Origin of the sequence: Yersinia proxima (assembly GCF_902170785.1) — a bacterium.
GTDB lineage: Bacteria > Pseudomonadota > Gammaproteobacteria > Enterobacterales > Enterobacteriaceae > Yersinia > Yersinia proxima.
The window spans coordinates 288357-346027 of the sequence record NZ_CABHYG010000014.1; the positions used below are offsets into that span (position 1 = coordinate 288357).

Here is a 57671-nt window from a genome sequence, read left to right on the forward strand (position 1 = left end):
AGGGTGACTACAAGGTTCGGCAGATACACCAAACCTGTAATGAGGCGATCCCCTCAGCCCATAGTAGTTTGGCAATCTCATTCACAGTACTGCCAGTTGTCACAACATCATCCAGCAAAGCAATATGTTGGCCACGAACTGGCTCCATGCAGCGGAATATTCCCTGCATGTTTTTGCGCCGTGCTGCGGCTTTTAATTGTTGTTGAGGGGGAGTCACGCGAATACGCCGTAAAGTGGAATTGCTGTAATGGCAGCTGAGCCAGCGTGCTAATGGCCGCGCTAATAAATCTGTTTGATTATATCCGCGTCGCCAACAGCGCCAGCGGTGCAGCGGCACACTGATAATTCTGTCTGGTTTGATGACTTTTCCATGCCGTTTGGCATCAAGCCAGCGCAGCAATAACAAACGAGCCAATACCGGTGCCAGTGTGGTAATCCCGTTAAATTTTAGCTTTTTTATCAACCCATCCAATGGGGGAGCATAATCACTGACAAAGATAGTCCCCATCCAGCGCGGTGGTTGTTTCAGGCAACGGCCACAAGGTAAAACAGTATTGCTACAAGGTAAGCCGCAGTAAAAGCAGCAGGGCGGTAATGGGGGGAAGTGGCGGCGGCAGTAACAACAAATACCGTGCTTTGGATGATATAGCGGTTGCTGGCATAGCCAACAAGGGCTGACGATTGTTAGCATAGTTATCTTCCTTAAATACCCTTCGTTCTTGCAGCCGCAGGGGTGTTGGCTGCGTGTACTCACCCGAATCACTTACTGGTTGTTGAACTTAAAATAAATAGACTCATCGGGATGAGTTATCTTGTCGCCTACCTGCAACTCCAATTACTTTGGGTATATGCTTTATTTCCATTAAACAATTGAATCCGGCAAGATGCCTGACATGGCTGCTAGCACGATTGCAATTTAGGATTGGTCAGGATACTAACGTATGAAACAACTTTATTGGAACATCTGTGGTGAAGGCGATCGCGATCTTGTGTTGCTGCACGGATGGGGGCTGAATGCAGGGGTATGGCATTGCATAATTGATCGACTCGCGCCGCATTTTCGCCTGCACTTGGTTGACCTCCCAGGATATGGGCGTAGCAATGAATTTGGCGCAATGTCACTGTCAGAAATGGCTGAAATAGTCTTACAGCAAGCGCCGCAGCAAGCAATCTGGCTTGGTTGGTCAATGGGCGGATTAGTTGCCAGCCAGATAGTCTTGAGCCACCCAGAGCGCGTTCGCGGGTTGATCACGGTTTCGTCTTCTCCCTGTTTTACGGCTAATGCTGAGTGGCCGGGGATTCGCCCGGAAGTATTGGCCGGTTTCCAGCAACAACTCAGTGAGGATTTTCAGCGTACCGTGGAGCGTTTTCTGGCACTGCAAACGCTGGGAACAGAAAGCGCACGGCAGGATGCCCGTTTGCTGAAAGCGGTGGTATTGCAACACCAAATGCCGGAAGTGGATGTACTGACCGGCGGGCTGGATATTTTGCGCACGGCAGATTTACGCGAAGAATTGGCAGGCTGCTCGATCCCTTTCTTGCGTATTTACGGTTATCTGGATGGCTTGGTGCCACGTAAAGTGGCGGCATTGCTAGACAGCCAGTGGCCGCATACTCAATCGGTGGTGATGCCAGGTTCTGCACATGCACCTTTTGTCTCTCATCCGGAGGCGTTTTCTCAACTCGTCGTGGATTTCGCCCAACAGAGCAATACATAGCTAACTAAAATTTAATCAGTGATTTAATGGCTAAATATTAAATTTAATTAATAATTGTTACTGTCTTGGTATGACATGTGTAAGCAGTAATCCTTCATTTGCGAGGTATTTGGCATGAATTTATTGAAAAATCTGGCTGTAGCTCTGGTGGTGACTGGAGTTTCTTTTGGCGCGATGGCGGCTAAAGAAATAACCAAAGAAGAAGCGAAGAATTACGAGAAGATTGGCACAATCACCACCTCGGGTCAGGCAACTTCACCTATGGATGTGAAGCAAGAGTTGTCAAAATTAGCAGATGAGAAAGGCGGTAAGTATTATGTGATTATTGCCGAGCGCGAGAAGAAGAAGTTTGATGCGGATGCAGAAGTCTATAAATAATATCATCAGGGATGCCCAAGTGGGCATCTCATTTAACTTAACGATGATTTTTTAACTGATAAATCACCGTGCTACATTGATTTTTCCCCTCAGGACAACTCTTGCAACTGCCGGTCAGGCAGCCGCTATTATCTTGCTCAATGCGTTCAATCTTGCCCATCGCCGTCAACTTTTCCAGCATGGCCTCAACCAGAGGTAAAGGCATTGCCAATTGATGACTTAACTGGTTCGCATCAGCACTGCCGCTAAGGGCGATGGCATCGCGTAATTGCACCAGGCTTGCCATTATCTTCCTCCTTGTTAATGACAGTCATTACCAGAACTTTGGCAACAACTGGCTGGCGCGCTGTTTTGTAGCCTTACGGTGACCCGGCTACGAGCACGGCGTAAGCCAAACAGGATCAAAGCATTAATAATCATAACCAAAGCAATAATACTGAGGCTCTGCTGTGGGTGGTCACGGAAGGTAGCGGCTTGATAGAACAAGGTTGCCAGTGAGTACGCAACATTTAGCCCCCACAGTATTGAGAAGGTCATCCAGCCCCGGCTGGTTTCCCGCGCAATGGCCCCCATCACCGAGACACAAGGCACATACAACAAAACAAAAATCAGGTAGCTGTAGGCAGAGATACTGGAGCCGAACTTGCTGCTCATCATCCCCATCGAACCGGCTGCCATTTCGCCGTCACCTTTGCTGGCCTCAATTGGGTTAGCTAACACACTGAGACTGAAGGTATCTTTTAATCCCTGCCAGGTGGTATCAACAGCTCCGGATAATTCACTCAATAAATTAAAGTTTTCAGCATCAAAAGGTTCATTGTTAATCTGCTCAGCGGTGTAAAGGGTATTCAGTGTCCCCACCACCACTTCTTTCGCCATCGCGCCAGTCACCAACCCCACGGTTGCCTGCCAGTTATCCTCATGGATCCCCATCGGGGCCAGTAACGGAGTCAATACTTTACTGACAGAGGCCAGTGCTGAATCATTGATGCTATCCACCGCTTGACCACTAAAAGAAAAACTATTCAGGCCACCGATAAAAATACTGGCGATAACAATCACTTTACCGGCGCGCAATACAAAGCCTTTTAGCCGCTGCCAGGTTTGTAATAACAGGCTTTTGAGGTGTGGCACGTGGTAAACCGGTAACTCCATTACGAAGGGGGATGCTTCGCCGCGCATGATGGTGTATTTCAGTACCAGCCCAGTTAGGATGGCGACGGCTATACCTAATAAATAGAGAGAAAAGACGACACTGGCTCCGTCCTGGCCGAAGAAGGCGGCAGCAAATACAGCAAATATAGCCAGCCGCGCGCCACAGGACATAAACGGCGCCATCATGATCGTTATCAAACGCTCACGTTGAGCATCCAAAGTGCGTGCGCCCATAATCGAGGGCACATTGCAGCCGAAGCCAACAATTAGCGGAACAAAAGATTTACCCGGTAACCCCAGCGCCTGCATCAGCCGGTCCATAACAAAGGCAGCACGGGCCATATAACCGGAGTCTTCCAAAAAGGAGAGGAACAGATACATCATGCCAATTTGTGGCACCAATGGCAGCACGGTGTTGATACCGCCGCCGACACCTTGAGCCAGGAAGATGGTTAGCCACTGTGGGAAATGTAGTGTATAGCCAACCCACTGTATCCCTTGAATAAAGATGGCCGCAGAGCCGATATCAAATATCGGTTGTAACGCCCCGCCGATATTAATGGCGAGGACGAACATTAAATACATGACAAACAAGAAGATAGGGACACCTAACCAGCGATTCAGAATCACTTTATCAAGAGCTTGGGTCAGGCGGTTTGGTTCAGCTTGCTGTGAGTTACCGACAAGATCGCAGATACGGGCAATGCTTTGATAGCGGGCATCGGCTATTACCAGTTCCGGGTCTTCGTGCTGGTTTTGCCGCAGATTTTCACGGGCCAGTTCCACGATAGCAGGGGAGATGCCAGCGCGAGCCAGGCTATAGATATCACCCTCTAATATTTGCAGTGCCAGCCAGCGACGTTGCTGCAGCGGCCAGGACTCAGGCATCGCCTGTACCAACTTATCCACTTCACTGAGTAGCACCGGCGGGTAGTTAACCAGCGCCTTGAAGGGAACAGGTTGAAGCTCATCAATACTGTTTTTTAATTCATTGATACCCTGCCCCCGCGTAGAAACCAGCGGAATAACCGGGCAGCCCAACTGCTGAGAAAGTGCCTTGATATCAATATCAATGTGCTGACTTTTGGCGATATCCAGCATATTGAGAGCCACGACACAGGGGATACCTAACTCTATCAGTTGCAGTGTCAGATAAAGATTGCGCTCCAGATTGGCGGCATCTACCACGTTAATCAACAAGTCCGCTTCGCCGCTCAAAATATAGTGGCAAGCAATCTGCTCATCCAGCGAGGTTTGTTCAGAAATGGTGGTGAGTGAGTATGTTCCCGGTAGGTCAACCAAAGTCACCTGATGCTGTGCGGTACTGAAGTGGCCCTCTTTGCGCTCGACAGTGACCCCGGCCCAGTTACCTACCCGCTGGCGAGCCCCAGTTAACTGGTTGAAAAGGGTAGTTTTACCCGCATTGGGGTTGCCAATTAGGCCAATTGTGAGTGTTTTCATAATCCAACGTGATATCAATACATTCGTCATACTTCAAGCTGTATGTGCGTTGGCTGCTCTCGCTCACCCGAATCATTGACTGGCGTCAACTCATCGGGATGCATTCGCTGGCCGCCTTCTTACAACTCGAATTATTTAGAATGTAAATTAAAGTCAGCTTGTGCAAGGCGATTATCATGCATCACCGCGCAGACAGAACAATAAGAAGTTAATGTGAAATATTAGGGTTGCAGGTCTAGCGTCAGTAGGTCTAAATCTTTTTTACGCACTACCAGACTGACTCTGCGGGTTTCTATCTGAATGGGATCACCTAATGGCGCCAGGCGGACAACATTAAATGAAGAGCCGGGAAGCATACCCAGTGATAATAATTTTTGTCGGTAAGCCGGGCTAATTTCAGGTGAGAAACCAACAATTTTGTAGGAACGTTGTGGGATCAGATGCATGTAAGCCTCTCGTTATAACGCATTAGCAAACCAGAGTTCAGAGAAATTCCACCACTAATAAATAATGATTAAAATAATAATAGTAAGAATCGTTTTCATATTCAACTCAGGTCAAAGACTCAAAAGTAAATATTCATTACGATTTCATTTTTAAAATTAATGAGTCTGATTTCTATTTGCGCTTGTTTTACCACCAAATTAGCCTGATCGCAAATGCGAACGATGAGTTAAATCAGTTAACCGAATGTTTCTATAAGCTGCTGTCCACAATAAGAAATACTGATGATTAACATAATCACTTCACTATGATTTGAATCAAATAACATTCATATTTTAATTAACACATGGAGTGTTATCGTAATTATTTATAAATTAAGTGTAATAACGGACTAAATTAAACTTCATGTTAAATATGATGTTAAATCAGTTAAGACTACGTCTGATTTAGTGTGATAGAACACCGAAAAAAAGAATTGCGTGCTAATTAATTTAAAAGATAACGCTGCGATCTTATAGAAGAAAAAAATATGAGAAGCGATGCTCAATATGGCGTTAAGGACGAGTCTGAACTTACAAATCTGATGAAATAAGAACAATGAAAAAGGGCCACAGAATCTGGCCCTTCACTTGAGATATCAGCGTTTTTTAAATGCCGCAGCCAGTGCGTCACTCATGGCGCTGTTGTTGTTGCTGGAATGGTTGTTGCTGGAATGGTTGCCGCCGGAGTTGCTGCCAGCGCGCCCTTTAGCGGGTGGGCGACTATTGGATTCATTGCTATTACGCGGCCGACTGGCACCACGATTGTCATTATTGGTATTAGCGCGGCTCTCACCACCATTACCACGACGTGAACCACTTTCACCCGGCTGTTCATCAAGCCGCATACTCAGAGCAATACGTTTGCGCTGTAAATCCACTTCCATCACTTTAACTTTGACGATATCACCGGCTTTCACCACTTTATGCGGGTCATCGACAAACTTGTCTGCCAGTGAGGAGATGTGCACTAAACCATCCTGATGGACACCGATATCGACAAACGCGCCAAAGTTGGTCACGTTAGTCACTGAGCCTTCGAGGATCATCCCCGGAGTCAGGTCATTCAGTGTTTCCACGCCTTCGGCAAAGGTCGCGGTTTTAAATTCAGGACGCGGATCTCGGCCCGGTTTTTCCAACTCGCGCAGGATGTCTGTGACTGTCGGCACGCCAAATTTCTCGGTGGTGAAATCGCGGGCGTTGAGGCTACGTAATGCTGTGGCATTGCCCATTAAGTCCTGCAATGCTTGCTCGGTAGCTGCCAAAATACGCTCGACCACCGGATAGGCTTCCGGATGCACCGTTGAAGCATCCAGCGGGTTATCCCCGTGGTTAATACGTAAGAAACCGGCACACTGTTCGAAGGCTTTTGGCCCTAAGCGGCTGACTTTCAGCAATTGTTCGCGATTATGGAAGCGCCCATTCTCATCACGCCAGTTCACAATATTCTGCGCCATCATGCGGGTCAGGCCTGCCACACGGGTCAGTAATGGTACTGACGCGGTGTTCAAGTCCACACCCACGGCGTTTACGCAGTCTTCTACTACCGCATCCAGCTTTTTCGCCAGTTGGCTTTGGCTGACGTCATGCTGATACTGACCAACCCCGATAGATTTCGGGTCGATTTTAACCAGTTCAGCCAACGGGTCTTGCAACCGACGGGCAATAGAAACCGCGCCACGGATAGAAACATCCAGATCAGGGAATTCCTGCGCAGCCAGCTCTGAGGCCGAATACACCGAAGCGCCAGCCTCACTGACAATGACTTTCTGCGCCGTCACCGCCGGATATTGCTGTTGCAGCTCGGTAAAGAAGCGCTCGGTTTCCCGTGATGCGGTGCCGTTACCAATCGCCACCAGTTCAACCTGATGCTTGATGCACAGAGCGGCTACCACGGCAGCGGCTTTAGCAGCCTGCCCGGTATGAGGGTAGATGGTATCGTAGGCAACCAGCTTACCAGTAGCATCAACCACTGCCACTTTCACCCCAGTACGCAGACCTGGATCGAGGCCCATAGTGGCGCGCATCCCCGCTGGAGCGGCCATCAGCAAATCTTGCATGTTACGAGCGAATACATTGATAGCTTCGTCTTCTGCCCGTTCACGCAGGGTACTCATCAGCTCGGTTTCAAGATGCATCAGCACCTTAATACGCCATGTCCAGTTGACCACAGCTTTGCGCCAGCTATCCGCCGGTGCATTATTCAGGCGTAAATCCAGATGGTTGATAATGATCTGCTCGCCCTGGCTTTCACGAGGAGGTTCATCAAACTGTGGATCGGGGTTCAGCGCCAGTTGCAGCACACCTTCATTACGGCCACGGAACATTGCCAGTGCGCGGTGAGAAGGGACTTGGGCGATAGGTTCGTGGTGATCGAAGTAATCGCGGAATTTAGCACCTTCCAGCTCTTTGCCTTCCACCACTTTTGCTACCAAATGGGCGTTTTTCCATAAGTATTGGCGTACTTTCGCCAGCAAAGTGGCATCTTCCGCAAAACGCTCCATCAGGATATAGCGCGCCCCATCCAGTGCCGCTTTGGTGTCTGCCACGCCTTTATCGGCGTCGACATAAGCGAGGGCGACCTGTTCCGGATCTTGCTGCGGGTCATTCCATAGGCTGTCTGCCAAGGGTTCCAGGCCAGCTTCAATCGCAATCTGCCCGCGGGTACGGCGCTTTGGCTTATAAGGAAGATATAAATCCTCCAGCTCAGTCTTACTCATCGTGCCGTTAATGGCACTGGCTAGCTGCTCGGTGAGCTTGCCCTGATCTTCGATTGATTTAAGAATGGTTTGGCGTCTGTCTTCAAGTTCGCGCAGATAACCCAAACGGCTTTCCAACTGGCGCAGCTGGGTATCATCCAACCCGCCGGTAACTTCCTTACGATACCGTGAAATAAAGGGCACGGTATTACCTTCATCCAGCAGGCTTATCGCGGCAATAACTTGCTCTGGTCGCGCCTGTATTTCGCTTGCAATAATGCTGCTCAGTTGTTCATTCATAAGTCTGATATCAATTTTGATAGTGAGTAGGAAAAACGGCAGAAGATAGTTATACGGATTGCCCGGATAAATTGCCAGTAGAGTGGTCGCTGAGCTTGAGCTAACGTGAACTTATCGGTAAAAGGTTAAGGTATAGTAGTGGCATTTCTGCCAAAGGAATAAGTGGATAACGGTATGGCGAAAAGTAACTATATTACCCGCGAAGGCTGGGAAGCACTGGATCGTGAGCTGCATTATCTATGGCGAGAAGAGCGGCCAGTGGTAACTCAAGCGGTGTCTGAAGCGGCGGCAATGGGTGACCGTTCGGAAAATGCTGAATATATCTATGGTAAGAAGCGCCTGCGGGAAATTGATCGTCGGGTGCGCTTTCTGACCAAGCGACTTGAAGTGTTGAAAATTGTCGATCCAGACCCACGGCAGGAAGGGAAAATCTATTTTGGTGCCTGGGTGCGGGTAGAAAATGAATCAGGAGAACAGCGCATCTTCCGTTTGGTTGGGCCGGATGAGTTCGAACCAGCGAAAAAATGGATTTCGATCGACTCGCCGGTAGCCCGTGCTTTGATAGGCAAACAGGTCGATGATGAGGTGACGGTGCAAACGCCAAATGGCGAAGCGACCTACTACGTTCTGGAGATTCGCTACCGCCCATTTGATGAAAGTGTTGATAATTAAGCCCGACAATAATCTTTGTAACAATTTCGACTAGAATATATACCATAAATAGCTGTCTGTTAGAGCGAGTTTTTCTAACAATGTGCAGATTCGGGCAATACGGCCTTTGGGAGTAATAAAATGCAAGAGAATCACAAGATTCTGGTCGTTGATGACGATATGCGCCTGCGTGCGCTATTGGAACGTTACCTGACAGAGCAAGGTTTCCAGGTGCGCAGTGTTGCCAATGCTGAACAGATGGATCGCTTGTTGACCCGTGAATCCTTTCATCTGATGGTGCTCGATCTGATGCTGCCAGGTGAAGATGGTCTGTCTATCTGCCGCCGTCTGCGCAGTCAAAGTAACCCAATGCCTATCATTATGGTGACGGCAAAGGGTGAGGAAGTTGACCGTATCGTTGGGCTGGAAATTGGTGCTGATGACTATATTCCAAAGCCATTCAACCCACGTGAACTGTTGGCTCGTATCCGCGCGGTGTTGCGTCGTCAGGCCAATGAATTACCGGGTGCGCCTTCACAAGAAGAAGCTGTCATTGCGTTTGGTAAGTTTAAATTGAACCTGGGGACACGCGAGATGTTCCGTGAAGACGAACCTATGCCACTGACCAGCGGCGAGTTTGCGGTGCTGAAGGCTTTAGTCAGTCACCCGCGTGAACCATTGTCTCGCGATAAACTGATGAATTTGGCTCGTGGCCGTGAATACAGTGCAATGGAACGTTCTATCGACGTACAGATTTCACGTTTGCGCCGCATGGTAGAAGAAGATCCAGCTCATCCACGTTATATCCAAACTGTCTGGGGCTTGGGCTACGTATTTGTGCCGGACGGCAGTAAAGCATGAGGCGATGGCGCTTTTCTCCACGTAGCTCATTTGCCCGAACCTTATTACTGATTGTGACCTTGCTGTTTGTCAGCCTGGTCACAACATATTTGGTGGTGCTGAATTTCGCCATTTTGCCTAGTTTGCAGCAGTTTAATAAAGTGTTGGCATATGAAGTTCGTATGCTGATGACAGATCGATTGCAACTGGAGGATGGCACGCTACTTGAAGTCCCGCCGGCGTTTCGGCGTGAGATTTACCGTGAATTGGGGATTTCGCTTTATACCAATGCTGCGGCAGAGGAAAGTGGCCTGCGTTGGGCACAGCATTACAAATTTCTTAGTGATCAAATGGCCCAGCAATTAGGTGGGCCAACCGATGTTCGGGTCGAGGTGAATAAGAACTCTCCCGTTGTCTGGCTGAAAACGTGGTTATCGCCAGATATTTGGGTGAGGGTGCCATTAACCGAGATCCATCAGGGCGATTTCTCGCCGCTGTTCCGTTATACCTTGGCGATCATGTTACTGGCGGTTGGCGGTGCCTGGCTGTTTATCCGTATTCAGAATCGACCCTTGGTTGAACTGGAACATGCGGCTTTGCAGGTCGGTAAGGGCATCATTCCACCACCGCTACGCGAATATGGTGCTTCTGAAGTTCGCTCTGTCACCCGGGCATTTAACCAAATGGCGGCGGGTGTAAAGTTGTTGGCGGATGACCGAACCTTGTTAATGGCAGGGGTCAGCCATGACTTGCGTACGCCGTTGACCCGCATCCGTTTGGCGACAGAAATGATGAGTGAAGCCGACGGCTATTTGTCTGAATCAATCAATAAAGATATTGAAGAGTGTAACGCCATTATTGAGCAGTTTATCGATTATCTGCGTACCGGGCAGGAGATGCCGACCGAGCCTGGCGATCTTAATGCCGTGCTGGGTGAGGTAATTGCAGCGGAAAGTGGCTATGAACGAGAGATTGAAACGGATTTATGTGAAGGCGAGGTGATGGTGGATATTCATCCGTTATCCATTAAACGCGCCTTGGCAAATATGGTGGTGAATGCCGCTCGCTACGGTAATGGTTGGATAAAAGTGAGTAGTGGTACAGAGCTACAGCGGGCTTGGTTCCAGGTAGAGGATGATGGCCCTGGCATTAAGCCAGAAGATTTGAAGCATTTGTTCCAGCCTTTTGTTCGTGGCGATAGCGCCCGCAGCACCAGTGGCACCGGGTTAGGACTGGCCATTGTGCAGCGAATTATTGATGCACACGCTGGCTCGTTGGATATCGGCACCAGTGAGCGGGGAGGATTACGGATTCGGGCCTATATCCCGTTACCGTTGGATGTTAAGCCTAAGCCACCAGCAGTAGTGTGATCAGATTTGGTTATGGTGGGATCGGATCAGGTTTCGGTTGAGGCTATGGAGGTTAAGTAAACTCAGTTGCTTTAACAACCGAACTTGATCACTTAATCACCAAACCAGATTTAATCCAATCTTGATGTGCGAAAAACAAAAGGGACACAAATGTGCCCCTTTTGTCATCTTACAAAACCAAATCTAAATCAGATCTTTGGCCCTGCGCTAACCAACGCAGCCCCTGCTGGGGTATCGGTATACTTATCGAAGTTAGTGGTAAAACGCTTCGCCAAATCTTCGGCTTTCTCCTGCCACTGCGCGACGTCCGCGTAAGTATCGCGCGGGTCGAGGATTGCGGGATCTACACCTGGTAATGCCATCGGCACGGCCAGATCGAAGATTGGCAGGGTAAAGGTTTCAGCTTTATCAATTTCACCATTCAGAATGGCGTCAATGATGGCTCGGGTATCTTTGATGGAAATACGTTTGCCGGTGCCATTCCAGCCAGTATTAACCAGATAGGCTTGTGCGCCCACCGCTTGCATACGTTTAACCAATACTTCTGCATATTGTGTTGGATGCAGTGACAAGAATGCGGCACCAAAACAAGCAGAGAAGGTTGGTGTTGGCTCAGTGACACCGCGCTCAGTACCCGCCAATTTGGCTGTAAAGCCAGACAGGAAGTGATACTGGGTTTGATTTGCCGTCAGGCGAGATACCGGCGGTAATACACCAAAGGCATCGGCAGTCAGGAAAATAACCTTGGTGGCATGACCTGCTTTAGAGACTGGCTTAACGATATTTTCAATGTGGTAGATAGGGTAAGAAACACGGGTGTTTTCAGTTTTGGAGCCGTCATTGAAATCAACAGTACCATCTGGCAGCACCACCACATTCTCCAGCAATGCATCACGCTTAATCGCATGATAAATATCGGGTTCTGCTTCTTCAGATAACTTGATGGTTTTGGCGTAGCAGCCACCTTCAAAGTTAAATACACCGTCATCATCCCAGCCATGTTCATCATCGCCGATCAACTTGCGTTTCGGGTCAGTAGACAGAGTGGTTTTACCCGTACCGGATAAGCCGAAGAAGATAGCCACGTCGCCTTTTTCACCGACGTTAGCCGAGCAGTGCATGGAAGCAATGCCTTTCAGTGGCAACAGGTAGTTCATCATTGAGAACATACCTTTCTTCATTTCACCGCCATACCATGTGCCGCCAATCAGCTGCATACGTTCTGTCAGGTTAAAGGCCACAAAGTTCTCTGAATTCAGACCTTGCTCTTTCCAGTTCGGGTTAGTGCATTTAGCGCCATTCATGACGATAAAATCAGGCTCGAAATGGGCCAATTCTTCATCAGTTGGGCGAATAAACATGTTTTTAACGAAATGCGCTTGCCAGGCCACTTCAGTAACAAAGCGAACTTGCAGACGGGTATCGGCATTAGCACCGCAGAATGTGTCAACAACAAACAGGCGCTTACCAGACAGTTGATTAGTGACCAACCCTTTCAGGTGAGTCCAGGTCTCTTGGCTTAGCGGTTTATTATCATTCTTACCTTTGCCCTGATCGGCCCACCACACGGTATCCTGGGTGATAGCATCACGGACAATATATTTATCTTTGGGTGAGCGGCCGGTAAAAATACCGGTGTCTACCGCAATTGCTCCTGTGTTGGTGAGGGTTCCGCGCTCGTATCCTTCGAGTGTGGGTTTAGTCTCTTCCTGGAACAGTAAATCATAGCTTGGGTTGTAAACAATCTCGCTGACGTTATGGATGCCATAGGCGGCGAGCTCCTGCGGGGTAATTCCTTTAACACTCATGTCATAACTCCTGGATCGTCAATTTTCTACCAGCGATTGTAATTACTCATCCCCGATTAACAGCGATAGCGTTCAAATATTTCAATATATGACCTACTTTTCGCTAGGTTATGAGAGATAGGACACGGATTGTCGCAAGTATGAAACGGCAGAAGAAATGGCTGGGCACGAGTCAGCACCCAACCAGGCATTACGAGAATTAATGAATTTGTTCTGATGAAGGGCTATTACCGCTTTTTAATGTGGCAATATCGACCGCATCAAACAGGTAGTGAGTACCGCAATACTCGCAATTCATATCAATATTACCATCCTGCTCCAGCATCTCTTTGACGTCATCTTCGGATAGCGTCACTAATGCATCGGCACAACGTTCACGGGAACAGGTACAGCGGAAACTGACATTTTGTGGTTCGTAAAGTGTCACTTCTTCCTGATGGTATAAACGATACAGCACCTCATTGGCCGGCAGGGTGAACAACTCCTCGGCTTTGATGGTGGTAGTGAGCTGCGCGAGATGATCAAACTCATCTTCATTACGCTCCTGTGCGGGTAGAACTTGCAGCAGCATACCGCCAGCGGCAGGTTTCCCTTCCACATTACCGGTGCGGATAAACAGGCGGGTAGGCAGCTGCTCTGACTGCATAAAGTAATTTTCCAGGCAGTCGGCGATAGTCTCACCTTCCAATGCCACTACGCCTTGGTAGCGCTCACCCTGTGCCGGTGTGATGGTTATGACCAGATAGCCACTGTTGCCCATCATCTCTTTTAACGTACTTTCATCACTGATTTCGCCTTTAAAGCGGGCGACACCGCGCATTTCTTGCAGGTTATTGCCGTTAATCACTGCCAGTGAGAGTGGGCCTTCCCCACCTTGCAATTGCACCGTGATATCACCGTCAAATTTGAGGGTCGCGGTCAGCAGACTGGTCGCGACCAACATTTCACCTAACAGTTTTTGTACCGCAGGAGGGTAGTCATGATTAGCGAGCATCTGTTGGTAGGTTTCATTGACTGAAACCAGTTCACCGCGCACAGCATGGTTAGCGAACAGGTAGCGCTGCAGTTGATCGTGATTAGATTGATCGTGATTAGACATAAGTTTCTCTCTTTCTGGCTGCAAGCAGTTTACTCAGGCTCGCCTTGTTTAAATTTGATTAGATTGCGACGCTCTTTTTTATCCGGTCGCCGATCCGGATGTGGCATGGTCAGAGCATTGAGCTTACGTGCCTGCGCCACTTTCTCGCGGTTAGCAATGCTGGCCTCTGTTTCTTCATACATTGCCTGTGCTTCACTAGCCCCCCTGCGCTGGTGGTGTAGCGCCAGGACTCGTACCGTGCGCTCATCGTTACCCTGGCGCAGGCGGATTTCAGCATTGATTTCAACCAGCTTACTCGGTTTACCTCGTTGGCCGTTGTAATGGACTTTGCCACCATCCACCATTTCCCGTGCTATTGCTCTGGTTTTGTAAAACCGGGCGGCCCAAAGCCATTTATCTAGCCGAACCGATTCGTCCGAGACTGCTTTCTCTTTCATGAATACTCCCAGCCGTCATACTCATTTATTCCGGCATCACTTGCGTAACTCTAATGCAGGCAATAGCTTACGGTAGTCATTGATTGCAGGGTGGCTGTGAAATGCTTTATCAGCACAGCTGGAGTCCGGGTTTTCTATTCCCAGACAGTAGCGGATACCAAAGGTGCGCGCAGCATCCAGAATCTTCTCACTGTCATCGACAAATAAGGTTCTGGCAGGATTCAGCCCGGTATGCTGCGTGACAGCTTGCCACAGTCGTTGATCTTCTTTTGGATAACCAAATGTATGGGTGGAAAGTAATAAATCAAGGTGCTGGTCGAGAGCGGTGTGCTCAATTTTTACCGCCAGGCTGTGCGGATGGGCATTAGTGAGTAAAATGGTTTGTAAGCCGCGCTCACGTAAACTGGCTAAAAAGGGCTGGGTATCCTGGCGCAACCGCACGCGATTGCCCGCTTGCGTAGTCATCGCGTAGATATCCAAATCTAGCCGCTCGCTCCAATAATCGAAGCAATACCAATTTAGTGTGTGCTGCACTGCCAGATATTCATCATGGATAATTTTATGCGCCTGATCCAGTGATATCCCCCGGCGTTGGCTGAGTGTTTCCGGTACTTGCTTGAGCCAGAAATGGCTGTCGAATTCTAAATCAAGCAGAGTGCCGTCCATATCCAACAGCACGGTATCAATTTCTTGCCAATTCAATTCAGGGGGCATCGCGACTCCACATTAGCTGTATTCACCCGTCATACTTCAAGCTGCATGTGCGTTGGCTGCATTCATTACTCGGCCCATTCATGAGCCTCGCCTCTTTGCCGCCTTCCTGCAACTCGAATTATTTAGGGCGTAAATAAGACTAATGATAAACGAAAAAGGGCTAACGTAGGAAAGGTGCTGGAGTGAGGGGTTGGTTGAAGCAATTATCATAATAGCGCTGGATATTATCCATACGACTACGGTTTTTCAGGACGCGCCGAATAAATAAGGTGGTATTCACCACTAAACACACAATCAGAACCAGCAGCAGCAGGCTAGTGCCCAAATAACGGCCGAGAGTCACGATATCCGGCTCGCTGTGCAATGCAATGTGGCGAGTACCATTGGCATCTATGGTGATATTGGTAATGATACCTTCTGCCTTAAATGGGGTATTGAGCAGCAACCCAGAGAGCCGCTGCAATTCCCGCCACTGTTCCAGTGCACTGTAATCGAATAGAGGAACTGATGGAGCAGGGTGATTGACCAACTGTTTACCCTCATCGCTGGTAATCAGGAATCCACCCGGTGGGGGGCTATTCAAGGCTTCTGTCGCCAGATGTGTTTCACGATAGACAAATGATGAAGTTGCCGTTTTAACCAGATTTTCCAGTGTATCGGCGCTGACCGGGCGTAACAGTACATTCATACCTTTTAAGGTGCCTGATTGTGCTCGTTTCACCAGTCCTGGCCAATTCTTGGCATTACCCAAATTCACCAAAGCATTTTTCAGGCGAATACAATCTGTATCACCACCACATAATGCCTGTGTTTTTAAAACGATATCCGCAAAGTTATCCAGCAAAATCATACCGGACTTTTCAATCGCGGTTGCCAGTTGTGGGTTAACGTTAGCATCCGAACCTTGGGGGTGTAGCTGTTGATTCACGGTAGCCACCAGCGATGCCGCTTTTTCAATGACCTCAGATTCAGGTTGCGGTAATGGTGCTGCATTATTCCAATAGATGCCGGAACAATCAAAAGGTGTGAAAACAAAACTGTGTGAGTTTTGAGTATTCGGCGGGACATAACACATCCCCATTCCCTGTGCTTTCAGCATATCGCCAATATGTAGTGGCATTTTTTCTAATGCTTCAACACTGGTTACCTGCTGGCTTTGTGCGCCTTGCAGCCAGGCGACACTTAATTTTAGCGGCAATCCCAGTGGCACATAAATCAGTAATAACGCCATCACCAACAGCGATCCGGCCATTAATGTCAGGTTTTTCCCCCAGCGTTGTAGGGGAAAGTGCTTCATTTCATCATGCAGAGATAAAAATGGCCCCTGACGTACAACCTGGCGATTGAGGTAGATATCAATATTGGTTTTTTTGCCCAAATCATGAGCAAAGTATGGCCCCCAATGTGCCGGATAGATCAGATCGACAATCCCAAGCGAGATATTATTCATCTGCCCCTGATTTGACTCACCGAACAGGCCCCAGCGCTTTGGTGTGCCACTTAAGCAATGAACCTCCCGCAAATCTTTTTCAGATATTGGGCGGAACATATTCCAGCATGCCCAGCCAGTCAGTGTTGCCGCCACAATAACAAGCCAGGGCAGCGTCACCGTAGGGCCAGTCAGTGCAAAGAACAGCAACAGCAATGCCAAACAAATGGCCCCAGCTTCTTTCAAGCCGTTAGTGCCATGCAGGGCGTATTCTTCCGGGGTTTCCTTGCGGATATTCAGTAGTTCAATATGCTCGCTATCCGCCTTGCGGATTGATGCGTTTTGCGCCACGGAAGATAAAATAGGTTGGTAAGCGTTCTCCGACTGATGATTTTTCAGCGTATGGCCGTTGAGGGAAATCACCAAAGGGATTGTTTGGGTTTGGATAAGTTCGACGTCATTATCCTGAGTAATATATTGCTCCCATGAAGCCGGCAGATGAACTTCAATAGAATCAAGATAATAACGCCATTTATTCGGCTCGTCAGTTGCCACGCCATAGCGAGTAATTGCGCGGGTTACCGCATAAACATTGTCGCTTTGAGGGGTTAAAATCAGTTTCGCGGGCGAAGGCACACTGTTTGTCAGAGTACGGGTGTCAAACGTTGATTGGGGTTTAAACCCAATTTTATCTTGTTGGTTCAGCAGGTAGTTTTCAATATTGACCCGTTCTTCCGGTGTCAGTTTTCGATGAGTAGGTTTCGCGAACGGCAGTGTAGCAGTTACGGGGATAGGTCGGCGGAATCGGAACCACCACAACAAACCCACTGTGATCAGACTGGTCAACAGTAAGGCCAATATTAATACTATTGTGCTCATCCCATCCCCATCCGAGCGCCCCAATAATGCATTATCTTACGCATAAATACAGTACAGAGGCATATAACAGCGTTATTCATCAAATAACCTAATACAAGTGCTCTTAAACTGCCCGTAGACTGATAAGGATAGCAAGGCTAAAACATCGGTAATATCAGCATAATCCTATTTTCAAACACAAGTTTTAACTGATGTTGCGCTGGTATAGGGTGAAAAATAACCGGTTGAATCTTGACTAAACTCGCTGCCATGTTAAAAACAGGTAAATTATATCTAACTGACATTGCGATAAAGGTTCTCATTAACGCACAATGTGATCAAGTTCTAATAAAATCCAGTATAAAGAGTCGGGTTAATCCGCATGGGTAAAAAGTGGCTTATTAAGTAACCATATTATGGGCCTGACTACCCCGATGTGCGTCCGACAGGCGGCGAGTTTTAATTTGGGGCCATTATGAAACACCTGCAAAAACCTAAAATACATAAAATAGAGACGATAGCCCGCTCCCGCTTGTTTACTGTTGAAGCTGTGAGTCTGGAGTTCAGCAATGGCGTGCAACGTGTTTACGAGCGCATGCGCCCATCGAATCGCGAAGCCGTGATGATTGTACCCATTATTGGCAATGACTTACTGCTGATCCGTGAATATGCCGTGGGTATCGAAGAGTATGAGTTGGGCTTCCCTAAAGGGCTGATTGATCCCGGAGAGGGCGTATTAGAAGCGGCCAATCGTGAGTTGATGGAGGAAGTTGGATTTGGCGCTGAGCGTTTTGATTACCTTAGTAAGCTGACGATGGCTCCCTCCTACTTCTCGAGCAAAATGAACATTGTTGTCGCGCAAAACCTCTATCCGCAAAGTCTGGAAGGTGATGAGCCAGAACCGCTGCCACAAGTGCGCTGGCCGATTGCGAATATGATGGCACTGCTCGACGAACCGGGTTTTTGCGAAGCCCGAAATGTCAGCGCACTGTTTTTGGCTCAGGCATTTTTGGCTAAAGAGAGCATCGCTTAATATTGAGCGGCCCTAATAAAAAAGCCGGGTGATCTTGCGATCCCCGGCTTATCAGCAGTAACTCAATTATCAGAACAGTTCGTGAGTCTGGCCGTTATCCATCAGCGTCGTACCCGCTTCATGTACAGAATATTCGGTAGGTTGTGTCCCCTCGATAAAGTACTCTGAGCGGCTACCTGGCCCACCTGTGGATAGCTTACCTGTTTGCTTATCAATCACTACACTGACGATACCCGGTGGTGGCGCGACTTGTTTTTCCGGCAAACCTTCAAGGGCTGCTTTCATAAAGTCATTCCACGCCGGTTGAGCAGTTTTAGCCCCGCCTTCAGCACCTGATATCTGGTCAGAAATCGCGCCAGATGCGGTACTACGACCCAAGTCACGGCGATGATCGTCAAAACCAATCCATACTGATGTCACAGTGTCCGGGCCATAGCCGGAGAACCAGGCATCTTTCGAGTTGTTGGTTGTACCGGTTTTACCGCCGATATCTTTGCGTTTTAAGTCGCGCCCAGCACGCCAGCCTGTCCCCATCCAGCCCGGTTCACCGAAGATGTTGGAGTTCAATGCGTCGCGAATCAGGAATGCCAGCGGGGTGCTTATTACATGCGGCGCATATTGCTCATCGCTATTGAGTTTAGCTTGCGCTGGTGTGACTTGTTCCAGCTCCGGCATTGGCACATTGCTGGCATTATTGGTTTGTGAAGTCGCCACGTTTTCGGTGTTATCGTCGGACAGCACCACAGAGCGTTGCGTGTCGCCGTAAATGACCGGCAAGTTACACTCTTCACAGACAATTTTCGGCTTCGCTTCAAACAAAACATTGCCGGTATCATCGGTGATTTTGGTAATGAAATACGGATCGACCAAATAGCCGCCGTTTGCCAACACTGCATAACCTCGGACTAACTGCAATGGCGTGAATGAAGCAGAACCCAGCGCCAATGATTCTGAATGCACGATGTTTTGTGCCGGGAAACCAAAGCGTTGCAGATATTCAGCCGCATAATCCACACCCATAGCGCGCATGGCTCGCACCATCACCACGTTTTTCGATTGACCCAAGCCTTGACGCAGGCGAATCGGGCCGTCATAAGTGGGTGGCGAGTTTTTTGGTCGCCAGTCAGTGCCCGCACCCGCATCCCAGCGAGTGATCGGCAAGTCGTTGAGAATGCTTGCCAAGGTCAGGCCTTTGTCCATTGCCGCGGTGTACAGGAACGGTTTGATATTCGAACCTACCTGACGTAATGCCTGTGTAACACGGTTGAATTTACTTTGGTTAAAATCAAAACCGCCTACCAGCGCCTTAATCGCACCATTATTCGGGTCAATAGAAACCAAGGCGGAGTTGACGTCTGGCACTTGAGCGAGCCACCAATTGTCATCCACTTTTCTGACCCAAATCTGCTGACCTGGCTGAACAACATCGGTGACCTTTTTAGGTGTCGGCCCCTGAGCATTGTCAGATTTATACGGACGCGCCCAGCGCATACCGGCCATTGGTAATGTCACGCTGCTACCATCAGCCAACATGGCTGTTGCCTGTTCCGCATTTGCCTCAGTGATAACCGCAGGCAACAATGGGCCATAGACTGGCAGTGTTTTCAGTGAATCAATAATTTGCTCACGGCTCCAGGCGCTTTCGCCCACCTTCCATAACACATTGGATGGCCCACGATAGCCGTGGCGCATGTCATAAGCCAACACATTGGCACGTAAGGAATCCACTGCCGCAAGCTGTAGCTTTTTGGTGATGGTGGTGTAGACCTGATAGCCGTCGGTATAGGCGTTTTCGCCATAGCGCTTAATCATTTCCTGACGCACCATTTCGGACAAGTAAGGTGCTGAGAAGGCAATTTGCGGCGCATGGTAGTTGGCAACCAACTCTTCACTGCGAGCCTGATCGTACTGCGCTTGGGTGATGTACTTTTCATCCAACATGCGCGACAGCACCACATTACGACGTGCAACAGCGCGGTCATGTGAGTAAAGCGGGTTGAAAGTTGATGGCGCTTTTGGCAAGCCGGCAATCATCGCCATCTGGCTGAGAGTCAACTCGTTGACTTCTTTACCGAAATAAACCTGCGCCGCCGCCCCGACACCATAGGCGCGGTAACCCAGATAGATCTTGTTCAGATACAACTCAAGAATTTCATCTTTGGTCAGTAGCTGTTCAATGCGAATGGCCAGAAAAGCCTCCTTGATTTTACGCATCAAGGTTCGTTCCGGGCTTAAGAAAAAGTTTCGCGCTAACTGCTGGGTGATGGTACTGGCCCCTTGAGAGGCGCGCCCCGACACCATAGCAATAGAAGCCGCACGTAGGATACCCACCGGGTCCACACCGTGATGCTCATAGAATCGGCTATCCTCCGTCGCAATAAACGCATGCACCATTTCTGGTGGGATTTGTTTTAATGTCAACGGGATACGGCGTTTTTCACCGTATTGGGCGATCAATTCGCCTTCGGCGCTATACACCAACATAGGTGTTTGCAGCCGGACATCTTTCAGTGTGGCAACGTCGGGTAGCTGAGGCTCAATATATTTGTACAGACCAAATATCGAGGCTGCTCCCAGTAAAATGCAACACACCGCAAGGATCAAAAAATACTTTACGAACTTCACCTGAGATTTCCCATTCAATGTCAATTGGGCAGTTTATAAACAACCGCGCCGTAGTATAAAGGCAAGCCCGTTACATGGATACGTTCTTTTATTCAGTCTCGACACGGAGGTCGACAAAGATGTACACACAATATTGGCAGGTTGGGCTAGATATTCAAATGGAGGCGATACGCGCCTTGGCTGTTGTCAGACGGCGTTATGGTTGGCAACTGCGGTACTGGTGGCATCAAACCTTACCTTCTGGGGCTGTGCGGGAGGGTATTTTACAACAGCCAGATGTGGTTAGCGACAAACTCAAATTATTACGCAAACAATTACCGAGACATATTTCATTACGCATTGCATTACCCGCACAGCGGATCTTGCAACAGACCATTCCCGCCCCGGATCGGCGGTTACGCGAACCCGAACGCGAGGGTTTCATTCATGCAGTGGCAAGCAAACTTTTCCCGCTAAGCAGCCAGGAATTAGCGTTGGATTATCGGGCGGTGTCTGAGCGTGAATTATTAATCACTGCTGCTCGCCAGTCAGAAGTTCGCCAATGGCAAGAATGTTTACAACATGCAGGTCTACCATCACACATCATTGATATCACTCCCTGCGCTCTACGTTATATGGCGACGGCCTCTGGTTTAGTGGGGCCTTATTGGTTAGTCCATCGACTGGCGCATGAGTGGCTGTGGGTTTCCTCCAGTGAAATGCCGTTTATCTTCGGTGTGGTGGCCATTGAAACTGACGATGCACGGGAGGGCGACTCTAATATGCTCAATCCGTTATCGATATTATTGACGCAACTCCATACCCAATATTCTGCATTGAGTAATAAGGCAGTCAAAGTGTATTACAGCAGTATCATGGATGAGCCTGCACCGGAAAATACGGCACTCTGGTCACCTTTTGCCGCATTTACTCAGTATCAACCTCCCTTGCCTTCATCACCGGCAGCATTCACCTTAGCCGGAGGGCTGGCATTACGCCCGGTAGATGACTGATGTATCAAGTTAATTTTTCATCATGGCGTACAGCCCGTCAGCTATCTCGCTACCGATTTTGGCGCAACATAGGCTTGTGCCAAGGGATACTCTTTGCCATCTCTCTGGTGGTTATGCAGATGCAGTTACACTCACGACAAGTCAGCCAACAAGGCAGTCTGATGGCGCTTTTGCAACAGCAGGCAGTATTGAGCCAGCAGCATCAACAGGTGCAACAACTCATGGCGCAAAAACAGCGTGCGGAGCAGCGAACACAGATGTATCGGCAAATGCATCAATCTGCCCATCGCTATTTGGTGTTATTGCAGCAGCTATCCCAGCAAATTCCCGATAACTGCTGGTTGATCAACCTGATACCACAAAGCGATAAGCTGGTTTTCGAGGCAGTCAGCCAAGATTACGCCGCGATCCATGATTTTTTAGCACGATTGGGCGGACAGCCTCTACTGGCAAATGTGCACCTACAGCGTATTGCTCAACGGGATGATGGGTATTTTCGGTTTATGGCACAGGCGGATTGGGCGCAGGAGGGGATGAGCGATGAATAAACAGTTGCAACGTTGGCTGGAACGGCCTGGTTGGCAGCTCTGCTTATATCAATGGGGGCTACTGGGGCTGATTAGTTTAGGTGTCTATAGCATGGAGTTACGCCCTCAATGGCAACAGCAGCAGCTCAGCGCTCAGGAAATTATCCAACACCAACAACAGGTTGAGCGCCAACAGTCAGAGTTGGCATTGTTACCATCGTTATTTTCTCTTCAACAGGAACTGACCGCATTGAGCGCGGCAGAAATATCGCGACAGCAACTCGGCGGCGGCTCAATAGCACATCTGGTCGGTAAATGGATTGGGCCTTTTGGCGGTCAGGTTATCAGTTGGCAGCGGCAATCTGAATCGCTTGGAATTGAGGCTGATTTTGTCGAGAAAAAACAATGGGATGTAACCTTACGGATCAACTTTTATGGATTACTCCATTTACTTCGTCAGTTAGCCTTCACCCCATTGCCGGCACAAATCCAGATCGTCGACATTATGGGTGATAGCCATGTGCTGACGGTGAAACTAACCCTACAAGAATATCTTGCCGGAGGTGGAAGTGAGTCATCACCGTAAGAGTGTGTGGGTACTCGGAGGACTACTGGTCGCAGTATCACAGGTTTCGGCTGCGGGTGCAGAATCCCTATTGGTAGAGGTTGGGCGCAATCCTTTTGAGCGAATATCAACAGCATCTTGTGATGATGATCGGAAAACGCTTGCCGGATGGCGATTGCAGGGCATTGTCCGCGGTGCAGATTATCATATTGGCTGGGTACAACGTTCAGAGGGGCAGTGGCAAAAGGTGGCGATAGAAACGCGCTTATTGCCCTATTGGCAGGTAACTCATATCAGTGAGCGGCAGGTCAGCCTCCAGCATGTCAATTCGGAACGACCATGCTCAGGCTCATCAGGTTCTATGGTGCTTTCAATGCGCTAACCCATTAATAATCAGTAGTAAAAGGAATGAATCTGATGAGGATTTCTCTATTTAAAATCACAATCATACTTAAAATCAAAAACCGGCTTTGGGCTGCATGTCGCATGGCTCGAGAGCCATTATCTACTCTTCTGCTGTGTAGCTTTTTACTCACTACTTCCTTTGCCATTGATGCAAAAGGTAGTACGCCAGTTTCACTGGAGTTTCAAGACGCGCCCGTCTCTGTGGTGTTACAAGCACTGGCGGACTACCAGCAATTGAATTTAGTCCTTGCATCAGATATTGGCGCTAATCTCAGCCTCCGGCTAGTGGATGTCCCTTGGGATCAAGCGCTTGCAATCGTTTTACGGATGAGTCATTTGAAAGTCGAGCGGGAAGGGGAGGTGATGATGGTTTTCACCGAACAGGATAGTGAGGAAAGGCGAATGCGAACTGAACAAAAAACTGCGCCGGAATCGCTGAGTAATTTGAGCATCGCCTTACAATATGCCGATGCTGAAGAGGTTTCAGACAGTTTGAGCCTGGCTGATGGCGGTCCGCTTTCTCCACTGGGTAGCGTGGTGGTAGATAAACGTACAAATACATTATTAATTCGCGATACTCCCGCATCATTAGCATTATTAAAAAATTGGCTGGCGGAGATGGATTTGCCTCTGCAGCAAGTTCAGTTGGCAGCGCATATTGTGACCATCAGCCGCGAAAACTTGCAGGAACTGGGCGTACGTTGGGGGATAGGCGATACTAAACCCAGCGCCTCACTTCGAATGAGTGATTTTAATGTAAATTTACCTCTGCCAAATAGTGCTGTCAGCGCAGGTTTTAATGTTGCCCGCATCGGGGGGAGGCTACTGGAACTGGAGTTGAGCGCACTGGAACAGGAAAACCAGGTCGATATCATTGCCAGCCCTAGGTTGGTGACCTCTCATCAACAAACCGCCAGTATTAAGCAAGGTTCCGATATTCCGTATACTGTCTCGCAGGGTAAAAAAGGGGCGACCACGATTGAGTTTAAAGAAGCGGTACTAGGGATGGAGGTCACGCCGAAAATACTGCGGAATGGCAAAATTACTTTAAACTTAAAAATCAGCCAAAATATGCCCGGAATGGCGATGAAACGTGGCGATAGTGAAACTTTATTAATAGATAAGCAGGAAATACAAACCCAAATTACGGTAAATGATGGCGAAACGATTGTGTTAGGCGGGATTTTCCAGCAAAAAAATAGCCAGGGTCTTAATAAAGTCCCTATATTGGCCGATATTCCTTGGTTGGGTGGGCTGTTTAAACAAGATGCCCGGCAACAAAGTCGTCGGGAGTTAGTTATTTTCATCACCCCAAGGTTAATCAGCGCTTGAGTATTAGGAGGTGCTGATTGATGAAAATAGGTCAATCTTGGTGACTTTCTGCAACTTTTTGTGTGATAGAGGGCTTCTAAATTTGACGCTGCCTCGGATTTAGCTTACAAGGGTTACCGAATTGAGCTCCGAGGTTTTTAATAACGTTGATACGCCGATAAAAACGTATGGTTTCCCTCCCACGACGTGTACAACGATTTATTCGGTTGCCAAACTACCAGAAGTGCTGAGATAATTTTCCGTCTGATCTCGCACTATCGCTCATGAGGTTTCAGTTTAGGTCCCGTTGCTAATTTGATTGGCGGGGCGGGTTATCATTAACGAATAGTCTTAGTAATACCAAAAACATGGCAGAGAAACGCAATATCTTTCTGGTTGGGCCTATGGGTGCCGGCAAAAGCACTATTGGTCGTCAGTTAGCTCAGCAACTCAATATGGAGTTTTTCGACTCTGATCAAGAAATTGAGCGACGTACCGGAGCTGACGTGGGCTGGGTATTCGACGTGGAAGGCGAAGAAGGTTTCCGCGATCGTGAAGAAAAAGTTATTAATGAACTGACGGAAAAACAAGGCATTGTTCTGGCAACCGGTGGTGGCTCTGTTAAATCCAGAGAAACCCGTAACCGTTTGTCAGCCCGTGGCGTTGTGGTGTACTTGGAAACCACTATCGAAAAGCAGTTGGCCCGCACACAGCGCGACAAAAAACGTCCGTTGTTACAGGTTGATTCGCCTCCGCGTGAAGTGTTAGAAGCACTGGCAAAAGAACGTAATCCGTTGTACGAAGAAATTGCAGATGTCACCATCCGCACTGACGATCAAAGCGCGAAAGTTGTTGCTAACCAGATTATCAACATGCTGGAAAGTAACTGATTTTAGCATTTTACTAATGCCCGCGGGCGTAAGTTAAGAAGGTTACTGGGCGCGACATGGAGAAGATTACTGTCACGTTAGGGGAGCGTAGCTACCCGATTACGATCGCTGCTGGATTATTCAATGATCCGGCCTCTTTTAAGCCGCTGAAGGCGGGTGACCAGGTCATGCTGGTAACTAACCAAACGCTAGCGCCACTCTATCTGGATTCGCTCCGGGCAGTGCTGGAACAAGGCGGCATTAAAGTCGATCAGGTGATTTTACCTGATGGCGAGCAGTATAAATCTCTGAGCGTTCTGGAGCAGGTATTTTCTGCCCTTCTGGAAAAACCGCACGGTCGTGATACTACACTTGTCGCCCTAGGTGGCGGTGTAGTAGGCGACCTGACCGGTTTTGCCGCTGCTTGCTATCAGCGCGGTGTTCGCTTTATTCAAGTTCCTACTACTTTACTTTCTCAAGTGGATTCCTCTGTCGGTGGTAAAACCGCAGTGAATCATCCATTGGGTAAGAACATGATTGGTGCTTTCTACCAGCCCGCATCGGTGGTGATTGACCTTAATTGTCTCAAAACCCTCCCTTCACGTGAGCTTGCTTCCGGGCTGGCTGAAGTTATCAAATACGGCATCATTCTTGACGCAGCTTTCTTTGCGTGGCTGGAAACCAATATCGACTCACTTCTTGCACTGGATATGTCGGCATTAGCCTACTGCATCCGTCGTTGCTGTGAATTGAAAGCCGATGTTGTCGCTGCCGATGAACGGGAAGAGAGCGGGATGCGCGCTTTACTCAATTTGGGTCATACTTATGGTCATGCCATTGAGGCCGAAATGGGTTATGGCGTCTGGCTACACGGGGAAGCTATTGCCGCCGGAATGATGATGGCCGCACACACCTCCCGTCGATTGGGCCAGTTCTCAGCTGAAGATGTTGAGCGTATCAAGAAACTGCTTTTACGTGCCGGTCTGCCAGTCAGCGGGCCGCAGGAAATGACGCCAGAGTCCTATTTACCACACATGATGCGAGATAAAAAAGTGCTGGCCGGGGAGCTTCGTCTGGTACTGCCAACTGCGATAGGTCAGTCAGAAATTCGTAGTGGTATTGCGCATGACATGGTGCTGGCGTCTATCGCTGATTGTCAGTTATAGAAAATGGCATAAGTACGATATTATACGTTTTATCATATTCCTTTGCTGCGGGCGGTTTAGCCTGTTAGCAGTCAGTAAAATCAATCAGCCGGGCTGCAATGATAAATGCGGTAGGCTTTTGCCTCTAGTTGGAGGGTTTAGATGGATGATTTAAAGCCGGAAGACGATCTGAAACCAGATAGTAGTGACCGTCGGCCTACACGTGCCCGTAAGTCCTCGACGGGGCCTAAGCTGGCTGTTTCACGCCAACATATGATGATTGGTATCGGCATTTTAGTGCTGTTATTGATTATTATTGCCATCGGTTCAGCTCTGAAAGCACCGACAGAGCACGAAGCATCACAACAAAATCCAAATGTGGATGCTGCACGAAACATCAATCTGTCTGATTCATCCTCACTGACCAGCGGCAATAATACCCAACCAGGTGTGGCAAATAACACCACCGATGGTCATGATGCCAATGGCGTGAAGAATAACGCTCAGCCACAAGATATCAATGTTCCGCCGATTTCTCCGACACCAACCGAGGCCGCACCGCAGTCTTCTGCCAACGCTCCGACTCAACGTGTTGAATTGCCGGGTAATATGTCTGACGCACTCTCTCAGACTCAGGGGCAGGTAGATACCTTGTCTCAGAACATGAATGATGGTCAGACATCCACATTGCCAACAGCGCCAGCGACGGTTTCGAGCTCGAAAGGGGTCAAAGCGCCAGCAGCACGGGAAACCATTACCCATCCGACGCAGAAACAGGCCACAGCCGCGACTAAACAACCTGCGATTAGCCATAAAAATCCAACTACGGTAGTGTCTCCAGCCGCTTCCGCAGGGGTGAAGTCAGGCTCAACTGGCAGCAGCAGCGCATTGAAAAATGCCCCTGGTAGCCACTTTACGTTGCAATTGAGCAGTGCATCGCGTTCAGATACCTTGAATGCTTATGCTAAGCAGCAGAAATTATCTGACTATCATGTGTATGAAACTAAACGTGATGGTAAGCCTTGGTACATCCTGGTGAGTGGTAATTACGCCTCTTCTGCTGATGCAAAAAGGGCGATAGCCACATTACCTGCCGATGTTCAGGCGAAAAAACCGTGGGTTAAACCTGTACAACAAGTACAGCAAGACCTTAGAAAATAAATCATTCTTATTTGTGCGCTGATGTGCTGTCTGAAACAGAGTACAATCTGCGGCTCTGAATTATTAAGTAGCTAACTGACGGCATGAAGAAAAACCGCGCTTTTTTAAAATGGGCTGGTGGGAAATATCCGCTGGTTGATGACATTCGACGCCATCTACCAGCGGGCGACTGCTTGATAGAGCCATTCGTCGGTGCGGGTTCGGTGTTCCTTAACACCGAGTATGAATCTTACATACTGGCCGATATCAACAGTGATCTGATCAACCTCTACAATATCGTGAAGGACCGCACTGATGACTTCGTGCGGGATGCTCGTGTTTTATTCACTGGTGATTTCAATAATTCCGAACAGTTTTACCAACTGCGTCAAGAGTTTAATGCCAGCACCGATGCCTACCGCCGTGCATTATTGTTTCTCTACTTGAATCGCCATTGTTATAACGGTCTGTGCCGTTATAATTTGAGCGGTGAATTCAATGTACCTTTTGGTCGTTACAAAAGACCTTATTTCCCGGAAAATGAGCTGTATTGGTTTGCTGAAAAATCGCAAAATGCCATTTTTGTTTGTGAGCACTATCAGGAAACTTTGCTAAAAGCTGTGCACGGGGCGGTGGTTTACTGCGATCCTCCGTATGCACCATTATCAGCGACGGCTAATTTTACGGCATATCACACCAGTAACTTTGGTCTGGCGGATCAACAGAATCTGGCGCGCCTGGCTTACCAGCTGTCAGCAGAAAACAAGATCCCGGTTCTGATTTCTAATCACGACACAGAACTGACGCGCGATTGGTATCATCAGGCGTCGCTGCATGTGGTCAAAGCGCGCCGTACTATCAGCCGGAATATCCTTGGCCGTAGTAAAGTGAATGAGCTTTTGGCGCTGTATAGCTGAGCGGGGACTGCCGCTCAGTAAAGATTCAAACCCCATGGTTTGTGAGAGAGAAAGTTTGCCACGCTGAAGCCTCATAAAACAAAGAGACACGTTTGGAGAAGCGGATGAAAAAGTTTTTAATTGCCCCGTCAATTCTGTCAGCAGATTTTGCCCGCTTGGGTGAGGATACTGCTAAGGTGCTCGCCGCCGGTGCTGATGTTGTGCATTTTGATGTGATGGACAATCATTACGTTCCTAATCTGACTATCGGGCCGATGGTGTGCAAGGCTCTACGTGATTACGGTATTACTGCCCCTATTGATGTTCATCTGATGGTAAAACCGGTCGACCGTATTGTCCCGGATTTTGCCAAAGCAGGTGCCACCTATATCTCATTCCATCCTGAAGCCTCAGAACATGTTGACCGCACCTTGCAGCTCATCAAAGAGAGTGGGTGCAAGGCGGGTTTGGTGTTCAACCCAGCCACTCCGCTGAGCTATCTTGACTATGTGATGGATAAGCTGGATGTCATTTTGTTGATGTCGGTGAACCCCGGCTTCGGCGGTCAATCCTTCATTCCTGAAACGCTGAACAAATTGCGCCAGGTGCGTAAGTTGATTGATGACAGCGGTTATGACATTCGTTTGGAAGTGGATGGTGGCGTTAAAGTGGATAATATCCGCGATATCGCGGCAGCAGGTGCAGATATGTTTGTCGCCGGTTCGGCTATTTTCAATCAGCCAGATTATGCCGCAGTCATTGATGCCATGCGCAGTGAACTGGCGATGTCTGCCAATGACTAAGTTCGACTCTATCCGTGGTGTGGCTTTCGATTTGGATGGCACATTGGTTGATAGCGCTCCGGGGCTTGCCAGCGCGATTGATATGGCGCTGTCACATCAAAACTTGCCGGTTGCCGGTAAAGATTTGGTATCAACCTGGATTGGCAATGGCGCTGATGTGTTAGTCGAGCGTGCATTGCGCTGGGCTGGCCGCGAGCCAGATGCACAATCTGTGGCGCATACTCGTGAATTGTTTGACCACTATTACGCCCAGACGGTTGAGCAGGGAAGTCAGCTATTCCCGCAAGTGAAAGCGACATTGGAACAACTGGCGGCCAGTGGCCTGCCGATGGGCCTGATTACCAATAAGCCCACGCCATTTGTTGCACCGCTGCTGAGGTCTTTGGGTATTGCCGATTATTTCTCCGTCATCATTGGTGGTGATGATGTTGTGGTGAAGAAACCGCATCCAGCTCCATTGTATTTATTGTTGGCCAAACTTGGCTTGCATGCCCATGAGATGCTATTTGTTGGTGATTCACGTAATGACATTATGGCCGCACAGGCGGCGGGTTGCCCCTGTGTCGGGCTGACCTATGGATATAACTACGGTGAAGCTATTGCTACCAGTCATCCTGACTGTGTGCTGGAGCACTTTGCCTGTCTGTTGCCCGCCATCGGGCTACCATCTTTAAAAGATCAGGAAGTATAAAATGAGTAAACCCACTGAAATAAGTAAACCTATTGTATTTAGCGGCGCGCAGCCGTCCGGCGAATTGACTATTGGCAATTACATGGGTGCGCTGCGTCAGTGGGTACAGATGCAGGATGACTATGATTGCATCTATTGCATTGTTGACCTGCATGCAATCACTGCTCGTCAGGACCCTGCGTTGCTACGTAAAAGAACGCTCGATACTTTGGCACTGTATCTGGCTTGCGGTATTGATCCGCAGAAAAGCACTATCTTTGTTCAATCCCATGTGCCAGAGCACTCTCAACTGGGCTGGGCGCTGAACTGCTACACCTATTTTGGTGAACTGAGCCGTATGACCCAGTTCAAAGATAAATCAGCCCGTTATGCTGAAAATATTAATGCCGGTTTGTTCGATTATCCGGTATTGATGGCGGCGGATATTTTGCTGTATCAGACTAACCAGGTACCGGTCGGTGAAGACCAGAAGCAACACCTGGAACTGAGCCGTGATATCGCCAGCCGATTCAATAATCTGTATGGCGATATTTTCAAAATCCCAGAGCCGTTTATTCCAAAAGCCGGTGCGCGGGTGATGTCCTTGCAGGATCCGACCAAAAAAATGTCCAAATCTGATGATAACCGCAATAATGTTATCGAATTATTGGAAGATCCTAAATCTGTGGTGAAAAAGATTAAACGCGCCATGACTGATTCTGATGAGCCAGCGGTTATCCGGTATGACACTGAGAAGAAAGCCGGTGTTTCTAACCTGCTGGATATCTTGTCAGGTGTGACAGGTCAGTCTATCCCTGAGTTGGAAGCCCAGTTTGAAGGCCAAATGTATGGCCATTTGAAAGGTGCAGTTGCTGATGCGGTTTCTGGCATGCTGAGCGAGCTTCAGGCGCGTTATCATCAATATCGCGAAGACGAGGTTTTCTTGCAGGAAGTGATGCGTGAAGGTGCGGCTAAGGCGCGTGCTCGCGCACAAGATACACTGGCGAAAGTGTATGAAGCTATTGGTTTTGTTGCACATCCGTAAGTGAATCAATAAGTCATTCGAAGGGGGAGCCTTCCCCCTTCTGACTCAAATTTAGCTTAACCCACTCTTTCAACTTGTTCCTTTACCCCTGCTTTGCCATGTTCCGCGCTGGAAAACCAATTCAGTTTTTCACGTAAGCTGACAACACTGCCGACGATAATCAGGCTTGGGCTGCTGACTTGCTGAGAAAGCAGTGCCAGCTGACTCAATTCGCCGCTTACTACCCGCTGATGCCGCGAAGTGCCGTTCTCGACCAGAGCAACAGGGGTTGCCGCTGGCATGCCGTGTCGAATCAGTTGCTGCTGAATCTCACCGGCCTGTGATAGTCCCATATAGAACACCAGCGTTTGTTTTTCTGCTGCCAGATTGGCCCAATCCAACTGACTGTCTTTCTTGGCGTGACCGGTAATCAGCCGCACACTTTGCGCGTGATCGCGGTGAGTCAGCGGAATGCCGCTGTAGGCTGAACAGCCAGATGCTGCGGTAATTCCCGGCACCACAGAGAATGGAATATTGTAGTCTGCCAGGGTTTCCAGTTCTTCGCCGCCACGGCCAAAAATAAACGGATCGCCACCTTTCAAACGCACTACACGTTTCCCTTGCTGCGCCTGTTGCAGCAAAATCTGATTGATTTGATCCTGCGGTACGGTGTGGCGACCAGACTCTTTACCGACAAAAATTCGCTCGGCGTCGCGGCGTACTAAATTCATCACTTCATCGGACACTAGCCGGTCATATACCACCACGTCAGCTTGCTGAATCTGCTGTAAACCTTTCAAAGTCAGCAAACCAGCATCCCCCGGCCCGGCTCCCACTAATACCACTTCGCCGCGATCAGACAGTGGCGCATTGAACAGTTGCTCAACGTGTTGCTCGACTTGTACCTGATCCTCATTAGCCAGTGATTGCGCCAGACGGTCGTGGGTGAGCAGTTTTTCCCAGAAACGGCGACGGTCAGTCATTGCGGCAAAATGCTGTTTCACCCGCTGACGTAAGTGACCTGCCAACTGTGCCAATTGGCCCAAATGCTGTGGCAGCATAGCTTCCAGTTTTTCTCGCAGCAATCGCGCTAACACTGGAGCTTTTCCGCCAGAAGAGATAGCTATCATGATAGGAGAGCGGTCAATGATTGATGGCATAATAAAACTGGTGCGCTTCGGATCATCAACCACATTGCAGAACACCCGCTGTTGGTTGGCGCTTTGATAGACCAACGCATTGACGGCCACCTGGTCAGTCGCTGCAATCACCAACCATTTTTCTGCCAACAGTTCCGGTGCGAATTCGCCGCTAACTAATGAAAGTAGTCCTTGCTCCGCCCAATCGTGAAACTGCTCGGTAAATTCACAGGCATTGACGGTGACGGCAGCACCCGCATCAAGCAATAAGCGGGCTTTACGTTCGGCCACTTCACCACCACCGACCAGCAGGCAGGCTTTGTTTTGCAGTTGGCAGAAAATCGGGAAGTAGTCCATGGGCAATCCTTCAGGTTGAGGCCGCTAGGGGGTAAAACCAGCCCCTAAGAGCTGGTAAATTCGGGTATCTGACTCTGGCTAAGTCAATTGAAGGGGAATCGTGCCGTTGGGGTCGTAGTCGCGTAAGCGACCGGAGCGCCCCTAGGTGCGGTAAACCCTTCACTCACTGGTTTTGTCATTAACCTCGTATAACTCACTCTTTTACGGCTTGTGGCGCATTGACTACCGTAGGCTGTGGACGTTGCTCCCGTGGGGTGGCATACCAATAACCCAGACCCATAAATACCGCGCCTGACAGGGTATTCCCCAGTGTCACCCACAGCAGGTTATGACCGATACCGCTCAGGGTGTAAGCCTCGCTGTGATGACCGAACCAGGACAAGGCGAACAGCGTCATATTTGCTACGGAGTGTTCGTAACCGGAGGCAATAAAGGCCAGCAAGCACCACCAAATAGCGATAAATTTAGCTGCACCTTCTACCCGAATTGCCATCCAGATCGCCAGACAAACCAGCCAGTTACATAGTACACCCTTAAAGAATAAGGTCATAGCAGGCGCAGAGGTTTTTGCCAGCGCCGCGGTGTGCACCAAACTGGTATCCACTGACAGCAGGTTGCCGCCGCCGTAGTAATAAAGCAGGGCAACAAAAACAGAACCCAGCAAATTCCCCAGCCAGGTTTGTGGCAGTACAGCCCACATTTGACTGGATTTGATCGTGCCCGCCTTGACTCCAAAGGTCAGGAACATGGTGTGGCCGGTAAACAGCTCAGAGCCGGCGATAATCACTAAAGTCAGCGCCAGACCAAAGGTGGCCCCCATGACTAATGGGCGGTAAGCGGGGTCAATCAGATTGCCCAGGGTAAAAATCAGAATAATGCCAAGGCCGACATAAGCACCGGCCATCGCTGAACCAATCCAAAAGCCCAGCGGGCTTTCTTTTGCCAGTTTGACGATGCGGGCTGCGTTGGCCGCGCATTTGTTAATGGTGTCTGTATACATACTCTATCCCAGTCCCCTTGCTCTTGACGCCGCAGCGGTGTTCGCTGCACTCACCAACCCGAATCACTGACTGCCGTTGATCTCAAAATAAATAAGCTCATCGGGATTAGCTCGTTGGCTGCCTTGCTGCAACGCCAATATCTTTGGGGATGATTGATGTTATTTTTGTTAAGGATCCAGATTGACCGGATCCCCCAGTTATCTATCACGCTTTGACTTGCACGATGCCGTCGCGAACCCGCGCATCAAAATGGGCAACCGAGCGCGTTTCATCTTCCAGACAGAAGCCATCATGCAGGCGAAAATGTTGTTTTTTCAGTGGGCTGGCCACCCACAACTCACCTTGATGTTCTGCAATTAATCCGCGTGAGAGCACGCTGGCCTGAGCGAAGGGGTCAATGTTGCTAATGGCAAACACCTGTTCGTCGGCATAAGGCCGGAATACCGCGACTTGATGCTCACCAATCAGGCCACATACGCCGCTACCGGGCAAAATATCGGCTAATGGGCAAAGTGGAATCCACTGACTCATAAGTTATCCTCCAGTTCCAGCACCCGAACAGGGATGCGTTCATCCGGACGGGCCGGGCGATGTTGTTCACGTTCAGGCACTACTTGTACATTTGGGTCACGTAGTGGGCTGTTGATAAAGTGGGCGAAACGGACTTGCGCAGCCGGGTTTTCGACGGTGACTTTCCATTCGCAGGTGACTTTATCGCGCAGGCGCGCAATATCCGCTTCTAGCTGGTCGTTAATACCCAGTTTGTCATCGAGAATGACGGCGCGTAGATAGTTAATGCCACCTTCCAGACTTTCCAGCCACACCGAGGTGCGTTGTAGTTTATCGGCGGTGCGGATGTAGAACATCATAAAGCGGTCGAGATAGCGCATCAGGGTTTCTTCATCCAGATCCGCTGCCAGTAAGTCCGCATGACGTGGTTTCATCCCGCCGTTACCGCAGACATACAGGTTCCAGCCGTTTTCGGTGGCGATAATCCCTACATCTTTACCCTGTGCTTCTGAACACTCACGGGTACAGCCGGAAACACCAAATTTCATTTTGTGTGGTGTCCGGATGCCCTTGTAGCGGTGTTCCAGTGCGACACCGAAGCCGACGCTATCGCCAACCCCAAAGCGGCACCAGGTGCTACCGACACAGGTTTTTGCCATACGCAGTGCTTTGGCATAGGCGTGTCCGGTTTCAAAGCCCGCTTCAATCAACTGCGCCCAGATAGCCGGGAGATCGTCTTTCTGTGCGCCAAACATCCCGACGCGCTGTGAGCCGGTCAGTTTGGTGTAGAGATTATATTGTTTGGCGATGCGGCCAATGGCCAGCAGACCATCAGGCGTGATTTCCCCACCCGGTGAGCGCGGGATAACCGAGTAAGTGCCGTCTTTTTGGATATTGCCGAGGAAATTGTCGTTGGTATCCTGCAACGGGGTGTGTTGCGGCTCCAATATATATTCGTTCCAGCAGGATGCCAGCAGTGAGCCCACCGTCGGTTTACACACTTCACAGCCGTAACCTTTGCCATATTTTTCCAGCAAGGCGTCAAAGCTCTTAATCCCTTCGACACGGATCAGGTGATATAGCTCTTGGCGTGAATACGCGAAGTGCTCACACAAATGGTGATTAACTTCAATGCCTTGCTTGCTGAGTTCGGCATTCAACACTTGGGTTACCAGGGGAATACAGCCACCGCAACCGGTGCCGGCTTTCGTCGCCGATTTAAGTGCTGCTACGGTATGGCAACCCTGGCCGATGGCTTGAATAATGTCGCCTTTGGTGACATCAAAACAGGAGCAGATTTGTGCGGTATCCGGCAGGGAATCAACCCCCATCGCTGGTTTGCTGCCCGCATGGGCTGGCAAAATCAGGCTATCGGGATTTTCCGGTAGCTCAATATTATTCAGTGCCAATTGCAGCAGGTTACCGTAATCGCTGGTATCACCCACCAGTACCGCCCCGAGCAGTTTTTTGTTGTCGGCGCTGACCACTAGACGCTTATAAATCTCTTTGCTTTCATCGAGATAAACATAGCTGCGTGCGCCTTCAGTGCGGCCATGGGCATCACCAATCCCACCGACATCCACACCGAGGAGCTTGAGCTTGGCGCTCAAATCAGCACCCTGGAAGGCATTTTCGCGCCCCAGTAGATGGTCAGCGGCTACTTGCGCCATTTTGTAACCCGGCGCAACCAGCCCGAAAGTGCGCTCTTGCCAGGATGCACACTCGCCAATGGCGTACACATCCGGGTCGGAGGTTTGGCAATAATCATTGATAGCAATACCACCACGGCGCGCTGTGGCTAAACCGCATTGGTGAGCCAGTTTGTCTTGTGGGCGGATGCCGGTGGAGAAGACGATAAAATCGACTTCCAACTGGGTGCCATCGGCAAACAGCATGGTTTTGCGGCTGTTTTGCCCAGTATGGACGATTTCTTGCGTATTTTTACCGGTGTGAACTCTGACGCCCATGCGCTCAATCTTCTGGCGCAGTTGGTCACCGCCCATTGGGTCAAGCTGTTCTGCCATTAATACCGGAGCAAACTCAATGACATGGGTTTCCACGCCGAGGTTTTTCAGTGCGCCAGCAGCTTCCAAGCCTAACAATCCGCCACCAATGACTGCCCCGCGTTTACTGCGTCGGGTACATGCTTCGATGGCATTTAAGTCCTCAATGGTACGGTAAACAAAGCAGTCTTGCCCTTCGCTACCTTTAATCGGCGGGATCCACGGATAGGAGCCGGTCGCCATAATCAGCTTGTCGTAATATAGGGTACGACCGCTGTTGGAGTGGATGACTTTCTCTTTGCGGTTAATGGTAATGGCGCGTTCGCCAACCAGCACTTTGACACCGTGCTTTTCATAAAAACCTTCGCGAACTAACGACAGTTCTTCCGCAGTGTGGTGGGAGAAGTAAGAAGAAAGATGAACCCGGTCATAAGCGATGCGCGGTTCTTCGCAAAAGACGGTTATCTCAAATTGGTCTTTATCTGCTTTATCTAATAAGTCTTCAATAAAGCGGTGGCCGACCATACCGTTGCCGATGATGGCAAGTTTGACTTTGCTCATTTTTGCCTCAATTTTTAATTTTCTACCCTCACCTTAATCTTCCGTACAGCGCATTTATTGATGTAAATCAATTTGCTTTCCATATACCTCTAAGGTGGTAGATGGCTGATTTTAAACGTTTTTTATAAGTTGCGGATTTTACTCATCTTTAGCTGAATGGTTTCAGTTTTGCTTTTTTTATTCTTTAAATCGAAACGCTGTTTTATTAAAAGAAAATCGAGCGAGTGACGGTGAGTCGGGTAAGCTAAAGCGTAATAACGAAAGCAATAATGGAGTCATCTATGGCGGGCCAATCTTTAACGAATCATTTATTAAGTACAATTAATAATGTCCGCCTTAGCGGGCAAATTGGGCTGTGGCAGATAGCCATTGCCGAGGGCAAAATCACCGCGATTATGCCGCAACCGGAGCAGCCAGTAACCGGTGAGGGGGTATTGGATGCCCAAGGTGGGCTGGCATTGCCGCCATTTGTTGAGCCGCATATTCATCTGGATACTACTCAAACCGCCGGGCAGCCAAGCTGGAACCAATCCGGCACCTTGTTTGAGGGCATTGAGCGCTGGGCTGAACGTAAGGCTTTGCTGACTCGCGACGATGTTAAACAGCGCGCCTGGCAAACCCTGAAATGGCAAATAGCCAATGGCATTCAGTATGTCCGCACCCATGTTGATGTATCCGACCCCAGTCTGACGGCTTTAAGCGCGATGTTGGAAGTCAAAGAAGAAGTCAGTCCGTGGGTGGATATGCAGATTGTCGCCTTCCCGCAAGAAGGGATTCTCTCCTATCCTGATGGTGCCGCACTTTTGGAAGAGGCGCTGCGGCTGGGAGCTGATGTGGTTGGCGCGATTCCTCATTTTGAATTTACTCGTGAATATGGCGTCGAATCGCTACATATTGCCTTTGCATTAGCGCAAAAATATCAGCGGCTGGTGGATGTTCATTGTGATGAGATTGATGATGAGCAGTCGCGCTTTGTCGAAACAGTGGCGGCATTGGCGCACCGGGAGAACATGGGCGCGCGGGTGACCGCCAGCCATACCACGGCGATGCACTCTTATAATGGTGCTTATGCCTCTCGGTTATTCCGCTTACTGAAAATGTCCGGTATTAACTTTGTAGCCAATCCGCTGGTGAATATTCATCTGCAAGGGCGCTTTGACACTTATCCCAAGCGACGGGGCATTACGCGGGTGAAAGAGATGCTGGCGGCACAGATTAATGTCTGTTTTGGTCATGATGATGTGTTCGACCCGTGGTATCCGCTGGGCACCGCCAATATGTTGCAGGTGTTGCATATGGGGTTACATATCTGCCAGTTGATGGGATACAGCCAAATCAATGATGGATTGAATTTGATAACCACCCACAGTGCCAGAACCCTGAATTTATCAGATTATGGTGTACAGCCGGGTAACAGTGCCAACCTGATTATTCTGCCAGCAGAAAACGGTTTTGATGCGGTGCGGCGGCAAGTGCCGGTGCATTATTCCATTCGCCACGGTGTGGTGATAGCAAAGACGCAACCAGCAGAGAGCTGGATTTATCTCGGTCAGAAAGAGCGGGTAGATTTTAAATAAATGGAATTGCCCTGCACCGAAGTGGTGGCAGGGCAATCAAACAGCTAAATCAATGAGTCACGTGGCCGTGGCTGCGGTGCTTGGTGAAGAAGCCCAGAATCAGACACATCACAAACACGGTCAGGTACAAGCCGTTGGCGGTTGCCAGCGCGGCATGAACACCACTATTAGCCACAATCGGGCCAGTGACCACGAAGGTCAACATGGTGCCGACAGTGCCGCAGGTCAGAATGAAGTTCACCAGTTTTGGTGAAGACACTTTGGTTTGCAGCGAACCCAATGTAATCAATGTGGTGTATATGGCACTAGAGACAAAGCCCAACGTCAGAATGTAGTAGCTCAGGTGTTCTGGATTATCGGTGCTGACAAACATGTACATCGCCAATGTTGCCAGCGCCGCTAACACGGTAACGATGCGTTGCAGGTCAAAGAAGCGCAGGATAAAGCTGAATACCCACATCCCAATCATGTAAGAAATCCAGAAATTACTGACCAATTGGCCAGCCTGACTGATATCCATGTTGAAGGTTTTGGTGGCGTATTCCGGCACCCACTGGATGAAACCGAGTTGGCCCAAGATATAACACAGTGCAGCAATCGCCAGGAACAGCACGCCGACACCCCATTTTTCTTTCACCACAGGCTTGCTTTGATCGGTGGCTTTATGGCCCAGAACCGGGAATTCAGAGCACAGTGTCAGCACGAAAATACCGACATACAACAAGCCGATGCAGGCATAGACCCAGTACCATTCAATATGGCGTGCCAGCAGCATCGCTGCGGCAACTGGGAAAATCATCCCGGCCATGCTGAAGAATGAGTCGGTGAACAGCAGGCGTGAACCGCGCTGACGTCCTTCATACATGTGGGTGATCAGGAAAGTCCCTATCGACATGGTTATCCCGCTGACGACCCCGAGAATGAACATGCTGATGGAGAACACCATCAGGTTATGACCAACCATTAATCCGGCAATGGCGATTAACATCAGAATAAAACCAAACACTAACTGACGTTTTAATGGAATGATTTCCATCAACCAGGCATTCAGGAAGATAGAGATCAAAATACCGGCATTAAGGAAAGTGAATGTGTTACTCATACTGGCAATAGGCAGATTGAAATACTCTGCGATATTTCCCATCACCATCCCGGTGACAATAACTAACGCACCGGTCAGCGCGTATGAAAAGTAACTGATCCAAGTGAGTCGAAGGCGATTGCTGTTATTCATAGATGGGGCCTGTGTCAGCATAATGTTAAGTCAATAATAGTAAGAGCATGTATAAAAAGCGCTCAAACCATTTCAGCACTGAGGCGGCGGATCCTAGCACAGGCATAGTGAGTTTTTGTGATTTACATTCAATTTTTAATGCAATGAGTGGGGCGTGATTGCGAAAAATAGTGAGATGTCACAATTTGTAGTGGCGAGGCATTGATAAATATTCTGAATATGACAGGAGATGAGAATATTTTGAGTCTGCTTTCACACCAGGAACGAGTGGCAGACAGATGCATGTTAATCGGCGCAGAGTTTACATAAATGCTATTTTTTAGGCGGCATAACTGACTCACGCATGATAATCGCAGGTGGGAAACTGGCACTGGGAATCAAGGGGTTAATGAGCAGTTGAGTGGCATAGCGCGCCATTTCTACAATGGGGAAATGTAAGCTGGTTAATGCCGGGCTGACAAATGGAGCACGTTCGCCACTATCATAGCAAAGCAATGAAATATCCTGCGGGACTTGCAAGTGATGCTTATTGATAGCGAGCAGAGCACCAATAGCCATTTCTTCGTTACAACAATATATGGCGGTGGGGTGCTGTGGTCGTTTGAGGATCTCATCTGCACGTTGATAACCGCTTTCCAGGTCATAAACCCCTTCCACACAAGCTACTGGCTCTAAACCGGCCAATTGCATCGCATCAATAAAGCCCTGACGACGTAATTCACTGGAATGGCGCTGCGCGGAACCACTGATACAAGCAATGTGGCGATGGCCGGCATCAATAAGTACTTGTGTAGCCATTTGGCTGGCACGGCGATGATCAAAAGTGACACAGCGTGCTTCCAGGCCGGGAACCAGTCTATCCAATAAGACAAACGAACGGCCTGCTGCCGCTAACTGATGCAGCCTTTCATCACTGAGAAAGCGCACATGCAGGATTAATCCATCACAACGTAAGTTATACAGGCGCTGAATAGCCTGCCATTCCTTATCTGCGTTATCCCGCCCCTGAGTGACTAATAGTTGTTTACCCTGCGACTCGGCTTCAGTTTGGACGAAATCCATCAACGCCCCAAAAAAGCCACCACGGTAGGATGTGGTCACTAACCCCAGCGTATTACTTTGGCTGGAGGCCAGTGCCCGTGCGGCAGGGTTGGGGGTGTAGCCCAATACCGCGACCGCTTGTTCGACTTTTTCACGCGTTTGCGCTTTAACATTGGTATCACCGTTAACCACGCGCGATACCGTAGCGCGGGAAACCCCGGCTAATACCGCGACGTCTTCCAGTGTGACCATTGTTGACTCCAATCCCCTTATTACTTGAAGTTGCAGGGGAGAACTGCAACTCCAATTATGTAGGAGTATAAAATGAATGAATGTTACAAGTCTGCGAACTGCGGCAAGTAAAGTTTATTGACCTGTAGAACATCTTCCAAGAGTGGCTGAGCAATGCTGGCGTTTCCAATCAATGGGTTGGTCACTAATGCCAACAAGGCACTACGGCGATCGCCGTGCACTGCTGCTTCAATTGTCAGACGTTCATAGGCTTTGACTTGCTGGGTTAGCCCATGCATGGAAACTGGTAAAGGGCCAAAAGTCAGTGGGTGTGCACCTTGCGCATCAACTATACAGTTTGTTTCTACCACTGAACCATCAGACAAACCACGAATTGCACCACGATTTGTCGTATTCACAACTAGTTGCGTGCCTAAATTATTATAAATTGCACGAATAAGTTCCAGTGCTACTTCAGAATAAAATGATCCGCCACGGAAACTGAGTTGCTCCGGTTTGCTGTCCAGATGTGGGTCAGCGTACAGATCAAACAACTCTTTTTCTACTTGCATCACCTGCTCTGCACGGGTGCCGCGTTCAGCCGCTGCGGCCATTTCCTCTGCCAGCATATCTTGTGTTTGGTAGAAATAACGATGATACGGGCAAGGAATTGCACCCATTGCCCGCAGGAATTCAGGTGGCCATGGGGCTTCTTTGATGTTGTTCATGGTCAGTGACGCGCCATTGCACAACATCTCCAGCACTTCTTTGGTGATATTTTTACCCTGCTGAAGCACCTCATGCACCCATACCATATGATTTAGCCCGGCAAAACGCAGCTGGATATCTTCATAAGGCGCATCCAGTAACTTCGCAATCATATGGTGCATACTGATCGGGACATTACACAGGCCAATAATCTTTGCTTTGCTATAGCGGGTTACTGCTTCGGTGACGATACCGGCTGGGTTGGTAAAGTTGATTATCCAGGCATCCGGTGCCAGTTTTTCAACTTTCGCTGCAATATCTAGCATAACCGGAATGGTACGCAGGGCTTTGGCAAAACCGCCGACCCCCGTGGTCTCCTGCCCGAGTAAGTTATATTTCAAACCTAAGCGCTCATCTGCCGCCCGTGCCGGGAGTTGGCCGACACGAAATTGTGTCAGAACAAAACTGGCACCTTCGATGGCGGTATCCAGTGAAAAGTGAACACTAACTTTCACTTGTTCCAATCCATGGCGATCCAGCATCCTGCGGGTCAGCGCGGCAATAATCTCCACTTTTTGACGACCTGGCTCGACATCAGCCAGTGCCAGCTCAGTGACTGGCAGTTGGTCAATGCGCTGAATTAACCCATCAACCAGCTCAGGGGTATAGCTACTGCCGCCGCCAACAATGGCAATTTTAAAGGTTTTCATATTTGGCTTCCAAGTGAGTAAATTATAAATGAGAGCGCTCTCATTTGAGAGAAGACTAACGATTAACCAAAAACAAAATGGGATGCTGCTCTCAAAAATGGCAGCCTAAGAGTAAGAAAATAAGCAAGACGTGATCCCGGTTGCAGAATTTCGGCATTGCCTGAGATTGGGTAGATGGTTTAGTTTGGCTAATTAATCTCTATTGCGCGGTTCAACGGCCGAAGTGATTAGCTTTCTGCGAAAATGCGTATTCTGTTACGTAAATAACCGTAAATGGGTGGCATTGCGCGGGGTAGCTCTCTAGAATCAAAGCGCTTTTCCGTTGTTCGCATCCCACAGAAAGGAACCGTTAATGTTCAAACGTACTTTAGTGACCTTCATTGCACTTTGCTCCCTAAGCGCCGTGGTGCCCGCAGCTTTAGCTGCCGGTGAACCTCATGTGTTGTTAACAACGTCGGTTGGGAATATTGAGTTGGAACTCAATAGCCAGAAGGCACCGGTTTCAACACAGAATTTCGTTGATTACGTCAACAACGGCTATTACAACAACACTATCTTCCACCGCGTTATCCCCGGTTTTATGATTCAGGGCGGGGGCTTTACTGCCGATTTCAAACAAAAGACGGCTAAAACGCCGATCAAGAATGAAGCCGATAATGGCTTGCGTAACTTGCGTGGCACCATTTCTATGGCCCGTACCGCAGATAAAGACAGCGCCACCAGCCAATTCTTCCTCAATGTGGCAGATAATGCTTTCCTCGATCATGGCCAGCGTGACTTTGGCTATGCCGTGTTTGGTAAAGTGGTTAAAGGTATGGATGTGGTAGAGAAAATCTCACAGGTTCAGACAGAGAACGTCGGGCCATACCAGAATGTGCCAGTGAAACCGATCACTATTTTGTCCGCGAAAGTTTTACCTTAATGATTTAGTTGTCAGCCTTCTTCCCCGAAGGCTGATAAATCCTGCTAACATCCCATCCTCACCAGAAATTAATCCTTTTGCCTGACCAGGTTGCATATAATCAATTATCTGTCTCAGTTGGGGGTACGGTTTATGAGTGAAGCATTGCTTATCGCAAAGGCACAGCCGGCACAGGATTTAGTTATTTTATCGGCATTGGCAAACCGCCATGGTTTGATTACCGGCGCGACCGGCACCGGTAAAACCGTCACCTTACAAAAAATGGCTGAACAATTTTCCCGTATCGGTGTGCCGGTATTTCTGGCTGATGTGAAAGGCGATTTATCCGGTATTGGTGCTGAAGGTGTTGCGTCAGAAAAGTTGCAAGCACGACTGGCGGCAATTGGGGTGACAGACTGGCAACCCCAAGCATGTCCGATTGTGCCTTGGGATATTTTCGCTGAAAAAGGCCACCCAATCCGGGCCACTATTTCCGATCTTGGCCCGTTGCTGCTGGGGCGTTTACTTGATCTCAATGAAGTGCAAAGTGGTGTGCTGCAATTGGTATTTAAAATTGCGGATGACAACAACCTACTGCTGCTGGACATGAAAGACTTACGCGCCATCGTGCAATTCGTTGGCGATAATGCAAAACAGTTTCGCACCCAATACGGCAATATTACACCCGCCTCGATTGGCGCTATCCAGCGCGGTTTACTGACTTTAGAAGAGCAGGGCGCTAATCAATTTTTTGGCGAGCCGATGCTGGACATTCACGATTTGATGCGAACTGACAGCAATGGGCAAGGGGTTATCAATCTGCTGGCCGCTGACCGTCTGATTAATCAACCAAAACTGTATGCCATTTTTCTGCTGTGGTTGCTAGCTGAACTTTTTGAGCAATTACCTGAAGTTGGTGATGTCGATAAACCTAAATTAGTCTTTTTCTTTGATGAGGCCCATTTGTTGTTTACCGATGCTCCGACTGCGCTGGTGGATAAAGTTGAGCAAGTGGTACGGCTGATTCGCTCAAAAGGGGTTGGCATCTATTTCGTGACACAAAATCCATTGGATATTCCTGATAAAATTCTCGGCCAATTGGGCAATCGCGTGCAGCATGCTCTACGTGCTTTTACTCCACGGGATCAAAAGGCAGTTAAATCTGCGGCGCAGACCATGCGCGCCAACCCGGCATTCAGCGCCGAACAGGTGATTACCGAACTGGGTGTTGGCGAAGCACTTATTTCCTTCCTTGATGAGAAAGGGCGGCCCAATATCGTTGAGCGCGCTATGGTGATTGCCCCACAATCTAAAATGGGCGCACTGGACACCACAGCACGCAATCACGCCATCAATCATTCACCACTGTATGGCCGTTATGAAGAGATGGTGGATCGCGAGTCGGCTTATGAAAAGTTATCCGCCAGCGGTTCCTCCACCCTGGGAGATGCGGCTCCAGGTGGCGCGACAGCACCGCAGCAGCCGAGTAATCAGGGTAGCGGATTGATGGATGGACTGAATGATTTGCTATTTGGTTCCACAGGCCCGCGTGGTGGCAAACGAGATGGTATCGTTCAGACTGCGGCTAAAAGTATGGCACGCGATCTGGGTCGGCAAATTTTGCGCGGTGTTCTGGGGTCAATTACTGGTGGGCGCAAGCGCTAACCTGACGAGTTAATCAGAAGCCATCAATTAAAAAATCAATAGCGTTTTTTATCTGGCCTCTATCCGATGATGCATTACCTGCAACTTTGCCAAGTAAGCTACGTCGGATACTGGCCATTTCGTGAGTCATGACAGCGAACTTCTCGCCGGCGACGTCAATGACTGGACACAAACGCTCTGGGAGTTGTGTCCGAATTTTACTTATCGGGAATAACGGGATAACGAGTCGTGTTGTGAGCACATCAATAAGATCACTTTGTACATCAACTAAGTAAGGGTAGTCGCGACTATTGCCTAAGTTATGATAGACAGTGAATTGCATATTCAGAACGTCCTGTAATCGTCAGAAAGTAATCCATGTTCTTCTGTAATTCGATTTAGCTCTTGCAGGCCCGCCATATTATCTGCACGCCATTTTGCCATTTCGATATCATGAATGCTGCTTTTCACTTTTTCAGCCAATAATTGGGATAAATTTAGCCCCGCAAGTTTGGCTTTCTCGTACAATTCAGGATCAAGACTCACATTAACCGAACGTTTTATTGCCATTGTTAACCCCCATAGCTATGCGCATAGACCATGCGCACATGATTACACTGTTATACCGACAGTGCAAGAAAATAGATTGAATGTTAAATTCATTGAAAATCATGTGGATAAGTTAAATATGTTGTTATTGATCGATAATTACGATTCGTTTACCTACAACCTGTACCAGTATTTTTGCGAGCTGGGCGCAGAGGTGGTGGTTAAACGTAATGATGAAGTACAACTATCTGATATTGAAAAACTATCACCTTCTCATTTGGTTATTTCTCCTGGCCCTTGTACCCCTAATGAGGCTGGGATCTCTCTGGATGCTATTCGTCATTTTGCCGATAAATTGCCCATACTGGGCGTATGCCTGGGTCATCAGGCACTGGGGCAGGCTTTTGGCGCGCGTATAGTGCGGGCACGACAAGTGATGCACGGTAAAACGACAGCAATTCGCCACAGTGGGCAGGGTGTTTTCCGTGGACTTAATCAGCCGCTAACGGTTACTCGTTATCACTCTTTAGTGATTGCCGCCGATTCACTGCCTGATTGTTTTGAACTGACCGCATGGACAGAACAAGACGGAGTGATGGATGAGATTATGGGTATCCGCCATCGCAGCTTGCCACTGGAAGGTGTGCAGTTTCATCCGGAGAGTATTCTTAGCGAGCAAGGCCATCAATTATTAGATAATTTCCTTAAAAATTAATCTGTTGAAATCTACTTTTCCAATTGGTTGATTTTTCGTTTGCCTGATTGTGATTTTTTATGCATATTTTGTGATTATATTTTCATGCGTCAGAAATTGGCAGCTCAATGGTTTATTAGGGTGGACAGCGTAATGGCAGATAAATTAGCAGTAACTCGCAGTACATTCGATCAGGTTATTTTGCCTGTTTATGCACCCGCGCAGTTTATCCCGGTAAAAGGGAAAGGTAGCCGCGTGTGGGATCAACAAGGTACGGAATACATTGATTTTGCAGGTGGAATTGCGGTTACTGCATTGGGTCATTGCCATCCGGCACTGGTGGCAGCATTGCATCAGCAAGGTGAAATGTTATGGCATACCAGTAACGTATTTACCAATGAGCCAGCACTGCGTTTAGCCCAGAAACTGATTGCAGCAACCTTTGCCGATCGGGTGTTTTTCGCCAACTCTGGTGGTGAAGCAAATGAGGCGGCGTTTAAGTTAGCTCGCCATTACGCCATTGAACGCCATAGTCCTTATAAAACGAAAATTATTGCGTTCCATAATGCATTTCATGGTCGCACCCTGTTTACTGTATCCGTTGGCGGGCAGCCAAAGTATTCCGATGGGTTTGGCCCGAAACCGGCGGATATTATCCACGTACCATTTAATGACTTGGCTGCGGTAAAAGCCGTCATGGACGACTATACGTGTGCGGTGGTGCTGGAGCCTATTCAGGGTGAAGGTGGGATTACTGCTGCCACGCCTGAGTTTCTGCAAGGGGTACGTGCACTTTGTGACCAACATAAAGCGCTGTTGGTATTTGATGAAGTGCAAAGCGGTATGGGGCGCAGCGGTAAGCTATTTACCTATATGCATTATGGTGTGACACCAGATATCCTCACGACAGCTAAAGCTCTGGGGGGCGGGTTCCCTGTCAGCGCGATGTTAACCACAGAAGAAATTGCATCGGTGATGGCGGTAGGTACGCATGGCACCACCTATGGTGGTAATCCACTGGCCTGTGCGGTGGCTGAAGCCGCGCTGGATGTCATTAATACCCCTGAGGTGCTTAACGGTATTGAACAGCGCCACGGCCTGTTTGTGCAAGCTCTGCAAGAGATCAATACCAAGTATCATGTGTTCAGTGATATTCGCGGCATGGGGCTATTGATTGGCGCTGAATTAGCACCGCAATATCATGGTCGTGCACGGGAGTTCCTGACAGCTGCGGCAGCGAATGGCTTGATGATCCTCAATGCCGGGCCAGATGTATTGCGTTTAGCGCCTTCGCTGGTGATTGAGCAAGAAGATATCCAGCAAGGTATGGCGCGTTTGGAACATGTTATTGCCAGCCTGGTGCAAGGGTAACTTTGCATTACATTATGAAGAGGCTTTTTTTATCTGAGCTTAATGACAATGCTATTTATAGCTCAGTGAGTGAAGGGTCGACCGTACCTAGGGGCGCTTCGACGGCTTACGCCGTTACGACCCCAACGGCACGTTTCCCCTTCATTTTACTTCGTCATCAGTCTGAGGCTTTTGGGCCTCTTCATTTTTACGCCTTGCTGTGCAAGTTGCGCCGACGCCAAATACCGTGGTGCGGCTGTTGCTGCCATGCCAGAGATGAAACGGTATGCATTACACTGAGATGTGACAAGATGCGCCGTAAATTACGTTCCGATTCAGAGATTTGTGTATCAGGATCGATGTCTGGCATTTGCACAAAATCGTTATTCCCCTCACTGTTATCCGATTCCAGCCGTTGCTGGCATTGCTGAATTGCCATCTCACAAAGCTGTAAATATTCTTCCGCCAATTTAACAGTCAGCTGAATATGGCGTTTATCTGATTCTGGCGGTGATTCTTCCAATGGATAAGCGCGAGTCAGGATGGTCATCTCATTGATATGCCCAACAATAAGTTCGCTATGGGTGGCCCACAGGCGCATGTCGGCCAAATATTTTGAGTTAAATCCGGGTTCCTGCATGGCCTGATTCAGTGAGTTCAGGACAGCATTGCTGGCTTTGTTCACCTGAATGCGTTCATAGGAGAGTTGTGCGATATCAGGTTTAGGTTTCAGTAGGATGCGCAGTATTTTCTGATAATTCTCCAGTGCTTGATGCGCATTTTTACGCAGCAAACCACTTTGCCACTGTGGCCATAACCACAGTGCACTGGCGAAGGCCAATGCACAGCCGATTAAGGTATCCAGCAATCGAGGGACTAAAAAGTCAGCGCCTTCTCCGGTCAATAATTGCAAAATATACACTGTAGTGATGGTTCTAAAAATGACTGACAAGCCATAGTTTTTGCGCTGAACCAGATAGGCTATCAATGTGATGAGCAACATGATGCTCAGTGTCGTCCCTTCTGGCATTTGGAAATGCAGCAGGGCCGCTGCGAGTAACAGCCCAATCAGAGTGCCCAAGGCGCGGTGGTGAATCCGAATTTTAGTGGCGTTATAGCCGTTTTGTGTCACCAACATGATGGTGAGTAAAATCCAATAAGGCTTAGGTAGATGGATCAGGTTACCAATATAACTGCCTGCTGCCAGCGTCACGCCCATGCGGCCTGCATCACGCAATGCACTGGATTTAAATGATAAATAGCCGACAAGCGCTGGCCAGAATGGTTGGGATAGCTGGCTGGACATCAAATCGCGGTCATATTGCGGGCGCTGATCGCTCAGGATCTGGGTAATGTGGCTGATATGGTAATAGCAGAATTGTGCCACCGGATTATCAGGATGTTGCTGGGCAACCTCTTCCAGTTCGACCAACGCATCACCGGCACTGAAATGGGTCTTCGCGCGGTGGTGATAGAGAATATTATCGGCGATGGCGCGCATTTGTGTTGAGATAACCTGCACATTGCGCTCAAGGATAACTTCTATCGAGCTTTGCTCTATCAGCTCTTGCGCCTTTTCTGACTGATTCATCGCCGCAGTGATATGTTCCTGCAAATCGAGCGCCATCTGAAAGAGTATCAGTAGCCGTTTTTGCTCTTTCTTGGTGGTATTGGGTAGTAGATTAAATTGTTGATAAAGTTGATTAATTTTATCCATAATGCCTTGCTGCCTATCAAGCAGGGCTGGCATCATTTTTTCCGCTTCCTGACGCTGACCAAGCAAAGAGTAGGCAGCATCGCAATAATCGGCCAACAGATGGTAAAGCTGACTCAGTGGCTCACGGATGGGTTGGTCTTTGCATAACCGAAACCATAGCCAGGTAAATACCCCGTACCAGAGAGTCCCCACGGCACACATCAATGGCGCTTGCCAAATTGGCGCACGGCCTACCATGCTGAGACTGAAAATCGCGGCGATCAATGCTGCCGGGAGCAACCGGCCATTGAGCTGGCTGATGGCACCACTTACCCCCAATGTTAATGCGAGACCAAGCATCACCACCGGCAATGGGATATCCCACAGCAGTAATTGTTGAGTCAGAAAACTACTGAAGGTAAAGAGTGTCCCGCCGACAATCAGCCGCCGGAAGAAATGTTGATGGGGAGTATCGAGCGAAGCAATATTACAGCAGGCCGGTATCAGGGAGAACATCAACCCCAGCCGCAATTCACCAAGGGCAAACCCCAATGCCGCCGGTAAGCAGAGAACCAGTGTTTGGCGGAGCGCGTAATTAACTTCAGGATGATAAATAAGCCGTTGCCATTTCATGTAGGCCCCAGAAATTTATTAATCACACAAAGGAAGAAAACCGGTGCCGAGGTAGCGGCACCGGTTTATAGGGAATTAACGGGTGCCGTAAACGACAATCGTTTTACCGTGTGCGGAGATCAGATTTTGATCTTCCAGCATTTTTAGTATCCGCCCCACAGTTTCGCGGGAGCAGCCAACTATTTGACCAATTTCCTGGCGGGTAATCTTTATCTGCATCCCATCTGGGTGGGTCATGGCATCAGGTTGTTTTGCCAGATTAAGCAGCGTTTGTGCAATGCGCCCAGTCACATCCAGGAAAGCAAGGTTACCCACTTTCTCAGATGTTATCTGTAAGCGATTCGCCATTTGTGCAGACAGGCGCATCAAGATATCTGGATTGACCTGAATTAACTGGCGGAATTTTTTGTAAGAAATTTCAGCCACTTCACAGGCAGTTTTTGCTCTGACCCAGGCACTACGTTCTTGGCCTTCTTCAAATAATCCAAGTTCGCCGATGAAATCTCCCTGGTTTAGATAGGAGAGAATCATCTCTTTACCTTCTTCATCTTTGATCAGCACCGCAACGGAGCCTTTCACGATGTAGTAAAGCGTTTCGGCCTTTTCACCTTGGTGAATTAGCGTACTCTTCGATGGATATTTGTGGATATGGCAATGAGACAGGAACCATTCGAGAGTCGGGTCTGTTTGTGGCTTGCCGAGAACCATTCGCTGTTATCCTCTGTTGTTATCGCTGCCTAACTTAACAGGGCTCAGAGTTCCCTGTACGGCGTGCTTATAAAATACACTTTCTCTTAGCATATTAATTTGCTCAACTGCCGAAAGGTATAGCCAAGATACGTACCGGATAGAAACCCTTCACTGAGTATTGAGAAGCTACCCTATTTAATTCTAAAAACAATACTTTCGGTTCTGTTTGTAGCACAGGATGAGGCTAGTGTCTTGTGTTGTATCGCTTCAGCATGATGAACATCGGGTTACATTGCCAGTTTGTAAATGAAAGGGTAGTCTGAATCGGAAAATTTAACCGGGAGCAAGAGTTATGCAGGCACGTGTAAAGTGGGTTGAAGGGCTAACATTTTTAGGTGAGTCCGCTTCAGGTCATCAAGTTTTAATGGATGGGAATGCTGGAGACAAAGCACCAAGTCCGATGGAAATGTTGTTAATGTCGGCCGGTGGCTGTAGTGCAATTGATGTCGTTTCTATCTTACAGAAAGGGCGTAACGATGTGCGCGATTGCGAAGTGACGTTAACCTCGCAGCGCCGGGAAGAAGCACCGCGCCTGTTTACGCAAATTAACCTACATTTTATTGTCAGCGGCAAAGGCTTGACGGATAAAATCGTTGAGCGTGCGGTTGAGCTTTCGGCTGAGAAGTATTGTTCTGTTTCCTTGATGCTGGGGAAAGCGGCGACGATTACCCACAGTTTTGAAATCCGCGAAATTGCCTAATTAAACCCTTCGTATTTGAAGCTGCAGGGTTGTTAGCTGCACTCGCTCACCCGAATCACTTACTTATGTAAGCTCATCGGGATGAGTTCGCTTGCCGCCTACCTGCAGCCCCAACTACTTTGGGTTGGAATAGCGTCAAATTATTTTTTCTTTCCAGCAATTGCTTTACTGCGGCTTCAAGGACGAAGGAGATTAACCTATCTTCTTACCTTCCAGTAGTTGCTGCACCAACGGTGCCATAATCAGCTCCATTGCCAGCCCCATCTTCCCGCCGGGTACGACTAATGTATTGATATTGGAAATAAATGACCCTTGCAACATTGCGAGCAAGTAGGGGAAATCGATTTGATCCAATCCTCTGAAGTGAATGACGACAAAACTTTCATCCAGTGACGGAATGGCTTTGGCGGCAAATGGATTAGAGGTATCAACTGTCGGAACACGTTGGAAGTTAATATGGGTGCGTGAGAACTGTGGCGTAATGTAGTTAATGTAGTCGTCCATGGATCGCACCACCGAATCCATTACTGCTTCACGGGAATGACCACGCTCACCGGTATCACGGACTAATTTCTGAATCCATTCCAGGTTGACTATCGGTACTACGCCAACCAACAAATCGACATGTTTTGCGACATCATGATGTTCGGTCACGACCCCACCATGCAGCCCTTCATAAAACAGCACATCGGTGGGTTCTGGTAGCGCCTCCCAAGGGGTGAATGTGCCGGGGATCTGGTTATAGGGCACGGCTTCATCATAGGTATGGAGATACTTACGTGAGCGCCCGGTTCCATGCTCGCCGTATTGCGACATACTTTCTTCTAACTGACCAAAGTCATTGGCCTCTGGACCAAAATAGCTAATATGTCGGCCTTGATCTCGAGCCTTACGGATGACGGTATCCATTTCAGGGCGGGTATAGCGATGGAAACTGTCACCTTCAATTTGCGCTGCGCGGATATTCAATTGCTGAAAAATTTTGCGAAACGCCAGGCTGGTGGTGGTTGTCCCTGCGCCACTTGAGCCGGTGACGGCTATAACCGGATGTTTAATTGACATATTAGCTGTAACTCCATGGGGTTAGATCCTCAGTGGGCGGGCTTAAACGGTCTATTTTTTCTTGTTAATGGTTATTTTTAGGGCAAAGTGCCCGGTTTGTCACCCTGATTTTACTTCGAGGATAGGGTGGTAATGCATAGGTTATGGCAGCTCTTCTGCTCCGGCACGAAAAGCACCGCGTGGCATGATATTGATGGTTTCGTGTAGCTCCGACCAAACTAATACGGCTTCACCACTGACTAATTGACGGCGCACGTCTTCGACTTTTTGTGCCAATGACCGCTCATGTTCGCCGTAATCCGTGCCTTCACGTAGCACAAAGGCTTCCAGCAGATTATCCAGCGTTTCGCTGTCGACTTGCTGCCAGGGGATTATCATGATTGTTGCTCCAAATAGGGGGAGAGCCAGGCTGGAATACGTTGTTCCAACCACATTTGTGGATGTTTTAATGAGCCGCTGACAAAACCGACGTGGCCGCCATGCTCTGTAAGCTGATAATCAATATTATCTGGTAACTCGTCTAGATTCGGGATGACCTCAGCCGTCATAAATGGGTCGTCTTTGGCATGAATGATAAGCAGTGGCGTTGTAATTTGCGGTAATAGTGGTAAAGCGCTGCAACGTCGATAGTAATCCAGTGCATCATTGAAGCCATGTATTTTTGCCGTGATGACATCATCAAACTCTTTGATTCGCCGCAGTCTTTTCAATTGAGGCAGACCCAACGGCAGGCTTCCGGGGTAATGCAACAGCTTGCGGGTGGCATTTAACTTCAGTTGGTTCAACAAATAGTGCTGATAGACGCGAGAGAAACCTTGTTCCATACGATTAGCACAAGGTTCAAGCATCAGTGGTGCAGAAACCACCACGGCAGCCTCTAATAAGCTCTCTTGCCCTTGCTCAGCCAACTGCCCTTGCTCAGCCAAATAAAGCGCCAGCATATTGCCACCCAAAGAGACGCCAACCGCAGCGGTGGGAATCTGACCATAGCTTTCTCGCAACCAACGCAGAAAGAACCGGGCATCTTCTGTTTCACCAGAATGATAAATACGTGATTTACGATTGGGTTCGCCACTGCATCCGCGAAAATGCATCACTACACCCAGCCACCCTTTGTCTTGACAGGCGCGCAGCAAACCGTGGGCATAGGGGCTGTAAAAATTCCCTTCCAGCCCGTGGAATAGCACGACTCTGGGTTTATCCCGCGCCAGCTCGGGGTTTTCACTCCAGGCCAGATCGACAAAATCCCCATCCGGCAATTCCAGCCGTTGCCAAAAAGGTTGCAGTTGAACCCGCCGCCTGACCAGCCGTGGCAGCAGCGTTTGCAGATGTGGATTGCTGGCACCGGCCAGTGGACGAAATATTTCATGCATATGGTGAATGGAAATCATGTTGTTGCTCTTGTGTGATCAATAGCACACTGTTAGCTTCATGGGTATATCGCGCATCATTTTGGGTGAGAGGCACCCGTCTCATGGAACTGAGTTTATTTCTTTCAATGGTAGGTTTTCTCTGGGTTGCCGCTATCACCCCCGGCCCAAACAATATGCTGTTAACTTCAGCTGGGGCCAATTTTGGTTTTATGCGATCTATCTGGTTGATGTTAGGCATTATGTTAGGCATGCAAAGCATGCTGTTGCTGGTGGCGTTTGGTGTCGGTGGCCTGATTCTGATCTACCCCTCCCTGCACTTAATTTTGAAAATCCTGGGTAGTCTTTATCTGCTATGGCTGGCATGGAAAATTGCCACTTCGGCCTATGAAAAATTAGAAACCAATGTTGTTCCACCAAAACCGCTGCGTTTGTATCAAGGGTGGTTATTGCAGTTCCTTAACCCAAAAGCCTGGTTGATGGGATTAGGGTCAGTTGCCAGCTTCAGCATGGCAGGGGCGGCCTATAATCACTCCATCTTAATGATCAGTCTTGGCATGTTTATGGTGAATCTGGTGGCCGGTATCATTTGGCTGGGTTTTGGAACATTGATCGGCCGTCTGTTACGCAGCCGCCGGGCATGGTTTACCTTTAATATCGCGATGGGCTTGCTGACGGCGGCCTGTGTGCTGCTTATTTGGCACTGATTATACTCGTCATACTTCAAGCTGCATGTGCGTTGGCTGCTTTCGCTTACCCGAATAACTTACCTGAGTAAGCTCATCGGGATTTGCTCAGTTGCCGCCTTCCTGCAACTCGAGTTATTTAGAGTATTAAGCGTGGGGTTAATTAATGGCTTATAACTATTTTCATGTGGATGCATTTATCGGTACAGGATTATCCGGTAATCCTGCCGGAGTGTATTTGCTGAAAAAACCGCTGTCGGCTGCGCAGATGCAGCGTATCGCTGCGGAAATCAATTTGCCGGAAACCAGCTTTGTCTGGGACGAAGGGGATAAATCGGCAATTCGTTGGTTTACGCCAGAACGCGAAGTGGATTTATGCGGCCACGGCACCCTGGCGGCGGCACATGTGATGTTCAACGTGGTTAACCCTGGTTTGCACGATATCTGTTTTCGTAGTGCCAGCGGTGACTTACATGTTAAGCGCGATGTGGATAACTTTAGCCGACTATCACTGGATTTCCCTGCATTGCCCCCAGAGAAAATTGCGATTGCGGTTGAATTGAAAGCACTGCTTGGCATCGATATTCAGCAGGTATGGCAGGCAAAATCCCTGTTGGTGGTGCTGGAAAGTGAGCAACAAGTACGGCAGTTACAGCCAGATCTGGTGGCGCTGATTGCTTATACCGGCCGTGGTGTGATTGTGACCGCGCCGGGTGACGAGGTCGATTTTGTTTCGCGCTACTTTACCCTGAGCAGCAATGAAGATCCGGTGACTGGCTCGGCTCATTGCACATTAATGCCATATTGGGTGGCACGATTGGGTAAAGCATCGTTGCATGCCCGTCAGATATCTGCGCGTGGTGGTGAGCTATTCTGCACCTTAGCGGGTGATCGCACTTTTATTGCCGGTGAATCTCGCATTTTCCTCAAAGGCGAAATCACATTTTAGTTAACTGTTTGTTACGGATAAGAATTCTATTATGAGTTAACTTGTTATCACTTAAAGGAATAAAGAATAATTTTTTATTCCTTTAGTGGTGTTACTCCTTCAGGTATCACTGTTATTTCACGCAACCATAGCGAATGACACAGTTAACTGAGCGGAGTATACCCATGGCGATAACCTTTTCTTCTGTGAGTGGCATCTGGCGATCTGGTGGGGCGCTGTTGGCTCTGTCATTGGTGGCGACCAGCGCACAAGCTGTTGATGTCACTGTAGCCTACCAAACCTCTGCGGAGCCGGCCAAGGTTGCCCAGGCGGATAACAGCTTTGCCAAGATTTCCGGTGCCAATGTGGATTGGCGCAAATTTGACAGCGGCTCCAGTGTCGTCAGGGCGCTGGCTTCGGGTGATGTGCAGATTGGTAATATCGGCTCCAGCCCACTGGCTGTTGCAGCCAGCCAGAATGTCCCGATTGAGGTTTTCTTGTTGGCCTCGCAACTGGGCAGCTCTGAAGCATTAGTGGTCAAAAAAGAGATCAAAACACCGCAAGATTTAATTGGTAAACGTATTGCCGTGCCGTTTATCTCCACCACCCATTACAGCCTTCTAGCCGCTCTAAAGCATTGGGGTATCAAGCCGGATCAGGTCACTATTCTGAACTTACAGCCACCGGCTATCGCTGCTGCCTGGCAGCGTGGTGATATTGATGGCGCGTATGTTTGGGCTCCAGCTGTCAACGAATTAGCCAAAACCGGTACTGTCCTGACTGACTCTGCGCAAGTGGGGCAATGGGGTGCGCCAACCCTGGATGTTTGGGTGGTACGCAAGGACTTCGCTCAGGCCCACCCTGAAGTGGTGACTGCCTTTGCCCGCAGTGCATTGGCTGCTCAAGGGGCTTATTTGGCTCAACCTGATCAATGGCTTAAAAATCCAGAACATCTGAGTCAGCTTTCGCGCTTAAGCGGTGTTCCGCCAGAACAAGTGCCGGAATTAGTGAAAGGCAATACCTACTTGTCCGTTGACGATCAGATAACCCAATTGGGCCAGCCAGTGGATCAAGCTATCCGTGATACTGCTGCGTTCCTCAAACAGCAGGGTAAAATTCCGCAGGTGGCCAGTGATTATCGTGATTTCGTCACTGACCGCTTTGTGAAAGATGTTCAGGCGACCCCGCAGTCCTAGGAGCCATCATGTTAAATGTCAGTGGCCTGTGGGCTGAATATCAGGGCAAACCTGCCTTACAGGATGTGTCATTACAAATTGCATCCGGACAGTTGGTCGTGGTATTGGGGCCATCAGGCTGCGGCAAAACCACATTGTTGAATTTGATTGCCGGGTTTATGGAGCCTTCAGCTGGCAGCATCACTCTGGATGATATTCCGGTTCATGGCCCGAGTGCCGAACGAGGAGTGGTGTTCCAGCATGAGGGTTTACTGCCGTGGCGCGATGTGGTCAGCAATGTTGAGTTTGGTTTGCAACTGGCTGGTTTGAGCAAACAACAGCGGCGGACAACCGCACTGAAAATGCTTAATCGGGTCGGGTTAGCTGGTTTTGAACATCACTACATTTGGCAGCTTTCCGGAGGGATGCGCCAGCGAGTGGGGATTGCCCGAGCGCTGGCGGTAGATCCGCGCTTATTACTGCTTGATGAGCCGTTCGGTGCGCTTGATGCTTTTACTCGTGAACAGATGCAAGAGCTGCTGTTGTCAATTTGGCGTGACACCGGCAAACAAATTCTACTGATTACCCACGATATTGAAGAAGCGGTATTTCTGGCCAGCGAGTTGCTATTGCTGTCGCCGGGCCCAGGGCAAGTCGTCGAGCGATTATCGCTAAACTTTGGTCAGCGTTATGCCGACGGTGAGCCTTGCCGCAGCATTAAGTCTGATCCTGAATTTATTGCCCGGCGCGAATATGTGCTGGGTAAAGTCTTCCAACAGCGGGAGGCCCTGATATGAGCCTGCATAGCACATTGCGCGACGCCAGTTTACGCCCACAAGCCACCCCGTTACCTACGCCTGATACCGCTCGTCCTGCGGCCAAAAAGATAAGCCGTCGTTTACCCGCCAGCAACGGCTTGTGGCTTAGCATCGCCACATTGGTGAGTGTGGTGGCGCTGTGGTGGGCAGTCACGGCGCTTGGGCTTATCAGCCCGTTATTTCTACCCGCACCGCAACAGGTTCTGCATCAGTTATTGGTGATTGCCAGCCCACAGGGG

54 protein-coding genes (1 of these 54 only partly in view) are annotated in these 57671 nt (G+C 48.9%); 29 read left to right on the plus strand and 25 right to left on the minus strand.

The window, feature by feature from the left end:
• Positions 1 to 7 precede the first annotated feature (7 nt).
• Positions 8 to 691 (minus strand): DNA utilization protein GntX, encoded by a 684-nt coding sequence (gene gntX, locus FTB31_RS12945; protein ID WP_050076729.1) that lies wholly within the window; start codon positions 689 to 691, stop codon positions 8 to 10.
• Between the two features lie 250 nt (positions 692 to 941).
• On the opposite strand from gntX, the gene bioH reads away from it, so the two are divergent.
• Both bioH and FTB31_RS12955 read left to right on the plus strand, forming a co-directional pair.
• The gene (bioH, locus tag FTB31_RS12950) at positions 942 to 1718 is read left to right on the plus strand and encodes a pimeloyl-ACP methyl ester esterase BioH (protein WP_077174997.1); all 777 of its coding nucleotides are present in this window, start codon (positions 942 to 944) and stop codon (positions 1716 to 1718) included.
• 114 nt (positions 1719 to 1832) lie between these two features.
• Positions 1833 to 2096 (plus strand): YdgH/BhsA/McbA-like domain containing protein, encoded by a 264-nt coding sequence (locus FTB31_RS12955; protein WP_019081549.1) that lies wholly within the window; start codon positions 1833 to 1835, stop codon positions 2094 to 2096.
• Positions 2097 to 2133: 37 nt separating this feature from the next.
• On the opposite strand, the gene FTB31_RS12960 is transcribed toward FTB31_RS12955, so the two are convergent.
• The 4 genes from FTB31_RS12960 to FTB31_RS12975 all read right to left on the minus strand — a co-directional run bounded on the left by FTB31_RS12960 (position 2134) and on the right by FTB31_RS12975 (position 8193).
• Positions 2134 to 2382, minus strand: a complete 249-nt coding sequence (locus tag FTB31_RS12960) for a FeoC-like transcriptional regulator (RefSeq protein WP_005174747.1) — start codon at positions 2380 to 2382, stop codon at positions 2134 to 2136.
• A gap of 14 nt (positions 2383 to 2396) precedes the next feature.
• Positions 2397 to 4712 (minus strand): Fe(2+) transporter permease subunit FeoB, encoded by a 2316-nt coding sequence (gene feoB, locus FTB31_RS12965; RefSeq protein WP_077174996.1) that lies wholly within the window; start codon positions 4710 to 4712, stop codon positions 2397 to 2399.
• Between the two features lie 221 nt (positions 4713 to 4933).
• Positions 4934 to 5158, minus strand: coding sequence for a ferrous iron transporter A (gene feoA / locus FTB31_RS12970; protein WP_004702177.1), 225 nt, complete (start codon positions 5156 to 5158; stop codon positions 4934 to 4936).
• Between the two features lie 635 nt (positions 5159 to 5793).
• The gene (locus FTB31_RS12975) at positions 5794 to 8193 is read right to left on the minus strand and encodes a Tex family protein (protein WP_227731442.1); all 2400 of its coding nucleotides are present in this window, start codon (positions 8191 to 8193) and stop codon (positions 5794 to 5796) included.
• A gap of 174 nt (positions 8194 to 8367) precedes the next feature.
• On the opposite strand from FTB31_RS12975, the gene greB reads away from it, so the two are divergent.
• The 3 genes from greB (at position 8368) to envZ (ending at position 11054) form a co-directional block, all read left to right on the plus strand.
• Positions 8368 to 8865, plus strand: a complete 498-nt coding sequence (gene greB, locus FTB31_RS12980; protein ID WP_050076799.1) for a transcription elongation factor GreB — start codon at positions 8368 to 8370, stop codon at positions 8863 to 8865.
• A 120-nt stretch (positions 8866 to 8985) separates the two neighbouring features.
• On the plus strand, positions 8986 to 9705 hold the full coding sequence (gene ompR, locus FTB31_RS12985; RefSeq protein WP_004709363.1) for an osmolarity response regulator transcription factor OmpR: 720 nt from the start codon (positions 8986 to 8988) through the stop codon (positions 9703 to 9705).
• Positions 9702 to 11054 (plus strand): two-component system sensor histidine kinase EnvZ, encoded by a 1353-nt coding sequence (gene envZ / locus FTB31_RS12990; protein WP_050076733.1) that lies wholly within the window; start codon positions 9702 to 9704, stop codon positions 11052 to 11054. Before ompR ends, envZ begins: the two co-directional genes overlap by 4 nt.
• Positions 11055 to 11242: 188 nt before the next feature.
• Here envZ and pckA read toward each other — a convergent pair whose 3' ends face one another.
• From pckA to FTB31_RS13015, 5 genes are all read right to left on the minus strand, one after another.
• A complete protein-coding gene (pckA, locus tag FTB31_RS12995; protein WP_005159660.1) occupies positions 11243 to 12862 on the minus strand; it encodes a phosphoenolpyruvate carboxykinase (ATP) in 1620 nt (539 codons plus the stop codon).
• 199 nt (positions 12863 to 13061) lie between these two features.
• Positions 13062 to 13961 carry an Hsp33 family molecular chaperone HslO gene (gene hslO, locus FTB31_RS13000; RefSeq protein WP_050076734.1) on the minus strand — a complete coding sequence of 300 codons (900 nt, stop codon included), beginning with the start codon at positions 13959 to 13961 and terminating at the stop codon, positions 13062 to 13064.
• Positions 13962 to 13990: 29 nt separating this feature from the next.
• Positions 13991 to 14398 (minus strand): ribosome-associated heat shock protein Hsp15, encoded by a 408-nt coding sequence (gene hslR / locus FTB31_RS13005; protein ID WP_050076735.1) that lies wholly within the window; start codon positions 14396 to 14398, stop codon positions 13991 to 13993.
• 36 nt (positions 14399 to 14434) lie between these two features.
• Positions 14435 to 15112: a GMP/IMP nucleotidase gene (gene yrfG / locus FTB31_RS13010; protein WP_050076736.1), complete on the minus strand. Its 678-nt coding sequence runs from the start codon at positions 15110 to 15112 to the stop codon at positions 14435 to 14437.
• Between the two features lie 160 nt (positions 15113 to 15272).
• Positions 15273 to 17420, minus strand: a complete 2148-nt coding sequence (locus FTB31_RS13015; protein WP_077174993.1) for an intracellular growth attenuator family protein — start codon at positions 17418 to 17420, stop codon at positions 15273 to 15275.
• A gap of 454 nt (positions 17421 to 17874) precedes the next feature.
• On the opposite strand from FTB31_RS13015, the gene nudE reads away from it, so the two are divergent.
• Positions 17875 to 18432, plus strand: coding sequence for an ADP compounds hydrolase NudE (nudE, locus tag FTB31_RS13020; protein WP_050076738.1), 558 nt, complete (start codon positions 17875 to 17877; stop codon positions 18430 to 18432).
• Between the two features lie 69 nt (positions 18433 to 18501).
• On the opposite strand, the gene mrcA is transcribed toward nudE, so the two are convergent.
• Positions 18502 to 21057, minus strand: coding sequence for a peptidoglycan glycosyltransferase/peptidoglycan DD-transpeptidase MrcA (gene mrcA, locus FTB31_RS13025; RefSeq protein WP_050076739.1), 2556 nt, complete (start codon positions 21055 to 21057; stop codon positions 18502 to 18504).
• Positions 21058 to 21176: 119 nt separating this feature from the next.
• Between mrcA and pilM the strand changes: the two genes are divergently transcribed.
• From pilM to trpS, 12 genes are all read left to right on the plus strand, one after another.
• The gene (gene pilM / locus FTB31_RS13030; protein WP_139343752.1) at positions 21177 to 22049 is read left to right on the plus strand and encodes a type IV pilus biogenesis protein PilM; all 873 of its coding nucleotides are present in this window, start codon (positions 21177 to 21179) and stop codon (positions 22047 to 22049) included.
• A complete protein-coding gene (locus FTB31_RS13035) occupies positions 22049 to 22597 on the plus strand; it encodes a PilN domain-containing protein (RefSeq protein ID WP_227722299.1) in 549 nt (182 codons plus the stop codon). Before pilM ends, FTB31_RS13035 begins: the two co-directional genes overlap by 1 nt.
• Positions 22590 to 23162 carry a pilus assembly protein PilO gene (locus tag FTB31_RS13040; RefSeq protein WP_227731443.1) on the plus strand — a complete coding sequence of 191 codons (573 nt, stop codon included), beginning with the start codon at positions 22590 to 22592 and terminating at the stop codon, positions 23160 to 23162. The genes FTB31_RS13035 and FTB31_RS13040 overlap by 8 nt, the downstream gene beginning before the upstream one ends.
• Complete coding sequence (locus tag FTB31_RS13045; RefSeq protein ID WP_072081753.1) at positions 23146 to 23523, plus strand: DNA utilization family protein; 378 nt, start codon at positions 23146 to 23148, stop codon at positions 23521 to 23523. Before FTB31_RS13040 ends, FTB31_RS13045 begins: the two co-directional genes overlap by 17 nt.
• Positions 23524 to 23558: 35 nt before the next feature.
• Positions 23559 to 24878 carry a DNA uptake porin HofQ gene (hofQ, locus tag FTB31_RS13050; RefSeq protein WP_227731444.1) on the plus strand — a complete coding sequence of 440 codons (1320 nt, stop codon included), beginning with the start codon at positions 23559 to 23561 and terminating at the stop codon, positions 24876 to 24878.
• A gap of 347 nt (positions 24879 to 25225) precedes the next feature.
• A complete protein-coding gene (gene aroK / locus FTB31_RS13055) occupies positions 25226 to 25747 on the plus strand; it encodes a shikimate kinase AroK (RefSeq protein ID WP_004391482.1) in 522 nt (173 codons plus the stop codon).
• A 56-nt stretch (positions 25748 to 25803) separates the two neighbouring features.
• Positions 25804 to 26892: a 3-dehydroquinate synthase gene (aroB, locus tag FTB31_RS13060; RefSeq protein ID WP_227731445.1), complete on the plus strand. Its 1089-nt coding sequence runs from the start codon at positions 25804 to 25806 to the stop codon at positions 26890 to 26892.
• Positions 26893 to 27033: 141 nt separating this feature from the next.
• On the plus strand, positions 27034 to 28032 hold the full coding sequence (locus FTB31_RS13065) for an SPOR domain-containing protein (protein ID WP_227720188.1): 999 nt from the start codon (positions 27034 to 27036) through the stop codon (positions 28030 to 28032).
• Positions 28033 to 28115: 83 nt separating this feature from the next.
• Positions 28116 to 28928 (plus strand): adenine-specific DNA-methyltransferase, encoded by an 813-nt coding sequence (gene dam / locus FTB31_RS13070; RefSeq protein ID WP_005174698.1) that lies wholly within the window; start codon positions 28116 to 28118, stop codon positions 28926 to 28928.
• A 104-nt stretch (positions 28929 to 29032) separates the two neighbouring features.
• Positions 29033 to 29710 carry a ribulose-phosphate 3-epimerase gene (gene rpe, locus FTB31_RS13075; protein ID WP_050076746.1) on the plus strand — a complete coding sequence of 226 codons (678 nt, stop codon included), beginning with the start codon at positions 29033 to 29035 and terminating at the stop codon, positions 29708 to 29710.
• Positions 29703 to 30401, plus strand: a complete 699-nt coding sequence (locus FTB31_RS13080) for a phosphoglycolate phosphatase (protein WP_019081535.1) — start codon at positions 29703 to 29705, stop codon at positions 30399 to 30401. The genes rpe and FTB31_RS13080 overlap by 8 nt, the downstream gene beginning before the upstream one ends.
• 1 nt (position 30402) lies before the next feature.
• Positions 30403 to 31425 (plus strand): tryptophan--tRNA ligase, encoded by a 1023-nt coding sequence (trpS, locus tag FTB31_RS13085; RefSeq protein WP_077174987.1) that lies wholly within the window; start codon positions 30403 to 30405, stop codon positions 31423 to 31425.
• Positions 31426 to 31481: 56 nt separating this feature from the next.
• On the opposite strand, the gene cysG is transcribed toward trpS, so the two are convergent.
• From cysG to nirB, 4 genes are all read right to left on the minus strand, one after another.
• On the minus strand, positions 31482 to 32900 hold the full coding sequence (gene cysG / locus FTB31_RS13090; RefSeq protein ID WP_077174986.1) for a siroheme synthase CysG: 1419 nt from the start codon (positions 32898 to 32900) through the stop codon (positions 31482 to 31484).
• Positions 32901 to 33093: 193 nt separating this feature from the next.
• On the minus strand, positions 33094 to 33900 hold the full coding sequence (gene nirC, locus FTB31_RS13095; RefSeq protein WP_050076749.1) for a nitrite transporter NirC: 807 nt from the start codon (positions 33898 to 33900) through the stop codon (positions 33094 to 33096).
• A gap of 205 nt (positions 33901 to 34105) precedes the next feature.
• Positions 34106 to 34432, minus strand: coding sequence for a nitrite reductase small subunit NirD (gene nirD / locus FTB31_RS13100; RefSeq protein WP_050076750.1), 327 nt, complete (start codon positions 34430 to 34432; stop codon positions 34106 to 34108).
• Positions 34429 to 36975, minus strand: coding sequence for a nitrite reductase large subunit NirB (gene nirB, locus FTB31_RS13105; protein WP_227722305.1), 2547 nt, complete (start codon positions 36973 to 36975; stop codon positions 34429 to 34431). The genes nirD and nirB overlap by 4 nt, the downstream gene beginning before the upstream one ends.
• Positions 36976 to 37256: 281 nt before the next feature.
• On the opposite strand from nirB, the gene FTB31_RS13110 reads away from it, so the two are divergent.
• The gene (locus tag FTB31_RS13110) at positions 37257 to 38552 is read left to right on the plus strand and encodes a cytosine deaminase (RefSeq protein WP_227731446.1); all 1296 of its coding nucleotides are present in this window, start codon (positions 37257 to 37259) and stop codon (positions 38550 to 38552) included.
• Between the two features lie 49 nt (positions 38553 to 38601).
• Here FTB31_RS13110 and tsgA read toward each other — a convergent pair whose 3' ends face one another.
• The 3 genes from tsgA to FTB31_RS13125 all read right to left on the minus strand — a co-directional run bounded on the left by tsgA (position 38602) and on the right by FTB31_RS13125 (position 42476).
• Complete coding sequence (gene tsgA / locus FTB31_RS13115; RefSeq protein WP_050076753.1) at positions 38602 to 39786, minus strand: MFS transporter TsgA; 1185 nt, start codon at positions 39784 to 39786, stop codon at positions 38602 to 38604.
• A gap of 312 nt (positions 39787 to 40098) precedes the next feature.
• Positions 40099 to 41079, minus strand: a complete 981-nt coding sequence (locus FTB31_RS13120) for a LacI family DNA-binding transcriptional regulator (RefSeq protein ID WP_050160232.1) — start codon at positions 41077 to 41079, stop codon at positions 40099 to 40101.
• 83 nt (positions 41080 to 41162) lie between these two features.
• Complete coding sequence (locus FTB31_RS13125; protein ID WP_050076755.1) at positions 41163 to 42476, minus strand: 6-phospho-beta-glucosidase; 1314 nt, start codon at positions 42474 to 42476, stop codon at positions 41163 to 41165.
• Positions 42477 to 42828: 352 nt separating this feature from the next.
• On the opposite strand from FTB31_RS13125, the gene ppiA reads away from it, so the two are divergent.
• Complete coding sequence (ppiA, locus tag FTB31_RS13130; protein ID WP_005159741.1) at positions 42829 to 43398, plus strand: peptidylprolyl isomerase A; 570 nt, start codon at positions 42829 to 42831, stop codon at positions 43396 to 43398.
• A gap of 132 nt (positions 43399 to 43530) precedes the next feature.
• On the plus strand, positions 43531 to 45042 hold the full coding sequence (locus FTB31_RS13135) for a helicase HerA-like domain-containing protein (RefSeq protein ID WP_077295725.1): 1512 nt from the start codon (positions 43531 to 43533) through the stop codon (positions 45040 to 45042).
• A gap of 13 nt (positions 45043 to 45055) precedes the next feature.
• Here the strand turns inward: FTB31_RS13135 and FTB31_RS13140 are convergent, their stop codons facing one another.
• Together FTB31_RS13140 and FTB31_RS13145 are read right to left on the minus strand one after the other, a co-directional pair.
• Positions 45056 to 45364 (minus strand): CcdB family protein, encoded by a 309-nt coding sequence (locus FTB31_RS13140; protein ID WP_077174980.1) that lies wholly within the window; start codon positions 45362 to 45364, stop codon positions 45056 to 45058.
• A 2-nt stretch (positions 45365 to 45366) separates the two neighbouring features.
• Entirely contained in the window at positions 45367 to 45591 is a 225-nt protein-coding gene (locus FTB31_RS13145; protein WP_077174979.1) for a type II toxin-antitoxin system CcdA family antitoxin, read from the minus strand.
• Positions 45592 to 45709: 118 nt separating this feature from the next.
• Between FTB31_RS13145 and FTB31_RS13150 the strand changes: the two genes are divergently transcribed.
• Both FTB31_RS13150 and argD read left to right on the plus strand, forming a co-directional pair.
• Positions 45710 to 46285 (plus strand): aminodeoxychorismate synthase component II, encoded by a 576-nt coding sequence (locus FTB31_RS13150; protein WP_227731447.1) that lies wholly within the window; start codon positions 45710 to 45712, stop codon positions 46283 to 46285.
• A gap of 132 nt (positions 46286 to 46417) precedes the next feature.
• Positions 46418 to 47635, plus strand: a complete 1218-nt coding sequence (argD, locus tag FTB31_RS13155) for a bifunctional acetylornithine/succinyldiaminopimelate transaminase (protein WP_227731448.1) — start codon at positions 46418 to 46420, stop codon at positions 47633 to 47635.
• Between the two features lie 187 nt (positions 47636 to 47822).
• On the opposite strand, the gene FTB31_RS13160 is transcribed toward argD, so the two are convergent.
• Positions 47823 to 49943 (minus strand): YccS/YhfK family putative transporter, encoded by a 2121-nt coding sequence (locus FTB31_RS13160; protein ID WP_077174977.1) that lies wholly within the window; start codon positions 49941 to 49943, stop codon positions 47823 to 47825.
• Positions 49944 to 50018: 75 nt separating this feature from the next.
• On the minus strand, positions 50019 to 50651 hold the full coding sequence (gene crp / locus FTB31_RS13165; RefSeq protein ID WP_004718520.1) for a cAMP-activated global transcriptional regulator CRP: 633 nt from the start codon (positions 50649 to 50651) through the stop codon (positions 50019 to 50021).
• Between the two features lie 334 nt (positions 50652 to 50985).
• On the opposite strand from crp, the gene FTB31_RS13170 reads away from it, so the two are divergent.
• Positions 50986 to 51393, plus strand: a complete 408-nt coding sequence (locus FTB31_RS13170; RefSeq protein ID WP_004875129.1) for an OsmC family protein — start codon at positions 50986 to 50988, stop codon at positions 51391 to 51393.
• 192 nt (positions 51394 to 51585) lie between these two features.
• Here the strand turns inward: FTB31_RS13170 and FTB31_RS13175 are convergent, their stop codons facing one another.
• The 3 genes from FTB31_RS13175 to FTB31_RS13185 all read right to left on the minus strand — a co-directional run bounded on the left by FTB31_RS13175 (position 51586) and on the right by FTB31_RS13185 (position 53828).
• Complete coding sequence (locus FTB31_RS13175; protein WP_077174976.1) at positions 51586 to 52455, minus strand: phosphoribulokinase; 870 nt, start codon at positions 52453 to 52455, stop codon at positions 51586 to 51588.
• Positions 52456 to 52596: 141 nt separating this feature from the next.
• Positions 52597 to 52833: a YheU family protein gene (locus FTB31_RS13180; protein ID WP_019081520.1), complete on the minus strand. Its 237-nt coding sequence runs from the start codon at positions 52831 to 52833 to the stop codon at positions 52597 to 52599.
• Positions 52830 to 53828 carry a hydrolase gene (locus FTB31_RS13185; protein WP_050076801.1) on the minus strand — a complete coding sequence of 333 codons (999 nt, stop codon included), beginning with the start codon at positions 53826 to 53828 and terminating at the stop codon, positions 52830 to 52832. Before FTB31_RS13185 ends, FTB31_RS13180 begins: the two co-directional genes overlap by 4 nt.
• A gap of 101 nt (positions 53829 to 53929) precedes the next feature.
• On the opposite strand from FTB31_RS13185, the gene FTB31_RS13190 reads away from it, so the two are divergent.
• The 5 genes from FTB31_RS13190 to tauC all read left to right on the plus strand — a co-directional run.
• Entirely contained in the window at positions 53930 to 54532 is a 603-nt protein-coding gene (locus tag FTB31_RS13190) for a LysE family translocator (RefSeq protein ID WP_005159767.1), read from the plus strand.
• Between the two features lie 145 nt (positions 54533 to 54677).
• Positions 54678 to 55460 (plus strand): PhzF family phenazine biosynthesis protein, encoded by a 783-nt coding sequence (locus FTB31_RS13195; RefSeq protein ID WP_077174975.1) that lies wholly within the window; start codon positions 54678 to 54680, stop codon positions 55458 to 55460.
• Positions 55461 to 55624: 164 nt separating this feature from the next.
• A complete protein-coding gene (gene tauA, locus FTB31_RS13200; RefSeq protein ID WP_227720179.1) occupies positions 55625 to 56635 on the plus strand; it encodes a taurine ABC transporter substrate-binding protein in 1011 nt (336 codons plus the stop codon).
• A gap of 8 nt (positions 56636 to 56643) precedes the next feature.
• Positions 56644 to 57411: a taurine ABC transporter ATP-binding subunit gene (gene tauB / locus FTB31_RS13205; protein ID WP_077174974.1), complete on the plus strand. Its 768-nt coding sequence runs from the start codon at positions 56644 to 56646 to the stop codon at positions 57409 to 57411.
• On the plus strand, positions 57408 to 57671 hold the start of the coding sequence (tauC, locus tag FTB31_RS13210; protein ID WP_227731449.1) for a taurine ABC transporter permease TauC. 618 nt of this gene lie beyond the right edge of the window; 264 of the gene's 882 nt are visible here — the first part of the coding sequence; it begins with the start codon at positions 57408 to 57410; its stop codon lies off the right edge, out of view. The genes tauB and tauC overlap by 4 nt, the downstream gene beginning before the upstream one ends.

Coding starts and splice junctions, on each gene's coding strand:
- FTB31_RS13110 (WP_227731446.1), top strand. CDS start 37,257: ATGGCGGGCCAATCTTTAACGAATCATTTATTAAGTACAATTAATAAT.
- hofQ (WP_227731444.1), top strand. CDS start 23,559: ATGAGGATTTCTCTATTTAAAATCACAATCATACTTAAAATCAAAAAC.
- FTB31_RS13120 (WP_050160232.1), bottom strand. CDS start 41,079: ATGGTCACACTGGAAGACGTCGCGGTATTAGCCGGGGTTTCCCGCGCT.
- nirD (WP_050076750.1), bottom strand. CDS start 34,432: ATGAGTCAGTGGATTCCACTTTGCCCATTAGCCGATATTTTGCCCGGT.
- aroB (WP_227731445.1), top strand. CDS start 25,804: ATGGAGAAGATTACTGTCACGTTAGGGGAGCGTAGCTACCCGATTACG.
- cysG (WP_077174986.1), bottom strand. CDS start 32,900: ATGGACTACTTCCCGATTTTCTGCCAACTGCAAAACAAAGCCTGCCTG.
- FTB31_RS13035 (WP_227722299.1), top strand. CDS start 22,049: ATGTATCAAGTTAATTTTTCATCATGGCGTACAGCCCGTCAGCTATCT.
- FTB31_RS12955 (WP_019081549.1), top strand. CDS start 1,833: ATGAATTTATTGAAAAATCTGGCTGTAGCTCTGGTGGTGACTGGAGTT.
- nirB (WP_227722305.1), bottom strand. CDS start 36,975: ATGAGCAAAGTCAAACTTGCCATCATCGGCAACGGTATGGTCGGCCAC.
- tauA (WP_227720179.1), top strand. CDS start 55,625: ATGGCGATAACCTTTTCTTCTGTGAGTGGCATCTGGCGATCTGGTGGG.
- FTB31_RS13140 (WP_077174980.1), bottom strand. CDS start 45,364: ATGCAATTCACTGTCTATCATAACTTAGGCAATAGTCGCGACTACCCT.
- ompR (WP_004709363.1), top strand. CDS start 8,986: ATGCAAGAGAATCACAAGATTCTGGTCGTTGATGACGATATGCGCCTG.
- FTB31_RS13190 (WP_005159767.1), top strand. CDS start 53,930: ATGGAACTGAGTTTATTTCTTTCAATGGTAGGTTTTCTCTGGGTTGCC.
- tauB (WP_077174974.1), top strand. CDS start 56,644: ATGTTAAATGTCAGTGGCCTGTGGGCTGAATATCAGGGCAAACCTGCC.
- argD (WP_227731448.1), top strand. CDS start 46,418: ATGGCAGATAAATTAGCAGTAACTCGCAGTACATTCGATCAGGTTATT.
- aroK (WP_004391482.1), top strand. CDS start 25,226: ATGGCAGAGAAACGCAATATCTTTCTGGTTGGGCCTATGGGTGCCGGC.
- ppiA (WP_005159741.1), top strand. CDS start 42,829: ATGTTCAAACGTACTTTAGTGACCTTCATTGCACTTTGCTCCCTAAGC.
- pckA (WP_005159660.1), bottom strand. CDS start 12,862: ATGAGTGTTAAAGGAATTACCCCGCAGGAGCTCGCCGCCTATGGCATC.
- FTB31_RS13170 (WP_004875129.1), top strand. CDS start 50,986: ATGCAGGCACGTGTAAAGTGGGTTGAAGGGCTAACATTTTTAGGTGAG.
- feoB (WP_077174996.1), bottom strand. CDS start 4,712: ATGAAAACACTCACAATTGGCCTAATTGGCAACCCCAATGCGGGTAAA.
- FTB31_RS13160 (WP_077174977.1), bottom strand. CDS start 49,943: ATGAAATGGCAACGGCTTATTTATCATCCTGAAGTTAATTACGCGCTC.
- FTB31_RS13135 (WP_077295725.1), top strand. CDS start 43,531: ATGAGTGAAGCATTGCTTATCGCAAAGGCACAGCCGGCACAGGATTTA.
- FTB31_RS12975 (WP_227731442.1), bottom strand. CDS start 8,193: ATGAATGAACAACTGAGCAGCATTATTGCAAGCGAAATACAGGCGCGA.
- FTB31_RS13145 (WP_077174979.1), bottom strand. CDS start 45,591: ATGGCAATAAAACGTTCGGTTAATGTGAGTCTTGATCCTGAATTGTAC.
- FTB31_RS13175 (WP_077174976.1), bottom strand. CDS start 52,455: ATGTCAATTAAACATCCGGTTATAGCCGTCACCGGCTCAAGTGGCGCA.
- FTB31_RS13015 (WP_077174993.1), bottom strand. CDS start 17,420: ATGAGCACAATAGTATTAATATTGGCCTTACTGTTGACCAGTCTGATC.
- nirC (WP_050076749.1), bottom strand. CDS start 33,900: ATGTATACAGACACCATTAACAAATGCGCGGCCAACGCAGCCCGCATC.
- FTB31_RS13080 (WP_019081535.1), top strand. CDS start 29,703: ATGACTAAGTTCGACTCTATCCGTGGTGTGGCTTTCGATTTGGATGGC.
- dam (WP_005174698.1), top strand. CDS start 28,116: ATGAAGAAAAACCGCGCTTTTTTAAAATGGGCTGGTGGGAAATATCCG.
- envZ (WP_050076733.1), top strand. CDS start 9,702: ATGAGGCGATGGCGCTTTTCTCCACGTAGCTCATTTGCCCGAACCTTA.
- trpS (WP_077174987.1), top strand. CDS start 30,403: ATGAGTAAACCCACTGAAATAAGTAAACCTATTGTATTTAGCGGCGCG.
- FTB31_RS13150 (WP_227731447.1), top strand. CDS start 45,710: ATGTTGTTATTGATCGATAATTACGATTCGTTTACCTACAACCTGTAC.
- FTB31_RS13065 (WP_227720188.1), top strand. CDS start 27,034: ATGGATGATTTAAAGCCGGAAGACGATCTGAAACCAGATAGTAGTGAC.
- bioH (WP_077174997.1), top strand. CDS start 942: ATGAAACAACTTTATTGGAACATCTGTGGTGAAGGCGATCGCGATCTT.
- nudE (WP_050076738.1), top strand. CDS start 17,875: ATGAAACACCTGCAAAAACCTAAAATACATAAAATAGAGACGATAGCC.
- FTB31_RS13195 (WP_077174975.1), top strand. CDS start 54,678: ATGGCTTATAACTATTTTCATGTGGATGCATTTATCGGTACAGGATTA.
- pilM (WP_139343752.1), top strand. CDS start 21,177: ATGTACACACAATATTGGCAGGTTGGGCTAGATATTCAAATGGAGGCG.
- FTB31_RS12960 (WP_005174747.1), bottom strand. CDS start 2,382: ATGGCAAGCCTGGTGCAATTACGCGATGCCATCGCCCTTAGCGGCAGT.
- yrfG (WP_050076736.1), bottom strand. CDS start 15,112: ATGCCCCCTGAATTGAATTGGCAAGAAATTGATACCGTGCTGTTGGAT.
- tsgA (WP_050076753.1), bottom strand. CDS start 39,786: ATGAATAACAGCAATCGCCTTCGACTCACTTGGATCAGTTACTTTTCA.
- greB (WP_050076799.1), top strand. CDS start 8,368: ATGGCGAAAAGTAACTATATTACCCGCGAAGGCTGGGAAGCACTGGAT.
- hslO (WP_050076734.1), bottom strand. CDS start 13,961: ATGTCTAATCACGATCAATCTAATCACGATCAACTGCAGCGCTACCTG.
- crp (WP_004718520.1), bottom strand. CDS start 50,651: ATGGTTCTCGGCAAGCCACAAACAGACCCGACTCTCGAATGGTTCCTG.
- FTB31_RS13040 (WP_227731443.1), top strand. CDS start 22,590: ATGAATAAACAGTTGCAACGTTGGCTGGAACGGCCTGGTTGGCAGCTC.
- FTB31_RS13185 (WP_050076801.1), bottom strand. CDS start 53,828: ATGCATGAAATATTTCGTCCACTGGCCGGTGCCAGCAATCCACATCTG.
- feoA (WP_004702177.1), bottom strand. CDS start 5,158: ATGCATCTGATCCCACAACGTTCCTACAAAATTGTTGGTTTCTCACCT.
- gntX (WP_050076729.1), bottom strand. CDS start 691: ATGCTAACAATCGTCAGCCCTTGTTGGCTATGCCAGCAACCGCTATAT.
- FTB31_RS13125 (WP_050076755.1), bottom strand. CDS start 42,476: ATGAAAACCTTTAAAATTGCCATTGTTGGCGGCGGCAGTAGCTATACC.
- FTB31_RS13180 (WP_019081520.1), bottom strand. CDS start 52,833: ATGATAATCCCCTGGCAGCAAGTCGACAGCGAAACGCTGGATAATCTG.
- rpe (WP_050076746.1), top strand. CDS start 29,033: ATGAAAAAGTTTTTAATTGCCCCGTCAATTCTGTCAGCAGATTTTGCC.
- hslR (WP_050076735.1), bottom strand. CDS start 14,398: ATGAAAGAGAAAGCAGTCTCGGACGAATCGGTTCGGCTAGATAAATGG.